The sequence below is a fragment of the Clostridium sp. UBA3061 genome (assembly GCF_002367465.1).
Classification (GTDB): Bacteria; Bacillota; Clostridia; order Clostridiales; family Clostridiaceae; genus Clostridium_J; species Clostridium_J sulfidigenes.
The window spans coordinates 288,357-345,451 of the sequence record NZ_DFCF01000014.1; the positions used below are offsets into that span (position 1 = coordinate 288,357).

Annotated in this window: 77 protein-coding genes and 1 pseudogene (2 of these 78 cut by a window edge); 3 read left to right on the plus strand and 75 right to left on the minus strand. The window is 29.1% G+C overall.

Annotation, left to right across the window (positions count from 1 at the left end; translation table 11 throughout):
• From B2P65_RS13645 to B2P65_RS13655, 3 genes are all read right to left on the minus strand, one after another.
• On the minus strand, positions 1-377 hold the 5' portion of the coding sequence (locus B2P65_RS13645) for a GNAT family N-acetyltransferase (protein ID WP_346876715.1). It extends 199 nt beyond the left edge of the window; the window shows 377 of its 576 coding nt (coding positions 1-377); it begins with the start codon at positions 375-377; its stop codon lies beyond the left edge, outside the window.
• A gap of 142 nt (positions 378-519) precedes the next feature.
• Positions 520-1,089 (minus strand): HD domain-containing protein, encoded by a 570-nt coding sequence (locus B2P65_RS13650; protein WP_346878847.1) that lies wholly within the window; start codon positions 1,087-1,089, stop codon positions 520-522.
• 176 nt (positions 1,090-1,265) lie between these two features.
• The gene (locus B2P65_RS13655) at positions 1,266-1,769 is read right to left on the minus strand and encodes an Rrf2 family transcriptional regulator (protein ID WP_346871548.1); all 504 of its coding nucleotides are present in this window, start codon (positions 1,767-1,769) and stop codon (positions 1,266-1,268) included.
• A 205-nt stretch (positions 1,770-1,974) separates the two neighbouring features.
• On the opposite strand from B2P65_RS13655, the gene B2P65_RS13660 reads away from it, so the two are divergent.
• The gene (locus tag B2P65_RS13660) at positions 1,975-2,346 is read left to right on the plus strand and encodes a pyridoxamine 5'-phosphate oxidase family protein (protein ID WP_346880311.1); all 372 of its coding nucleotides are present in this window, start codon (positions 1,975-1,977) and stop codon (positions 2,344-2,346) included.
• A 266-nt stretch (positions 2,347-2,612) separates the two neighbouring features.
• On the opposite strand, the gene B2P65_RS13665 is transcribed toward B2P65_RS13660, so the two are convergent.
• The 13 genes from B2P65_RS13665 to B2P65_RS13725 form a co-directional block, all read right to left on the minus strand.
• A complete protein-coding gene (locus tag B2P65_RS13665; RefSeq protein WP_346876719.1) occupies positions 2,613-2,741 on the minus strand; it encodes a hypothetical protein in 129 nt (42 codons plus the stop codon).
• 384 nt (positions 2,742-3,125) lie between these two features.
• Positions 3,126-3,968 carry a hypothetical protein gene (locus B2P65_RS13670; RefSeq protein WP_346880312.1) on the minus strand — a complete coding sequence of 281 codons (843 nt, stop codon included), beginning with the start codon at positions 3,966-3,968 and terminating at the stop codon, positions 3,126-3,128.
• A gap of 186 nt (positions 3,969-4,154) precedes the next feature.
• Positions 4,155-4,811, minus strand: coding sequence for an HAD family phosphatase (locus tag B2P65_RS13675; protein ID WP_346846887.1), 657 nt, complete (start codon positions 4,809-4,811; stop codon positions 4,155-4,157).
• 147 nt (positions 4,812-4,958) lie between these two features.
• Positions 4,959-5,465 carry a hypothetical protein gene (locus B2P65_RS13680; RefSeq protein ID WP_346880313.1) on the minus strand — a complete coding sequence of 169 codons (507 nt, stop codon included), beginning with the start codon at positions 5,463-5,465 and terminating at the stop codon, positions 4,959-4,961.
• A gap of 131 nt (positions 5,466-5,596) precedes the next feature.
• Positions 5,597-6,067 carry a GNAT family N-acetyltransferase gene (locus B2P65_RS13685; protein WP_346880314.1) on the minus strand — a complete coding sequence of 157 codons (471 nt, stop codon included), beginning with the start codon at positions 6,065-6,067 and terminating at the stop codon, positions 5,597-5,599.
• 188 nt (positions 6,068-6,255) lie between these two features.
• The gene (locus B2P65_RS13690; RefSeq protein WP_346880315.1) at positions 6,256-6,708 is read right to left on the minus strand and encodes a GNAT family N-acetyltransferase; all 453 of its coding nucleotides are present in this window, start codon (positions 6,706-6,708) and stop codon (positions 6,256-6,258) included.
• A gap of 380 nt (positions 6,709-7,088) precedes the next feature.
• Positions 7,089-7,502 (minus strand): RidA family protein, encoded by a 414-nt coding sequence (locus B2P65_RS13695; RefSeq protein WP_346880316.1) that lies wholly within the window; start codon positions 7,500-7,502, stop codon positions 7,089-7,091.
• A gap of 177 nt (positions 7,503-7,679) precedes the next feature.
• Positions 7,680-7,949 carry a CD3324 family protein gene (locus tag B2P65_RS13700; RefSeq protein WP_346876724.1) on the minus strand — a complete coding sequence of 90 codons (270 nt, stop codon included), beginning with the start codon at positions 7,947-7,949 and terminating at the stop codon, positions 7,680-7,682.
• Positions 7,950-8,480: 531 nt separating this feature from the next.
• On the minus strand, positions 8,481-10,883 hold the full coding sequence (locus B2P65_RS13705; RefSeq protein ID WP_346880368.1) for a heavy metal translocating P-type ATPase: 2,403 nt from the start codon (positions 10,881-10,883) through the stop codon (positions 8,481-8,483).
• Positions 10,884-10,990: 107 nt separating this feature from the next.
• Positions 10,991-11,359, minus strand: coding sequence for a metalloregulator ArsR/SmtB family transcription factor (locus B2P65_RS13710; protein WP_346880317.1), 369 nt, complete (start codon positions 11,357-11,359; stop codon positions 10,991-10,993).
• 307 nt (positions 11,360-11,666) lie between these two features.
• The gene (locus B2P65_RS13715; protein ID WP_346880318.1) at positions 11,667-12,578 is read right to left on the minus strand and encodes a metallophosphoesterase; all 912 of its coding nucleotides are present in this window, start codon (positions 12,576-12,578) and stop codon (positions 11,667-11,669) included.
• A gap of 102 nt (positions 12,579-12,680) precedes the next feature.
• The gene (locus tag B2P65_RS13720) at positions 12,681-13,250 is read right to left on the minus strand and encodes a hypothetical protein (protein WP_346880319.1); all 570 of its coding nucleotides are present in this window, start codon (positions 13,248-13,250) and stop codon (positions 12,681-12,683) included.
• 249 nt (positions 13,251-13,499) lie between these two features.
• Positions 13,500-13,790, minus strand: a complete 291-nt coding sequence (locus tag B2P65_RS13725) for a cytochrome b5 domain-containing protein (protein WP_346880320.1) — start codon at positions 13,788-13,790, stop codon at positions 13,500-13,502.
• Between the two features lie 254 nt (positions 13,791-14,044).
• Here B2P65_RS13725 and B2P65_RS13730 point away from each other — a divergent pair, with 254 nt between their 5' ends.
• Positions 14,045-14,392 (plus strand): four-helix bundle copper-binding protein, encoded by a 348-nt coding sequence (locus B2P65_RS13730; RefSeq protein WP_035131464.1) that lies wholly within the window; start codon positions 14,045-14,047, stop codon positions 14,390-14,392.
• A 165-nt stretch (positions 14,393-14,557) separates the two neighbouring features.
• On the opposite strand, the gene B2P65_RS13735 is transcribed toward B2P65_RS13730, so the two are convergent.
• The 11 genes from B2P65_RS13735 to B2P65_RS13785 form a co-directional block, all read right to left on the minus strand.
• Entirely contained in the window at positions 14,558-15,088 is a 531-nt protein-coding gene (locus B2P65_RS13735; RefSeq protein WP_346880321.1) for a dihydrofolate reductase family protein, read from the minus strand.
• A gap of 164 nt (positions 15,089-15,252) precedes the next feature.
• Positions 15,253-15,762: a shikimate kinase gene (locus tag B2P65_RS13740; protein ID WP_414632275.1), complete on the minus strand. Its 510-nt coding sequence runs from the start codon at positions 15,760-15,762 to the stop codon at positions 15,253-15,255.
• 84 nt (positions 15,763-15,846) lie between these two features.
• The gene (locus B2P65_RS13745; RefSeq protein WP_346880323.1) at positions 15,847-16,476 is read right to left on the minus strand and encodes a hypothetical protein; all 630 of its coding nucleotides are present in this window, start codon (positions 16,474-16,476) and stop codon (positions 15,847-15,849) included.
• 119 nt (positions 16,477-16,595) lie between these two features.
• A complete protein-coding gene (locus tag B2P65_RS13750) occupies positions 16,596-17,804 on the minus strand; it encodes an SDR family NAD(P)-dependent oxidoreductase (protein ID WP_346880324.1) in 1,209 nt (402 codons plus the stop codon).
• A gap of 416 nt (positions 17,805-18,220) precedes the next feature.
• The gene (locus tag B2P65_RS13755) at positions 18,221-19,252 is read right to left on the minus strand and encodes a serine hydrolase (protein WP_346880325.1); all 1,032 of its coding nucleotides are present in this window, start codon (positions 19,250-19,252) and stop codon (positions 18,221-18,223) included.
• A 411-nt stretch (positions 19,253-19,663) separates the two neighbouring features.
• A complete protein-coding gene (locus tag B2P65_RS13760; RefSeq protein WP_346880326.1) occupies positions 19,664-20,326 on the minus strand; it encodes a Type 1 glutamine amidotransferase-like domain-containing protein in 663 nt (220 codons plus the stop codon).
• Between the two features lie 220 nt (positions 20,327-20,546).
• Positions 20,547-21,389 (minus strand): class I SAM-dependent methyltransferase, encoded by an 843-nt coding sequence (locus B2P65_RS13765; RefSeq protein WP_346880327.1) that lies wholly within the window; start codon positions 21,387-21,389, stop codon positions 20,547-20,549.
• Between the two features lie 151 nt (positions 21,390-21,540).
• On the minus strand, positions 21,541-22,461 hold the full coding sequence (locus tag B2P65_RS13770; RefSeq protein ID WP_346880328.1) for a phosphotransferase enzyme family protein: 921 nt from the start codon (positions 22,459-22,461) through the stop codon (positions 21,541-21,543).
• A 104-nt stretch (positions 22,462-22,565) separates the two neighbouring features.
• Complete coding sequence (locus tag B2P65_RS13775) at positions 22,566-23,420, minus strand: hypothetical protein (RefSeq protein WP_346876736.1); 855 nt, start codon at positions 23,418-23,420, stop codon at positions 22,566-22,568.
• A gap of 128 nt (positions 23,421-23,548) precedes the next feature.
• On the minus strand, positions 23,549-24,295 hold the full coding sequence (locus tag B2P65_RS13780; RefSeq protein WP_346880329.1) for a GNAT family N-acetyltransferase: 747 nt from the start codon (positions 24,293-24,295) through the stop codon (positions 23,549-23,551).
• A gap of 75 nt (positions 24,296-24,370) precedes the next feature.
• Positions 24,371-24,871, minus strand: a complete 501-nt coding sequence (locus B2P65_RS13785) for a GNAT family N-acetyltransferase (RefSeq protein WP_346880330.1) — start codon at positions 24,869-24,871, stop codon at positions 24,371-24,373.
• A gap of 435 nt (positions 24,872-25,306) precedes the next feature.
• On the opposite strand from B2P65_RS13785, the gene B2P65_RS13790 reads away from it, so the two are divergent.
• Positions 25,307-25,750: a hypothetical protein gene (locus B2P65_RS13790; RefSeq protein WP_346880331.1), complete on the plus strand. Its 444-nt coding sequence runs from the start codon at positions 25,307-25,309 to the stop codon at positions 25,748-25,750.
• 394 nt (positions 25,751-26,144) lie between these two features.
• On the opposite strand, the gene B2P65_RS13795 is transcribed toward B2P65_RS13790, so the two are convergent.
• From B2P65_RS13795 to B2P65_RS14030, 48 genes and pseudogenes are all read right to left on the minus strand, one after another.
• Entirely contained in the window at positions 26,145-26,663 is a 519-nt protein-coding gene (locus B2P65_RS13795) for a hypothetical protein (RefSeq protein WP_346880332.1), read from the minus strand.
• A gap of 413 nt (positions 26,664-27,076) precedes the next feature.
• On the minus strand, positions 27,077-27,589 hold the full coding sequence (locus B2P65_RS13800) for a GNAT family N-acetyltransferase (protein ID WP_346876742.1): 513 nt from the start codon (positions 27,587-27,589) through the stop codon (positions 27,077-27,079).
• 164 nt (positions 27,590-27,753) lie between these two features.
• Positions 27,754-28,230, minus strand: a complete 477-nt coding sequence (locus B2P65_RS13805) for a DUF4829 domain-containing protein (RefSeq protein WP_346880333.1) — start codon at positions 28,228-28,230, stop codon at positions 27,754-27,756.
• A gap of 176 nt (positions 28,231-28,406) precedes the next feature.
• Positions 28,407-28,898 carry a hypothetical protein gene (locus tag B2P65_RS13810; RefSeq protein WP_346880334.1) on the minus strand — a complete coding sequence of 164 codons (492 nt, stop codon included), beginning with the start codon at positions 28,896-28,898 and terminating at the stop codon, positions 28,407-28,409.
• A gap of 264 nt (positions 28,899-29,162) precedes the next feature.
• Positions 29,163-29,609 (minus strand): NUDIX domain-containing protein, encoded by a 447-nt coding sequence (locus tag B2P65_RS13815; RefSeq protein ID WP_346876745.1) that lies wholly within the window; start codon positions 29,607-29,609, stop codon positions 29,163-29,165.
• A gap of 123 nt (positions 29,610-29,732) precedes the next feature.
• Entirely contained in the window at positions 29,733-30,542 is an 810-nt protein-coding gene (locus B2P65_RS13820) for an alpha/beta hydrolase (protein WP_346880335.1), read from the minus strand.
• A gap of 214 nt (positions 30,543-30,756) precedes the next feature.
• Positions 30,757-31,185, minus strand: coding sequence for an N-acetyltransferase (locus B2P65_RS13825; RefSeq protein WP_346880336.1), 429 nt, complete (start codon positions 31,183-31,185; stop codon positions 30,757-30,759).
• A 217-nt stretch (positions 31,186-31,402) separates the two neighbouring features.
• Complete coding sequence (locus B2P65_RS13830; protein WP_346880337.1) at positions 31,403-31,864, minus strand: GNAT family N-acetyltransferase; 462 nt, start codon at positions 31,862-31,864, stop codon at positions 31,403-31,405.
• A gap of 62 nt (positions 31,865-31,926) precedes the next feature.
• Entirely contained in the window at positions 31,927-32,121 is a 195-nt protein-coding gene (locus tag B2P65_RS13835) for a hypothetical protein (RefSeq protein ID WP_346880338.1), read from the minus strand.
• The gene (locus B2P65_RS13840; protein WP_346880339.1) at positions 32,112-32,528 is read right to left on the minus strand and encodes an OsmC family protein; all 417 of its coding nucleotides are present in this window, start codon (positions 32,526-32,528) and stop codon (positions 32,112-32,114) included. Before B2P65_RS13840 ends, B2P65_RS13835 begins: the two co-directional genes overlap by 10 nt.
• 72 nt (positions 32,529-32,600) lie before the next feature.
• Positions 32,601-33,113 carry an NUDIX hydrolase gene (locus tag B2P65_RS13845; protein ID WP_346880340.1) on the minus strand — a complete coding sequence of 171 codons (513 nt, stop codon included), beginning with the start codon at positions 33,111-33,113 and terminating at the stop codon, positions 32,601-32,603.
• A gap of 284 nt (positions 33,114-33,397) precedes the next feature.
• Positions 33,398-33,604 (minus strand): hypothetical protein, encoded by a 207-nt coding sequence (locus B2P65_RS13850; RefSeq protein WP_346880341.1) that lies wholly within the window; start codon positions 33,602-33,604, stop codon positions 33,398-33,400.
• A gap of 93 nt (positions 33,605-33,697) precedes the next feature.
• On the minus strand, positions 33,698-34,105 hold the full coding sequence (locus B2P65_RS13855; RefSeq protein ID WP_346880342.1) for an HIT family protein: 408 nt from the start codon (positions 34,103-34,105) through the stop codon (positions 33,698-33,700).
• A 54-nt stretch (positions 34,106-34,159) separates the two neighbouring features.
• Positions 34,160-34,435 carry a nucleotide modification associated domain-containing protein gene (locus B2P65_RS13860; protein WP_346880343.1) on the minus strand — a complete coding sequence of 92 codons (276 nt, stop codon included), beginning with the start codon at positions 34,433-34,435 and terminating at the stop codon, positions 34,160-34,162.
• A gap of 228 nt (positions 34,436-34,663) precedes the next feature.
• On the minus strand, positions 34,664-35,122 hold the full coding sequence (locus B2P65_RS13865; RefSeq protein WP_346878863.1) for an NUDIX hydrolase: 459 nt from the start codon (positions 35,120-35,122) through the stop codon (positions 34,664-34,666).
• Between the two features lie 23 nt (positions 35,123-35,145).
• Positions 35,146-35,553, minus strand: a complete 408-nt coding sequence (locus tag B2P65_RS13870; protein ID WP_346880344.1) for a DUF3795 domain-containing protein — start codon at positions 35,551-35,553, stop codon at positions 35,146-35,148.
• Positions 35,554-35,558: 5 nt separating this feature from the next.
• Positions 35,559-35,978, minus strand: coding sequence for a DUF3788 domain-containing protein (locus B2P65_RS13875; protein ID WP_346880345.1), 420 nt, complete (start codon positions 35,976-35,978; stop codon positions 35,559-35,561).
• Between the two features lie 373 nt (positions 35,979-36,351).
• Positions 36,352-36,840: a GNAT family N-acetyltransferase gene (locus B2P65_RS13880; RefSeq protein WP_346880346.1), complete on the minus strand. Its 489-nt coding sequence runs from the start codon at positions 36,838-36,840 to the stop codon at positions 36,352-36,354.
• Positions 36,833-37,273 carry a pyridoxamine 5'-phosphate oxidase family protein gene (locus B2P65_RS13885; RefSeq protein WP_346880347.1) on the minus strand — a complete coding sequence of 147 codons (441 nt, stop codon included), beginning with the start codon at positions 37,271-37,273 and terminating at the stop codon, positions 36,833-36,835. The genes B2P65_RS13880 and B2P65_RS13885 overlap by 8 nt, the downstream gene beginning before the upstream one ends.
• A gap of 70 nt (positions 37,274-37,343) precedes the next feature.
• A complete protein-coding gene (locus B2P65_RS13890; RefSeq protein WP_346880348.1) occupies positions 37,344-37,754 on the minus strand; it encodes a VOC family protein in 411 nt (136 codons plus the stop codon).
• 239 nt (positions 37,755-37,993) lie between these two features.
• Positions 37,994-38,317 (minus strand): manganese catalase family protein, encoded by a 324-nt coding sequence (locus tag B2P65_RS13895; RefSeq protein WP_346880369.1) that lies wholly within the window; start codon positions 38,315-38,317, stop codon positions 37,994-37,996.
• 80 nt (positions 38,318-38,397) lie between these two features.
• Positions 38,398-39,342 (minus strand): phosphotransferase, encoded by a 945-nt coding sequence (locus B2P65_RS13900; protein WP_346880349.1) that lies wholly within the window; start codon positions 39,340-39,342, stop codon positions 38,398-38,400.
• Positions 39,343-39,392: 50 nt separating this feature from the next.
• A complete protein-coding gene (locus tag B2P65_RS13905) occupies positions 39,393-39,572 on the minus strand; it encodes a hypothetical protein (protein WP_346880350.1) in 180 nt (59 codons plus the stop codon).
• 26 nt (positions 39,573-39,598) lie between these two features.
• Positions 39,599-39,964, minus strand: coding sequence for a hypothetical protein (locus B2P65_RS13910; RefSeq protein ID WP_346880351.1), 366 nt, complete (start codon positions 39,962-39,964; stop codon positions 39,599-39,601).
• A gap of 163 nt (positions 39,965-40,127) precedes the next feature.
• Entirely contained in the window at positions 40,128-41,072 is a 945-nt protein-coding gene (locus B2P65_RS13915; protein WP_346880352.1) for an alpha/beta hydrolase, read from the minus strand.
• Between the two features lie 82 nt (positions 41,073-41,154).
• Entirely contained in the window at positions 41,155-41,601 is a 447-nt protein-coding gene (locus tag B2P65_RS13920; RefSeq protein WP_346846834.1) for a VOC family protein, read from the minus strand.
• A gap of 14 nt (positions 41,602-41,615) precedes the next feature.
• Complete coding sequence (locus tag B2P65_RS13925; RefSeq protein WP_346880353.1) at positions 41,616-41,876, minus strand: zinc ribbon domain-containing protein; 261 nt, start codon at positions 41,874-41,876, stop codon at positions 41,616-41,618.
• Between the two features lie 80 nt (positions 41,877-41,956).
• Positions 41,957-42,859: a YafY family protein gene (locus B2P65_RS13930; protein WP_346880354.1), complete on the minus strand. Its 903-nt coding sequence runs from the start codon at positions 42,857-42,859 to the stop codon at positions 41,957-41,959.
• 168 nt (positions 42,860-43,027) lie between these two features.
• Positions 43,028-43,507 carry an NUDIX domain-containing protein gene (locus tag B2P65_RS13935; protein ID WP_346846832.1) on the minus strand — a complete coding sequence of 160 codons (480 nt, stop codon included), beginning with the start codon at positions 43,505-43,507 and terminating at the stop codon, positions 43,028-43,030.
• A 149-nt stretch (positions 43,508-43,656) separates the two neighbouring features.
• Complete coding sequence (locus B2P65_RS13940; protein WP_346846831.1) at positions 43,657-44,211, minus strand: flavodoxin family protein; 555 nt, start codon at positions 44,209-44,211, stop codon at positions 43,657-43,659.
• Between the two features lie 430 nt (positions 44,212-44,641).
• Positions 44,642-45,115: a GNAT family N-acetyltransferase gene (locus B2P65_RS13945; protein ID WP_346846830.1), complete on the minus strand. Its 474-nt coding sequence runs from the start codon at positions 45,113-45,115 to the stop codon at positions 44,642-44,644.
• Between the two features lie 141 nt (positions 45,116-45,256).
• On the minus strand, positions 45,257-45,703 hold the full coding sequence (locus B2P65_RS13950; protein ID WP_346846829.1) for a GNAT family N-acetyltransferase: 447 nt from the start codon (positions 45,701-45,703) through the stop codon (positions 45,257-45,259).
• A 186-nt stretch (positions 45,704-45,889) separates the two neighbouring features.
• On the minus strand, positions 45,890-46,549 hold the full coding sequence (locus B2P65_RS13955; protein WP_346846828.1) for a UDP-N-acetylglucosamine pyrophosphorylase: 660 nt from the start codon (positions 46,547-46,549) through the stop codon (positions 45,890-45,892).
• 196 nt (positions 46,550-46,745) lie between these two features.
• Positions 46,746-46,874 (minus strand): annotated as a pseudogene (locus tag B2P65_RS13960) (GNAT family N-acetyltransferase); the annotation flags it as partial.
• Between the two features lie 88 nt (positions 46,875-46,962).
• Positions 46,963-47,577: a hypothetical protein gene (locus B2P65_RS13965; protein WP_346846826.1), complete on the minus strand. Its 615-nt coding sequence runs from the start codon at positions 47,575-47,577 to the stop codon at positions 46,963-46,965.
• Positions 47,578-47,684: 107 nt separating this feature from the next.
• A complete protein-coding gene (locus tag B2P65_RS13970) occupies positions 47,685-47,912 on the minus strand; it encodes a hypothetical protein (protein ID WP_346846825.1) in 228 nt (75 codons plus the stop codon).
• A gap of 260 nt (positions 47,913-48,172) precedes the next feature.
• Entirely contained in the window at positions 48,173-48,997 is an 825-nt protein-coding gene (locus B2P65_RS13975; protein WP_346880355.1) for a GNAT family N-acetyltransferase, read from the minus strand.
• A 280-nt stretch (positions 48,998-49,277) separates the two neighbouring features.
• Complete coding sequence (locus B2P65_RS13980; protein ID WP_346880356.1) at positions 49,278-50,081, minus strand: alpha/beta hydrolase; 804 nt, start codon at positions 50,079-50,081, stop codon at positions 49,278-49,280.
• Between the two features lie 13 nt (positions 50,082-50,094).
• Positions 50,095-50,721, minus strand: a complete 627-nt coding sequence (locus B2P65_RS13985) for a TetR/AcrR family transcriptional regulator (RefSeq protein WP_346880357.1) — start codon at positions 50,719-50,721, stop codon at positions 50,095-50,097.
• Positions 50,722-50,843: 122 nt separating this feature from the next.
• Entirely contained in the window at positions 50,844-51,068 is a 225-nt protein-coding gene (locus tag B2P65_RS13990) for a hypothetical protein (RefSeq protein WP_346880358.1), read from the minus strand.
• Positions 51,069-51,691: 623 nt separating this feature from the next.
• Positions 51,692-52,897, minus strand: coding sequence for an MFS transporter (locus tag B2P65_RS13995; RefSeq protein WP_346880359.1), 1,206 nt, complete (start codon positions 52,895-52,897; stop codon positions 51,692-51,694).
• Positions 52,891-53,616, minus strand: coding sequence for an SPASM domain-containing protein (locus tag B2P65_RS14000; protein WP_346880360.1), 726 nt, complete (start codon positions 53,614-53,616; stop codon positions 52,891-52,893). Before B2P65_RS14000 ends, B2P65_RS13995 begins: the two co-directional genes overlap by 7 nt.
• Positions 53,617-53,965: 349 nt before the next feature.
• Positions 53,966-54,424 carry a GNAT family N-acetyltransferase gene (locus B2P65_RS14005; protein WP_346876775.1) on the minus strand — a complete coding sequence of 153 codons (459 nt, stop codon included), beginning with the start codon at positions 54,422-54,424 and terminating at the stop codon, positions 53,966-53,968.
• Between the two features lie 223 nt (positions 54,425-54,647).
• Complete coding sequence (locus B2P65_RS14010) at positions 54,648-54,962, minus strand: hypothetical protein (protein WP_346880361.1); 315 nt, start codon at positions 54,960-54,962, stop codon at positions 54,648-54,650.
• A gap of 5 nt (positions 54,963-54,967) precedes the next feature.
• The gene (locus B2P65_RS14015; RefSeq protein ID WP_346880362.1) at positions 54,968-55,771 is read right to left on the minus strand and encodes a DUF4037 domain-containing protein; all 804 of its coding nucleotides are present in this window, start codon (positions 55,769-55,771) and stop codon (positions 54,968-54,970) included.
• A gap of 209 nt (positions 55,772-55,980) precedes the next feature.
• Positions 55,981-56,550 (minus strand): GNAT family protein, encoded by a 570-nt coding sequence (locus B2P65_RS14020; RefSeq protein WP_346880363.1) that lies wholly within the window; start codon positions 56,548-56,550, stop codon positions 55,981-55,983.
• A 64-nt stretch (positions 56,551-56,614) separates the two neighbouring features.
• A complete protein-coding gene (locus B2P65_RS14025) occupies positions 56,615-56,998 on the minus strand; it encodes a hypothetical protein (RefSeq protein ID WP_346880364.1) in 384 nt (127 codons plus the stop codon).
• A 73-nt stretch (positions 56,999-57,071) separates the two neighbouring features.
• A protein-coding gene (locus tag B2P65_RS14030; protein WP_346880365.1) for an APH(3') family aminoglycoside O-phosphotransferase crosses the window boundary here: on the minus strand, positions 57,072-57,095 show its 3' portion. It continues 735 nt past the right edge of the window; 24 of the gene's 759 nt are visible here — the last part of the coding sequence; the start codon falls outside the window, past its right edge; the stop codon is at positions 57,072-57,074.

Consider the following 57,095-nt stretch of genomic DNA (forward strand, 5'->3'; position numbering starts at 1 on the left):
TTTAGTTCCTGAAATGCATACCTAATAAGCATTTGTGCTGCTTCTTTGGTATAACCCTTATTCCAAAATTTTTTTCTTATCCAATATCCAATTTCTCCATTTTCATATTGATAATTAATATTACTTAAGGAAACAACTCCTATAAAGTCATCTGTATTTCTATTGAAAATACCCAGTTCTATGCAAGAATCATCTTTTATAGAATTTAAGTACTTTATATAGCTTTCAGCATCTTCTAAAGTATATGGGTATGGAACTTCATGCATATATTTTGTCTGTTCAAAATCATTTATGTTTTCTTGAAGGGTCTTTGCATTAACTTTGGTTGTAAGCGTTTCCAAATAAATTCTTTCACCTATTAACAAAAGCTTTCTCACAACAACTACTCCTTTTAAAATTATATTTTTAGGTAAATTACAACTTTACCTAATTATAACTCAATATATAAAAAGTTCAATGATAATTTTATAGGGTGAATAAAAATTCACCCTATAAGTCACTGTTATTTATTCTAAAAAACTAAGCTTCATTCTTATGAGCTATTTTTTCTTTCGTTCTTTGGTCAATTTCTTTCTTCAGCTCTCTTAAATAAGGAGAGAATTCCACCTTATCCGCACCATAAGTAAGTTGCAAGTCATATTCTAGCGGAATCCAAGTACTAATATCCGCCTCGTTATGCTGAATGACTGCTTCTAAATTGTCTAAAGCTTTATAAAGCTTTGCTTCATCAGTCTCAAGTTCATTCATTTCCTTTAAAAGTTCTGTGAATTCCTCACGATAAGGAGTATGGAAGGTTGCGATCCATTTGAAAAACATCTCATCCTCTTTTTCACTATCTTCTTCTTTCTTCTCAAATGTAGGAATATCACCAGTAAAGGCTTCACCTAAATCATGAATCAAACACATACGAATTACCTTGTTCATATCAATCTCTGGAAATTCATCACGCATTAATAATGCCATTAATGCAGTACGCCAGCTATGTTCTGCTACACTTTCATGGCGTCCGCTCGATGTCCATGAGTGCCTAGTATTGCATTTTAGTTTTTCTGCTACTGTTAATATTTCTAGAAATGTTGCTGTATTCATACGAAGGTCCCCCTAGAATTTTTATTTGTGGAATATTATAACAAATACATATAAATAAGACCACGCCTATTTGGCTAAAAGTAAATAAATGAAGTTAATTTAAATTATAGATTTCCTAAAATATAATGAAAAAAATCTAAAATATGGAACTTCATTAAGGTGTAGTTCACCTTATTTTATTTTCTTTTATTACTAAACCATTCAATTGTTGCTTTTTCCACATCTTTTGGAAGCTTTTTATTATACACCTCATCATATAGCCATGCCAATGTCTTATTATTTAAATATTTTTTCATTTCATCTTCTGCTTCTAACATTACAACTTTTATTAAACAAGGACATTTGGTATGTGTATCTGGCAAATTCTCTTTATCTAATAATATATTTTTTTGTCTAATTTCTGCACATTGAAAAAATGATTCAGTTCCTTCTACTGCTTCAACAACATCCCAAAATGTTATTTCTCCTGCACTACGAGCTAGTGCATAACCACCTTTTACACCTGGTATAGATTTTACAATTCCTGACTTACTTAATTTTGCATATACTTTTGATAAGTAAGTTTCTGAGATACCTTGAAATGCCGCCAAATCCTTTATTCCCACAGATTTACCTTCTTCTAAATTTACCATATATAATAAACAATGTATTGCATATTCTACTCCTACTGAAAATTTCATTTTTCATACTCCTTTGATATATATAGTCTTTTATTAATAATATCCTATTATTTATTCTTCTTCAAGATAATCATGTTCCATTAAATATATACTCTCTTACAAAATATCTCCATTGACAAAAGGGAAAAAAATTATATTCTTATTAAAGACAACTATTGTCCACGATAATTCTTATCCATAATTTATAAGAAAGAAGGAATGTGAAATGTTTACAGATAAATTTTTTGAGGTACTAAATCATAAAGGAGTAGTTTCTATTGTTACTTGTGCAAATAATACAGCTCATGTCGCTAATACATGGAACAGTTATTTAATTGTTGTAGAAGAAAATAAAATCTTAATTCCTGCAGCAGCTATGATTAAAACAGAAGAAAATATTAATGCTAACCCTAAAGTTAAATTGACTCTTGGTAGTAAAGAAGTAATGGGTTACAAATATATGGGAACTGGATTTTTACTTGAAGGAACTGCCAAATTCCTAAAAGATGGAGATAACTTTAAGATGATGAAAGAAAAGTGCCCATTCCTTACAAGAACATTAGAAGTTACAGTTACCTCATGCAAACAAACACTGTAAAGAATATTAAACTCAATCAGAGAAACTATGCTAAGAAAAATAAGGCCTAGAATTAGTTCTAGGTCTTATTTTTTATATAATTTTATATCTTCTTTCTAACTTTTTAATTCAAAAATAAAAAAATGCTTCATAAAAAATATTATCTAATTAAAATTGAACCTCTACCAAAACTAAATACTACTTGGGCTGTCAAATGAGCAATAGCTAACTATTGGCATTTTTTATCAAATAGAAATTAGTGTTTTACACCCTTTTCATAATAAATGCTACCCTCTGTTTGTCAAATATTCTCCTTTACTTTCACCGAATCTAATGTCTTCATCTGTATAAGCAAGTCTTCTAACCTCTATGATATTATGAGCATCTTCAATTTTAACCTTTTCAAGATGTAACATAGATTAATCTCCAACATTTTATATTTTTCATTTTTAGGTATATTAAATCCCACTTTCAAAATATGAAAACCTCTGAAACCAACATGGCGACAACAACTAGTTTAATAGTTAAATATTTTTATAGTTAACTATGTTTATATATTTATAGTTAAATAGTTCTCTATATACATTTTTACCTATGTAAATAGTTATGTATATACCTAGATGTGTTCTAAATTAGGTAAAAGTATAATTTTTTTTATTTTAATATATCAATTGACTTATAGACAAGATAAGAAAAATATGAAGTAATTAGATTTTAACTTGTCATTTGAAAACCGAGCAATACTGTGAAATAGTTATCTGATATATAGTTTAAAAATATTCTTTTAGTATTAGTTTATTTTAGTCCAAATTAAACACTACACATATAAGTAATCCTATTTCACAAATCGAAAATAATTGAGCACAAAAATAAGTTTTATAGAAATCATCGGACTGTCGTTTTTCAAGTAAATATATAAAAAATATCATTAATGAAAATATAATTCCTATAATTAAACCAAATATGCCTTCATTTTTAAACGAAAACCAAATACCATTTTGTATTCCATATTTTGTAAAATAATAAGCAAATGTCGGAATGGCAATTATATTTGTTGGTATGAATACTTTCAATTTAATAAATTGTGAAATAAAAGCTAAAAAGAATATTGCACCTAGTATAGCAAGGAACAACAAGATATCTTTAAAAGGAAACCCTATAACTTTTCCTGCCTTTTCATTATTACTGCCCAAAACGATTTTCTCACAATAAATTGCTTTATGGGTATGGGTTAGATATCCTATTTTATAAAAATCATATTTACTTACACCAGATGAAAAGAAAAATTCAACCTCTTCTCCTGTAGACAGATAAACATAGTCTGTTGGGTCTTTGCTATAATGTTTTATTTCTACTACTTTCCCAGTGACATAATTTAGTTTTCCAGTTATTAATTGAGGAATATCAAGAAAGTTCGGTTTAAGAAAGTAAATTGTTATGCCCATAACGATTATAAACCAAATAACTTTCCATGGACTAACCTTACTTATATCCCATCTTTTTCTTTTAGAAAAACTTTCTAAATAATTATATCTATGTTTTTCTTTCGTTGCATTTTTTTTAATGCCTAAAAGCCAATTAGAATTTAATGCTATTATAAGTCCTATTATTAACCAGAATATGATTCCAATTATAAAAAACATGTTTGAAACATCCTCATTCTTTTACCACCTTAAAATTTTCAATATATATTAGGGTTTATTCAATGTATATCGCTCTTATTTAATTGAATAATGTTCGTACTAATTTACAATTTTCATTTATAAATATAGTTATACAAACTTATTGTAACATAATTACAATATTTAGTTTGTTATATTAGAACTATGTTAGTGATAAAAGCTATCTGCCAGCTCTATTCTCTTAAGAATGTCCGTTAAATCGTCTGTATCAACTACATACATCGCACTCTCTTTAACTTTCGGTGAGCTGTTTATTGCGATAGAGCCTCCACAGTATTGAAAAATTGGAATATCTGTTGAACCATCACCTACAGCAATGCATTCTTCGGGTTTAATACTATTGTTACTACAAAAATCTTGTAAACACTCAATTTTTTGTTCCGCCCCAATATAATTAAGGATTTTTCCAGTAAATACTCCTTCAACTACTTCATAATCACTACCATAATAATAATCAAATCCCCAAATATCACATACAACTTTGGCTACTTGCTTTGGACCGACAGTAATAACAATACATTTAATATTTTGTTCATGTAATGCTTCAACTACACTCTTGATATTTTTTAAAGGTTTTGCAATCTCTAAAAAAGATTGAGCGATTTTACGTTCTTCAAGACCTAAAAGCAATTCTGATCTAAGGTAATCTGCTGATATATAGTCAAGCAGTCCTTTTTCTTCCTGTTCTTGAATGAGAGAGTGCTCTTTTTCTTTCCCATTTAAAATGCATGGCAACATAACGGAATGAATTTCTCTAATGAGAGTATCATCCAAGTCAAAACAAACAAGTTTCAAATTTTTCACTCTAAATACACCATCCTAAAATATAAGTTATACAATTGTAAACTTATTATAACATAATTACAATAATATGTATGACTATATATTAAAAAGCACCTCCTTTAAGAGATGCTTTAATTCAGTATCTATTAAAATTATTCATTAATATTGTTATGATATAGCCATACTTATAACTTCTAATTCCCATTGACCATTTTTATAGACCGCTTTATATTTTGGGAAAACTGCTCCTAAGTTGCCAAACCAGGAAGTAGATTCAACCACAGCTTTATTATTCTTAAATTGCGCTACTTTAATTGAAAGCATTGTTCCATTTAAAGTTCTTGACATCATGCCATTGTCATCAAATTCAAAAAGTGATTTATCATCTTTAACATCTTCCTTTGCCTTTTCTTCTATAAGTCCGTCTAATGTGTCTTTTTGTACAGCAATGAAGCCGTTTCCTCCATTCTCTATTTGAAAGGCTGCACTCATAACTGCAACATACAATTTAACCCGTTTAACCTCTTCTTCAGTGTACTGATTATTATCATTCTGTATTGGGTTAGTAGTCTCCTTATAAATAGAAATATTTGTCTTTGTATGTGATACATATATAGCTACGGCTATAGCTCCAATAATGCATAGAGCTAAAATTCCTATAATAATTTTTTTCATTGATTTGACCCCTTTCATATATCTAATATTTAAACTTATACCATAAATAAATATAAAATATATACGAATTTAAAAGGTCACTAGTTCTCAATAGGTTACAATATAACTTCAAATCTTTTCTTCCACGTTATTTATATTATTTTTTTCATCTTAATAAACTCAAACTCTCCACCATTTGTTTTTTGCATATATTTCTCTACAAACTGGAAGCCTATGTTCTCATATACTTTTATTGCTCGCTTATTAAATGAGGCAACTGCCAACATAATATAATCTTTCTTATACTCAAATTCTTTTATCCCAAAGTTAATACCAGCAACTACAAATTCAGCCCCGATCCCTCTTCCAGTTAATTCAGGCTTTAGACCAAACCCTATCCACAGAATACCACATTCAAAGTAGTATGAGTAATAAGCAATTAACTCACATTCATCATTAAAAACTGCGAAATAATGTCCTTCCCAATTAGCTTCATTAAGAAATTCTTTTAAATCTTCTTCGTCAGCTATCATGTCATAGAATGAATATACTCCATTATATTTCCAATTATATGCAATCTCATTTGCATATTCTTTATTCATAGGAATAAAAACATAATTCAAAATATCCCCTCCTCCTTTGCAAATTGTTATATATTGTCTTAAAACGGTTAATTTGTAGTTTTAACACTACAAACTTATTGTAACATAATTACAATAAAGTGTTTGTTTATATATAAAAAGCACCTCATTAAAGAGATGCTTAAGAATCAAATATAATTACCGTTTCTGTATAAAAGCATAATAAATAACTATTTTAAAATCCATTCATATATGCACTCTTGTCGTTCTCCCTCTAGATACAGTTCATTATATGGTGGCAAATCTACTATCTCTTTAAGTTTAAGTCCTGCTTTTTCGCAGGTTTTTCGAGATGGGTAGTTCTCTGGATTGCAAGTTATTATAAGTCTATTCATTCCATGTGCAATGGCTACATATTTGATAATTTTACAAGCCTTTGAAGCATAATTATTTCCCCTATAGTTTTCTTCAACTCTATAACCAATATGACCACCATAATATAAATTTTCATTATACCCAATTCGTATATCAATAGCACCTATACTATCATCTGAATCATGTAGCGTAATTCTATATTTATATGCAGGTACATAACCTTTTTCCTCATTAGCTGGAGTTTTTTCAACAATTTTTAAATCAATCTCGCCATCAGTTAAGTAATCAAAATCTTTGAACTCAAACATCTATATTCCTCCTTTATTTTAATCAATTTTAGCCTTATGTATTATAAGATTATTAATGTTCCAATAATCAAAATTTCCATTTTTAACTCCAATCACTATAAAATAAGTTCATATTTTTGTACAATAGATACTTATATTTGATTTTATATCCTATATTGTAACATATTTTACAACATATATTAATATATTATAAAAGAACAATTATATAAGAACTCACGGTTGGTATGTCTCTTGGTTATCATATTATTTATTTCAAATGCGACGTAAAAAACACTGTAAAATTCAAATTTGAATAATACAGTGTTTTAATGAATCGCTCGTCTTTTCAGTTGTTACGTTAAATAAGAATGGTGTAAATTAGTTCACCTCTATCACTTCAATCATTTTGAATTATTTTCTACTGCTGCTACTGCTTCAATTTCTACCAATTGATTTGTATATCCTAATACTGTAACTCCAAATAAGGTGCTTGGAACATCATGATCACCAAACTCTTTTATTATTTTTTCCCATGCAGTTACCAAATCTGACTGATTTTGAGATGCTACAAGAACTCTGGTATATACAACGTCTTCCAAAGTGGCCCTACAGTCCTTCAGTGCTTCCTTCAAATTCTCTACACAAAGTTTTGCCTGAAGCTCATAATCACTCAAATTAGGTACTTCTCCATCTCTATTAATGGGACATGCACCCGCCAAAAATAATAAGTCCATTCCTGAAGGTATACGTCCAGCATAAGCATAATCTACTGGAGCTAAATTTGTAGAATGAATTAATGATATTTTTTTATTCATTTTGACTCTCTCCTTTTGTTCTAATATATACGAGAATAATTAAAAATTCATTTTTAAAATGAATTTTATGTTCAATATCATTTTAAAGCTTCTATATTTTTTATGAAAGATAATAATCGTTTCTATATCATCTTTTATACAAAAGCTACCACACATTACAAGAGTGGTAGCTTTTTACTAGTTATCTTTTTTATATACAATTTTCTTAATACTACTATGTGAAAGGAAGAATTCTTCAGCAAGATTGCTAATTGATTGCCCACCTATATATTGGTTTAATATCTTTGCATTTCTAGCTTTTATATAATCTCGGCTTTTAGATTTTTCACCCCATCTTTTTCTCTTTTCAGGAGGGGAAGGGACATATATATATTCACCTTGAATATACTTTTGAATTTCTTTAACTAAATCATCTGGTAATATTCTATCAATTCTTACATATTTCATAAAGCTCACTTCCTTAAATTTATTATTTAATTAAGGAAACAAAGCCTGTATATGTATGAATTTATTTATGAAAAGCGACTAAAATCTATCTCTGTGCAAATTGTCGCCCAAACTCATACTTACAGACTTTGCACAGAGTATTTTAAGCATTTTTCTATCCATGAGATTAATATTCATGATATCACACTCCCTATTTATATTAAGTCAATTATATTATTTATTAAGACGATACGCAATTTTTTACTAATTTAACTTAATTAATGGTAATTATATTATTATATCATATTTACGCTGCCTTATATGGTTATTTTTGTAACAAAAATCAAATATCTTACTTCTTAACACTGTATTATTCAATTCTCAAAGAACATAATTTATTGTCTAGTTCGCATTTTCTACAAATTGCATAATATATTTGAATTACAAAACAAAAATACCGCATATTCATATTGAATAATACGGTATTTTACATACGTTATTTAATTAAATATTTGTTACGCTATTTAAGAATATTGAGATCTAAGAATTAATTTATTGCGCTGTTTTCATTGCTCTCATAGAGTTTAATACTGCAATTAGTGTTACACCTACATCACCAAATACAGCCTCCCACATAGTTCCTAATCCAAGAGCTACAAGTACTAATATTATTGCTTTAATACCTAAAGCAAAGACAATATTTTGCATAACTATTGCTCTTGTTTTCTTAGCTATTTTTATTGCAGATGCAATCTTTGAAGGTTCATCAGTCATTATTACAACGTCAGCAGCTTCTATTGCTGCATCTGAACCGACACCACCCATAGCTATCCCAATATCTGCTCTTGCTAAAACTGGAGCATCATTTATTCCATCACCAACAAATATTAACTTGCCTTTAGAGGATTTTTCTTTATCTAATGCTTCTACTTTTTCAACCTTTTGATCTGGTAATAACTCTGAATATACTTCATCTAACCCTAATTGCTTGGCAACTTTAGTTCCAACAACTTTATTATCTCCTGTAAGCATAACAGTTTTTCTAACACCAATTTCTTTTAAAGCTTTAATTGCCTTAGCTGAATCTTCTTTCACTTCATCTGAGATAACTATATATCCTGCATACTCTTTATTAACAGCAACATGCACTACAGTACCTATTGTTTCAACTTGTGCATAGGATATATTTTCTTTACTCATTAACTTGTAATTACCTGCTAAAACTTCTTTACCTAAAACAGTAGCTTTTATACCATGTCCTGAAATCTCTTCATAATTTTCAATTGATTCATTATCTATTTCCTTACTATATGCTTTAACAATAGAAGTTGCTATTGGATGATTAGAAAAGCTCTCAGCAAAGGCTGCATAAGTGATAAGTTCGTCCCTTGATACATTGCCTTGAGGTTGTATTTCTGTCACCTTAAATACACCCTTAGTTAATGTTCCAGTTTTATCAAATACTACAACTTCTACATTATTTAATGCCTCAAGATAGTTTCCACCTTTAACAAGTATTCCATTTTTTGAAGCTCCACCTATACCACCAAAGAAACCAAGAGGAATAGATACAACTAAAGCACATGGGCAAGATACTACTAAAAAGGCTAATGCTCTATATATCCACTCTGAGAAGGTAGCTCCACTTATAAATAGTGGTGGTAATATAGCTAATGCTAATGCAGAGAAAACCACAGCAGGTGTATAATATCTTGCAAATTTTGTTATAAAGTTTTCTGTGGGAGCTTTTTTACTACTTGCATTTTGAACTAAATCAAGTATCTTAGCAATAGTAGAATCTCCAAATTCTTTTTCTACTTCTATAGTTAATAGTCCATTTTTATTAATAACTCCGCCTAGTACAGCATCTCCTATTTCTACCTCTCTAGGAACTGATTCACCAGTAAGTGCAGAAGTATCTACCATAGAAATTCCTTCAATTACTTTACCATCTAGAGGAACCTTTTCCCCAGGTCTTACAACTATAATGTCACCTATATTAACCTCTTCTGGTGATACCTTTTTAATATCACTACCAATTTTTAAGTTCGCAAAATCTGGTCTTATATCCATTAATTCTGCTATGGATTTTCTTGAGCGATTTACAGCCATACCTTGGAATATTTCACCTAATTGATAGAATAGCATAACTGCTACACCTTCTGGGAACTCACCAATAGCAAAAGCTCCTATAGTAGCTATACTCATAAGGAAGTTTTCATCAAAAATTTGACCTCCTCTAATATTTTTCAATGCTCTTAACACAACTTCTCCACCAACAAGGAGATAACTAACTAAAAACAATGATAACTCAACATAAAAATTAAATTTAAAAGCTGTAGCAATGGCAAAAATTGCTGCGCCAACTCCAAGTCTTACAAATTCCTTTTTGCTATTTTCATGCTCATGATCATGATTATGAGCATGGGATCTTTGCTTTCTGTTCTGATTTCCTTCTTCAACATATACTTTTACATCAGGTTCAATCGTTTTAACAATTTGTTTAACCAATTCAACAATGTTATCTTTATCGCTATTGTTTTCCACTTCTAGAATAAGTTTTTGAGCTACAAAATCAACTACAGCACTACTAACATTAGTAATATTTTGAGATTCTTTTTCAATTTTTGATGCACAATTTGCACAGCATAACCCTTCAAGAATTATCACTAATTTGTTTGACTTTCCTACAGACTTTTCTTTGACTTTTACATGTGATTCTATTTTGTTTATTGACTCTATAGATGAAGCAACTAATTCATTAACTCTACTTATTTCTTCTAACTCCATAGTTAAAGTTTTAGTGATAAAATTTACTGATGCATTGGCAATTCCATCAATACTATTTAGTTTTGTCTCTATTTTTGATGCACAATGTGCGCAGTCTAACCCTTCCAAAATGAATTGCTTTCTTACTTTTCCAGGGTTTTTCTTTGTCGTTGTTCTCAATTCCATAATAGTATTTGATTTATTATTTGATTGAGATTTTATTTGTAATGACTTATCTTCTTTAACGTCAGGTTTTAAAACTTTATTACTCATTCCCATGCCCCCTAAATTCCTTATTTCTCATATAAATGTTCTAATCCTTGATCAAATATCCCCTTAACATGATCATCATCCAAGGAATAGTATACAACCTTACCTTCTTTTCTATTCTTTACCAACCTAGTCTGTTTAAGAACTCTCAACTGATGGGATATTGCTGATTGGTTCATTCCAAGTAGTGCCGCAATATCACAAACACACATTTCTGCTTGGAATAATGCACAAATAATTTTTATTCTTGTACTATCTCCAAAAACCTTAAATAAATCTGCTAATTCATATAAATCTTCTTCATCTGGAATAGTTTCCTTTACTCTCTTAATCACATCTTCATGGATAGTATTACAATTACAGGTACTAATTGTTTCATTTTCGTTATTCATTTATATATCACCTCATTAGAATGTATGCACACATGTTCATATGTTTATATATTCAGTATATGTATCTTTTTCATATTTGTCAAATATTTTTATTATAATTTTAAAAATATTTTTCAAAATAAAAGTGGCTGTATATTTATGTTATATGAAAGATTTCTAATACAGCATTATTCAATTTATAAAGATCATATTTTACTAATTGATTTGCATTATCTGCAAATTCAATAATATATCAAATTGAGAAATAAAAAAACTACCGTAAAATTCAATTTTGAATAATACGGTAGTTTAGGGAATCATAAAAGTACTATATATCCTTTAATGAAGATACTCTTGGTAGTATAGAACGACCATTCCACCTATCACCAATGCCCAAGTCTTTTGGGATGACATTTTGGTAGTTTCCATTGATACCTTGTATATGTATGCCCCCATCTTTGTTAATTGTAACAATGGCATATAGCCCCTCATTATATAATACTAAGTCTTTTATAAAGGGGTAATCTTCATGTATTTCCTTTGAGTAAGAGAAATGCTCATATTCAGGCCCAACCCATATATATGACATAGCATTAAGACCAAAGTAATATGTTTGTCCTATTTTTTCAAGAGAATCTCCATGGTCATGACCATTTACGGATAAAAGCACCTTTTTTCCTGTATCATTTACTCTGTTTATCAAATCTCTAACTTCACCCTTGTTATATACTCCTCTTTTAGCAAATTTATTTTCAAAACTATGGTGTGAAAAAATAATGTAATACTCACTATCATCATTGAACTGCTCTGCCAGCCAATTAAATTCATAATCTGGAAGAATTGGATATATGTCCTTTGACTTATCATAGTTTCTCTTACAATAGGGTATATATCCATTATCAGTTTTTATAAAACATGTATCTAATACAATGAACTTAATCTTATCCATTTTAAATGAATAGTAACTATTGTCCATTTTTAAAAACTTCATAACTTCTTCTCTTGGGAATGAATCAGAATCATGATTTCCAATGGTATGATAATAAGGCTTCCCTATACTATCAAGGATATCAAGTAAAAATCGATTTTCTTCTTTAGGCATACAAAAATCCCCAAGTTGAATAACAAAATCCATATCTAAACTTTTTACATTGGTAATGAAGTTTTCAAGTCTTTCATAACCATCATGGATATGATCATAATGTAAATCAGTAAATACTGCAAATTTAACGCTATCCATCAATATATCCTCCTTCATACCTCAATATAGAGTTATGTGATAATCGCCAGGTGAAATTCCTTGCAATTATTCATTTACAGTTACTATACTTTCAATGTGTAGTTAAAATTTATATTTAAAATATTCTCTAATGAAGTTAGCCATAGGATTTTCTTCATCTTCATCTCCTATGTAGTCTAAATCCGAATCATAAAAATATAAATAAGCTATACTTTTTTTATCTTCAGACACTCCAATCATTCCAAAAGATTTAGGGAATTCCGTATTTGAAGTATCATTTTCGTCTACAACTCTAAAATCATAGCTTTTCAAAGAAAACTCATATTCTGGAATATAATATTTACTTTCATCAAAACTAGACTTGATTTTTTTATCTAAAAAAGTATATTGCTCGTCTATTTTCTTCTTTTCACTCTCAAAAGTATTGTCATCATATTTTACAATTAATGCAACAGAGTCAGATTCAAAAATCAATAGGGATTTATGTGTATATCTATATTTGATATCCTCATATTTAGGCAAGTCATCTAGCTCTGGCATAATATCTTTCGCATTTGAATCTATTGTTTTCCCAGTATTGAGATAATTATCAATTTTTGAACTTGAATTACTACAACCAGTAATACAAAGAATAAAAGCAATTATCATAACAATTAAATATTTTTTTCTCATTTAAAATCACCTCTCTAAAAATAAATAGTCCTGAATTCTTAAAATGTCATTTGCTAAATTTTAGTTCCTAAAACTTACAATTGCTTACCTACTGCATAAAGGTAGCCAATTTACCCCATGACTATCAGTTTCTAATACTCCTATCTCCTTCAAAGTGGAGCAAAGAACCCATTTATTATAACATAATTAGTATAAATTGTATATTAAAGCAAAAATGGCCTTGATTTTTAATCAAAGCCATTAAATAATTTATTTCTTAAGTACCCCAACTTTAGGTAATTTATTAAGTTTAGTCATTGTATGACAAGACTTAAATTCACTTGTTAAATCTTGACCTGCAGTATTACCAAAGTGTTTTCCACCTGCCCACTCTGCTACTTTGCTCACATCATATACTATACCTTCAATTGCCACATAGGTAGGTTTTCCGTTACTTCCATCATACTGTGCTAACTCTTCTAATGTAAATTCTTTCTGTTGTCTATAGTAATTATGCCCTATAAGTTCTTCAATGGTTTTTAAATCAAAATAAAGTGCCATATATACCTCTAAAATATTTATATATATAGCATATGATTATACTTGAGAAGTTGTTCAATTAATTGCTTTTTAAATATATTGATCAATAGATTGAAACCTAACCATCTAATATACCTTTATTTCTTATTTATCTAATGAAACAGCTGTAGACATTTATTTATGGGAATCATTTCTACAAACAATATTTGAATAATAATTAGCCTATTACAAATAATAAATTTTGTACTATAAAACTATTTTAGGAGGACTATATAATGGGAATAGTAACTAATTCAACAGACAAATTTCAACCATGTATTGATGAATGTAACAAATGTGCACAGGCATGTCATGAGTGCTTTACAGCATGTTTAAACGAGCCTGATGTTGCAGCAAGAAAGAAATGTATAAGCATTCTTACTGAATGTGCATGTATGTGCCAAATGTCATCAGCAATGATGTCTATGAATGGCCAATTTACAAAAGAACACTGTCAACTTTGTGCTACTGTTTGTGATAAATGTGCTCAAGAATGTGAAATGTTTAAAGATGACCATTGTCAAAAATGTGCTCAAGAATGTAAAAAATGTGCTACTGAATGTAAAAACATGGCTAGTATGTAATAACCTATAATATAGAAGCCAATAGTGTTATACTACTGGCTTTTGTACTATTTTAAATTACCTTTAGTGTAAAAGGCTAATTAGTACTATACTAATTACACTTCTTAACTCCATCTTACAAATAGTACATCATTTAAGAAAATTGTGAACTAAATATTAATTGTTTTATTTCATCTCGTAATGGAGTTCAACAAATTGATTGAATCTCCTTATCCCCTTTAACTTTAGTTCTAACTCAAAATCATTTTTTTTAAATAAAGGTATTCCATGACCTATTAGTGTAGGTGATATAGTAATAATAAATTCGTCAACTAACCTTTCTTTAATAAAAGAATTTAGAAGAACACCACCGCCAACAAGCCATATGTTTCCTCCATCCGGTCTTTTTATTTTATTTGTAAATTCCACTACATCTTGATTAATAAATTCTACATTTTCATTCTTACCTTTTTCTGATTTAGAAAATACATAACACTTTTTATTCTTGTAAGGAAATTTACCTTTTTCTTTTTCAATTATCCAGTCATAAGTTCTTTTACCAATTAGAATAGTATCAACTGTATTGTAGAATTCAGAATATCCATTATCTCCTTCGCCTTCAGTTTTAAACAACCATTCCAAGGAATCATCTTCTGTCGCTATGTAACCATCTAAACTTGTTGCAATATATAGAACTAGTTTTCTATTGTTGTACATCTATAAACCTCCATATTATAAAATTCAATCTAATTTTAAAACACAATTAGTGAACAATATTCTACAATTATTCATTTGAAAAATCAACCTATTAATATCTCACATGACTTATAAGCAATATCAGAAGAATACGAATTAAAGTTTATAGTTATGCTAATCAGATATTACAGCTCAAATTGCTCTTTTATTATCTGTGCAACAATTTCCGCCGAAAGATTTGTATTGTCGATTTTTATATAGTTATCATAAGGAATCTCACCATCATTACTTACACAACGATACTTGTTATCATCATTTATAAGCCTTTGATTTGACAGTTCTATATCTCGTTTTGAGATTTTATTTTTCAGACGATTTTCAGTAGCATTTCTTTCTAATCTGATTGCTTGAGGAGCAACAAGCTCCACATAACATATATCTGCATTATATTTTCTGAAAATATCACAAACATATTCAACATAATCCCAATCAGATTGCTGATTAAATGCCCACATATATGTGAAAATTAATCCATAGTGTTCGGATTTTGCAAACTCTTCAAAAATAACTTCTCTCATGCCAGAGATAGCTTTTCCATTAAAATATCCGAATATCTCCAGTACAGGTTCAATCATCATATGATTATGGAATAAACGTAAATCCGTAATTTTAGCTAGTTCTTGCCCCACTGTCATTTTGCCAACAGCACTGTCTCCGATTATAAGTACTAATTTCAAAATATCACCTCTTTTATCAAATATAAATAATCTTTTTTCATCCTATTTTACTTCTGTTCCACCCCATTCAATAACGGTAAATCCCTTTCTTTCAAAAGATTTAATTTCTTGTTCTTCTATTTCTATAGGTTTATCTAATGATTTAAAGAGCATCATTACCCTTAATATCGAATCTGGCTTTGGAGTTATATTAAGCTTAGCTAGATTTTCATACTCTTCCCCTGCAAAAGTAATCAAGTTGTATTTATTCTCTTGCATAATTGGTAACCAATACACTATAAATTCGTTATATTCCCTTGGAGTTAATCCCATGTATTCAAGCTTTTCTTGCAGAAATTCTTCAGTATCTTCTCCTTTTACTACAAACCCTTTTGACATATCCCATTGATTTTGTGAAATCCCTTCCCAATATAAATAAGAATACTTCCTCTTATCTCCAATATTAGTTAATGTACCATCAGGCTCTGCTATTACATTCCAACCATCTTTGTATTCTGGATAAGTACAAGTAAGCTCTCCATTATAATCTAGTTTAACGCTAACTGATTGCTCTGAAGTTGGATACAAATAAATTACAGGTTTCTTAGTCATATCTTTATTTGTACAACCTGTAAATGTTATTAAAATAAGAGATAGTAATATAATAAGAAATTTTGCTTTATTTGTTTTCATATTAACCCCCTAAAAACTTTTTTAATTATATTATTATTAATCTTTAAGATATGGTAAGAATATGTCATTACACCAACGTTCCATTGATTTCTCAATCATGGCTGATTATAAATTTCTATTCAGCTTTCATTATTAAGTAAAATATCACAAATAGTTTTTAAATCCTCAATATAATGCAAAAGTGTTATAGAATATTCTTTGAGTTTTTCAGGGTTTTTTTCATATCCTTGTAGCAATGTATATTGTCGCTTATAATATTCCATCAATTTTTGAAAATTAGATGAATAGGTGCTTATCTCTTGAATCTTTTTATTAATAACAACGTATTCAATGTGTTGCATAATTTCAAGAAACTGGTCAGCAGAATATCCTACTGTTTTCTTAAAGTCACGCAATACCCATTGACGTTCAAAAACATTTCTTTTCATCCAACCATAATATTGTTCTTTATAAACTTTTACCACATTCAGAACAGTTGGAATAATGTTTTGATAATCATTACTTTTTGTGTTTTCACTACTATCTAATTTTTGTAGTAAGCCAGAATCAGACAAAACCTGTATAGCACCAATTTCTTGACCGTTATATCTATCAGCCATTAAAATTGATATAGCAAATCCAGTGCCAGCCTCTTCAACTCCAAGTATGTGATCTTCATTCATTTCATAAAATTCTTCTGTTGTTATTCCCATATGAGATGACACAAGCTCTATTCCCTTCATTGCCGTTTCTGTTTTAACAAGTCCTGGACCGATAGTATATACTTTTATATTTGTACTTTCCAATTCTCCATATAGTGTATTAGACAACTCCACTTGTGTTGTTTTAAATACTTCATATGCTCCCATAAAAGGTGCTGCACCAGATGATGAAACAAAAACAATTGTTCCAGAATTTTTTTGTTTCATCAGTGGTAAAACTAATTGTGTTAATAGTAATGGGGCTTTGAAATTAACGGCATAACTCTTATCCCATACATCAATAGAAACTTCTTCTACTGTTCCCATAGCAGCTATGGTCGCATTATTAAATAAAACATCTATGCGTCCATATTTATCTTTCACATGAGAAACTAGAGCATATATCTGATTTTCATTAGATAAATCAATTTCATAAAATTCTACAGAGTTTTTACCAAATATACTATCTAAAGTGCTTTGTGCGCATAATACTTTTCGTTTATCGATTTCGGCCACAATAACCTTTGCTCCCATATAAACCAATGCTTTTGCAGTTTCAAAACCTATCCCACCCCCTGCACCAGTTAAAAGTATAACTTTACCTTCCAATTTATTCTTAAAGGATATATTCTTTTCTATAAACATCATAATCTCCTTCTTTATAATTGTTAGCCAATTTCATTTTTGGTTTTAAATACTTATCTTTATAATAAGAAAGAAACTTAACTCGACTTCATATTATGTTTACCAATGAGTCCATATTTTAATACAATCAAATCCAAATAGCATTCATTCTCGTGGATTTGATACATAATCCAGCCAACCTTATTGCCCGTTTCGATATCAGAGATTATATAGTTTTCCTTACGTGATAAAAGTTCGAATCGTTCTTTCCATTCGTCTTCAGACGTATTGTTTTCAGCAAAATATAGTTCATACTCCTCATTCGTAAATAAAGAACGTATAAATTCAATATCACTCACCGTAGTTACACTAAATATAATACACATTAACTTCCCCCTCATAAAATATAAATAATTTTCACCTTAGTTTACATATACGATTTAAACCCCTATCGTTATATCTTCAAATACCTTAAATGCCATATAACTACCTGCATCACGATTGCATAAAACAGTACACACACTTTTGTTTTGTGGATAATAAGCACTTCTGAAAGAGACTCCAGGGTCGCCACCCATAACATGAATTTTTATAACCATGTTATTACATGTATCTAACCATACACCATATCCATAGGCACTACCATTTTCTCCAGTTTTTATTTGTGGAGTACACATAGCTTGTACATTCTGAACCGATAGCAGTTTTCCATTTATAAAAGCATCCCAGAATAAATACATATCACTTGCAGTAGTATATGCCCCTCCATCTCCACCGCCAATGATAGGCATGGAATAAATATTAGACTTTAAGACTCCCTTTCCATTATCTGTATAACCAATTGCAGTATCACATGGAAGATTGTCCATCGAAAAATAACCGCTATTACTCATTCCACATATGTCAAAAATGTATTTCTGGATAAAAAGTGAAAAATCCACTCCTGAAACTTTTTCTATAATCATAGAAAGTATTACAAATCCACCGTTATTATATTTGAAGCGAGAACCAGGTTCAAACTCCATTTTTTTATTTTTAAGCAATCTCAAAAAATCACTTGGTGATTTCATGACATACATCGGAATATTCTCCCATACCTTAGCATAGTAAACATCAGATTCATTTTCTTCTTCATCAAAATAGTCGCTAAATCCCGATGTATGGGTAAGTAGATGGCGAATTGTCACCGAATTATCCATATATGGGAAAAAGTTCGGCAAACAATCTGTAACCGAATCATCTAATGACAGTTTTCCCATTTCAATTAATTTTAATATGGCAATAGCGGTAAAAATCTTACATCCAGATGCTGTTGGAAATCTCGTATTTATATGATTTTTAATGTGTTCACTTATATTAGCTTCACCCATAGCTTCTTGTATAATTTTTTTTCCACTAATCGAGAGGAATATAACTCCAGAAAAATCAGGGTTCTTGTTTAATATTTGTGATTTAATAATATGAGCATCCAATATTTTCACACTCCACTTCAAATTTTACAATTATATTTATAGTATTTTACAGTTCAAACTCACCTATCCATATATAAATTTTACCATTAAATTTATACTATGAAAAACAATTTATGTTAATATAAATATTTCCTAATAATATATCATCCAGTTTACAAATAAGGATTTTTAATTTTATTAGTTCTGAAGGTACTTGAATTGTGAAATGAAAAATACCGTAAAATCCATTTCTGAATAATACGGCATTTAGAAAAATTATTCGATTTTATATTTTAGTTGTTAAATATAAATATTGTGCAAGAAACTTATTATAGATTATGCTTATACTGTACGCGACCATGACCTTGACTGTTGCAGAAGTTTTGCATAAAGAAATTAATTTAGTTAAGCCATCATAGCCACTCACCACAACTAAAGCGTCTCATCTAACTTTTGAATCTTTGAGTGAGAAATTAAATATACATTGCCTAAAATGTCGATTTTGTTTCCTTTTACACGTACAGCACAATCTTTGTTCGACGCGTAAATATTCATTTTTTCTGATAATGGAGATAATTCGCTTTGAATTTGTGCAATGTTATTTTCAAGATCAAAATGAGACAGCACAGAAAAATCGTCAAGACCGATACCGTTGTAAATAGAACTTCTGTCACATTCATAGCCAGTATATTTCGAGCATACCCATTTAGCGGACATGTTTATCGCACCCGCACTTGTTCCCATCACAACTGCTTTGCCTTTTTTAATTAAATCCGATAATTGATATTCAATCAAAAGGGCATTTTGTTCAACAGTATTTCCACCTAACAAGAAAATGACCGAAGCATTTTGAATTAATTTTTGGGCCTCTTCCTTCTGTACGCTATAATCAATTAAATGATATTCATCAAATATAATGTTGGCCTGGTCAAGCCACGAACGTTCAGTAGCACCAACTTCCTTATCTTCATGAAGAAATGGATTGGCGCTAATCATAACAAGCATTTTTCTATCAGTTATATCCTCATACAATAACTTGACCAGTTTTTCAAGAAAAACATCGTTAAACCAACCTAAATAATAGTGAGTTTTCATAAGTACCTCCGTATTAAAGTTTATATAATATAAACCATTTGTTATTCGCATTACAATACAATTATAACACATTTTGTAAATACCGCATTATTCAATTTTTAAAGATCAATATGTCTTAATTAGTTCGCACTATCCACAAATTGTAACGTAACTAATATATAACTAATTTTATGCTTTTACATATTACTGAATAATACGGTATCTAAATTTTTTTAAGAATTTATAATTTTTCCCCAAAGGCATATAAAACAGACTTTGTATGTGGTATGCCTACTGCTTCTTTCATTTCTCTAAGTTTTTCAAAAACTTCTGATTTAAAGTCTTCAAGCATATCTTTTGGTATCTTTTCTAGTGTGCTTATAGCGCCATGAGTCCAAAGTTTATCCCACCATTCTTGTTCATCTTTGTATATAAAAACTTTTTCTTCACTTATAACTCGTATATTTTTAAATCCAGCTTGATTCAAAATTTTATATAAACCTTCTTCTGTATCAAATTCAGGGATATCCTCTGATTGATACTCATCTAATTCATCTTCAAATACAGGTAAATATTTATCAAATAATTCATTTAGCCACATAAATTTTTCATCTTTTTTTCTAAGAAATGTAGTGAATGAGAATCGACCACCACTTTTTAGAACTCTCATGAATTCATGAAAGGCAACTTTATAATTTGGTAAGAAGAATACTCCAAATCCACAGAGTATATGCTGAAAAGTTTCATTTGCAAATTCTAATTTTTCAGCATCCATTACCATTGCATGTACATTTTTTACACCTCGGCGTTGCATTTCTAAATCAATTTCATTAACCATCCCTTCAGCTATATCAATACCTGTAACAACTCCACTCTTTCCAACTTTCTCTGCTGCTGAAAAAAGTGAAGCTCCTTTTCCTGATGCAACATCTAAAACTCTTTCGCCTTCCTTTACATCTGCAAATTCAACCAATCTCTCTCCAAAATATGTAAAGTATCTTGGACCACTACCATCAAAAACTGCTGATACCTTATTAAATATATTAGTTATATCTTTTTTTATTTCTATACTTTTGTCTTCCATAAATTTCTCTCCTACCAAATAAGTTAATCAATTATTTTTTAATACTAAATATAATAAACTCATACTATATGTTAAACCCATGTATTCAAGCTTTTCTTGTAGAAATTCTTCAGTATTTTCTCCTTTTGCCACAAATCCTTTTGTATAGTTATTAATCTTTAAGATATGGTAAAAATATGTCATTACACCAACGTTCCATTGATTTCTCAATCCATGGCTGATTATAAATTTTTTCATGTTGACAGATGATAAATAATAGTACCTGTAAGCTTAAACATGTTTGAATAGCTTTTTCATCAACCTTTATACTGCAATAGGATTCATAACCCTTCAAAATTTCTTTATTTAACTTGTCATTATTGATATGACTGAATATTGATGCTAAATCCATTTCTGGAAGACAATATCCTGACAATGAGAAATCAATTGGAACTATTGCTTCATTACATAAAAGGAGATTTGATTTCCCAAGATCAGCATGAACAAAAGAAAATCTATTTTTATCTTTATCCATCTTCATCTTAATTTTTAATAAAGTATCTATAATAATTGCCCCATGCTCCTTATCATAATGCTTAGCTGCTATTGCATACCTGGCCTCTTCCAATAATTTATCAATCATTTCTGCTCCATATATATATCTATTTTCTATCTTTACCTTACTCATAGATTTATGAACACTACCAATCATCCTTCCTAGCCTCAAGGCTAATTCATTGGTAATTTCCACATTTTCTAAAGTCTTACCCTTTACCCATTCCAAAGCAGTAACCATACTTCCATCCCTTAAAGTGGTAATAGGTTCTCCACTTTTGTTTCTAAATACTTTTTGTGTCCCTAATTGAGAAGTGTTTTCCAGATAAGTAAGTACTTCCATTTCACTTTCTACAAACTTATTCTGTGCAACTCCAAGACGCAAAAAATCCACTGAAAAACCCTTTGATGGTTTATGTATCCTGAGAACAAATTGTCCATTATCATCAGTAATACAATATGTCATATTTTCATTATGACGCACAAATCTTGATGTGGGATTTACAAAATTGTATTTTTCTATTGCTTCTTCAATCATAATTTTTTCTCCTGAATATTCAGTATTTAAGGACGTTAATTATTTTTTAATTGGTTAATGATGTATGAATATTGCTAATCTTTATTAAATAATAATTTAGTAAACTAAAGTATACATCTATAGCATCTATATCTTTCTTTAATTTCAAAACCAGCATTCAACACAAAATTTAGTTCGTCACTATTATCTTCATCAACAAAATATAATATTTCTTTTACGGAACCAAATTCATTATATAATTCCATGAGCATTTCATTGATTAAAATACTTTCAATACCTTTATTTTTATATTCATTATCAATAAATAAACCAACAACGTCTGATAAGTCTTTGTTACCCTTAGTAAAAATGCTTCCATGAATCTCTTCGTCTTTTCTAAAGACAAGTACTTGAAAATAATCCATATCATTTTTCAAATTTGTGCTATTGTAATAAATACCTAATGGAATAGCATGTTTATCATGAAATATAGCATATTCTTCAAAATTATCTTTAGTAATTTTATCTACGTTATCATGCCTTTGATTCCAATGAGTTTTTAAATTATATAAGTTTGCCACAATACTAGATTCGATACATTCTATATTCTTTTTCTTAAAATATTGGTTTGCATTTTCGTTAGAAAATGGTACACCTATAAATAGCTTATATCCAGACAATTCCTTACTTATGTAATGAATCATTTCTTCTGCAACTTGTTGATAATCGTCTCTTATTAAAAACTGTAGTGTTTGTGCATATTTTTCATCAGGTATCCAAAAATAAGTGCATACGCCCCATAATACATCATTTTGATAATAGGCTATTATATTACGATTCTTCTCATTTAGAGCCTTTTCAAGTTCTCCTTTAAGCTCCTCTATTGAGTTTATCCTTGGATAACTTGCATGTATATTGTCCTGACTTAATTCCCATATAAAATCAATTACTTCCTCAGATGTATAAACGTTTTTTATCATTTTTATCCCCCATTATTAATTATTTTGAAATCCTATTTAAATATATTTATTAATCTAAACTCTAATTTCCTATTAAAATGTCACATAAAAAATTGAGGTGTAAATTGCTTGTTACTTCACTTGTAATATTAATATAATAGTTTCACTAATTCATTATAAGATGAACTACCATCAAGTATATTCTTATATGTGCTTATCCAGTAAGGTATCAACCCAGCTCTATGAGCTACTGCTTGTGAGGCAATATTAGATGATGATGCACAGTATATGGGTAAAATGTTTTTGCTTAATATTTTATGCATTAAATGATTTACAAGTACTGTAGCCAAACCACCTGTTCTATAATTACCTTTTACATCTATACCCATTTCCCACATATTATTGTATTCCTTAGATGCACCAGCAAGTCCTATGATTTCTCCATCCTTCATAGCAAAAAATACAATTGCAGTAGATGCATTTCCACATTCATCAAACTCTAATGAATTATTAAATCCTTTAATTTCTCTTAATTTATTTATCTCATTTCCTTCTAAATGGAAATATTTGTATTGTGGTAATAAATCACATAACTTCATTTCTTTCATATCAGGAATATAATAAATTGATTGACCATATATTAAAGGGCATTCAAATACCTCATCTCTTGATTTCCCAACTAATAAAGTCTTCACATTTTCCATAATTTCATCTGAAGCTGATACAATAATTGTTTTTTCAATGCTCGTAATTTCCAAAAATGGATTTTGTTGAAATTCATTTAATTTAATTGGTTTATGAAAAATTAATCCGTTATGATCAAAGATTTCTTGTTCACAATTTAAGTGTTCTCCAAGATTTTCTTTCACAATTTTTTTAATTTGCATCTTATTCATTTATCCATCTCCTAAGTTTTATCTATCCATGTATTATTTAATAATCTTTACTTCACCTTACCTACACGCAGTGAATTAATAATTCCTAATTTTCAAATTTTTCAACATAGATATATTCTGATTTTTTTCATCTCTAACTTCATATTCTAAACTTTTATATAGTGAATAAGCGGGTTTATTGTATTTAAAAACATTGAGTAATATTTTATTAAACCCCTTTTCTATTGCTTCTTTTTCAAGCATAAGCAAGGTCTGTTTTCCATAACCTTGTTTACGGTACTTCTCAAGTATTAAGAAATCGCAAATAAACCCTATATCTTCCTTATACTTTTGATACCAGATAAATCCCAAACTTTCATTGTCCTTATTTACAATCACATAAATATAATTATCTTTTGTGCCCTTTCCTTGTGGGAGCAATTCATTAAAACTTTTTTTTGCATCCTCCAGTGCATTTTCTTCACTAGATAGACCCGCCTTTATTAAATCTTTGGAATAATCTAGAATATCCCACTGAGCAAATCTATCAAACTCAGCATCACTCATTTCTCTAAATTTTATATTGAAGTCTTCCATGTTCTTCCTCCTTAAGTATAGTTTTAATTATACTAATTATAACATGATTTACAATATTATATATATATCACCCAGGGATAGCTGAAAAAAATACCTTTAAAGATAGGATTTTAAACTTTTCAAATCAGATTTTAGGGATGATTAAAATTTAAATAGATTGGATAGTGAACTGAATTAAATGGTTGAAGCAATGATCTTGCTATGATAAAATATAAAAATAACCACTAGGCAAAATATTTGCAAAGGGGTTGTGTCCCTAAATTACCCTGTGGGATGTTTTTGTATTTGGAGTTATTAGGATTAATGAAAGAATAGCAAGAATAAAATTTTTAATGGAAAATAATTGTTTTAAAATGAAATTTTAAAAATGGAGTATAAATATAGAGCTTCATATTGAATGGATTCAAAGATGACGTATAGATTAAGGAGTAAAATATGAATAATTTTGGAACTATATTAGCCGTTATAGGTGCAGTGGGATTTATTGTAGCAATTTGGATATTATTTGGATGTCTTTACTTTAAAAAAAGAAATTTTAAAACCGGTTTATTGCTTTTACTTGTTTCTTTGCTGCTTGTGGCAGGTGGGGTTTTTATTGGTGTACAAGGTGCATGGAATAGTGCATCAAAGGGAATAGCCTTGTCTGAAGAAATTATTGAAATTATTGAAACTAAAAGCGTAGAAGAAACCACGCAAGAACAGCAAGCAAAAGTAGGTAGCAGTGTATTTTTAAAAATTGATGAAGATGATTGGGCTAAATATGAAGATAAAATAATGACATATTACATTGCCTGGCAAAAAAGCTTAAACCCTCAGGCAGAAGATGAAGCTATAAAAATCGAGTTTAAAAATTTGAGAGGGAAAGCCCTTTTAAATTAATCGATTATTTAAGATTAATGCAAATCAAAATTTATGGAAGCGCAATATGAACATAGTAAAATTCTTGTTGGCTGGACGTAGATGGATAACCTTTTTATATTTTCATATGAAATTCATGTTTAAAATTTTTACAGTTGCATTTAAAAAAAGACACCCTATTCTAAAATACTAGGTATTTTAAAATAGGGTGTCTGTATTCTTAAGCCTTTCATTAACCTCTTCACTAGTATTAAGTGCTACCTCACTAGGGGATGCCCAATTTCTAATTTCCCTATTAAACCTTTAAGGATGCCTCTCTCTTGTAATATTATAAACCTTTCTTCTATGAGCCATTATTTCTTCATCTTTTCCACAACTATTTTACCACCCATGGCACCATTAAAATTATTGTTTATTAACCGAGTATATAGAGTGTGGTGAAGATCATTAAAGCAATAGCAAGTACAATACCTACAATAATATTCCACATTAAATCTTCACCGGCTGTTTTAGATTTCTTTGCTATATAAATACAAATATAATTTGTTATAAATACTACTACTAAAACCACTAACGCAAATGGTAAAAACTCACTAAAACTAAATAGTAATTTTGTATCCATTTCATTCATTAACCTCATTTGTATAAATCCATTGAATCCTGTTAAACCAGACAATATATAATAACTTATTATAGTGGTAATTCTCTTTTTTCTAATGAAGTCACTTCCTTTTTCTTTGTATGCATCGTATAACTTTGGGTTTACTAGTACTAAATAATTATCATAGTATTCTGTTTTAAAGGTAAATAATATAGCCAATGTAAAAAACATTATTGCTAATATTAGTATAGTTATACCTGGTCCTACGGTGCTGTACAATAAAGATATAATTAATAGTAGTAATATAAAAATGCTAACTTGCTTTACACTCATTTAAATCCATCCCCCTCTATTTAGATTTTTTTAATTTTCCTCTCCAAAAGTGAAGAATATGCTATAGTTTCAAACTAAAATTAAAATCTCCTAATATGAAAATGTCTGCAGCAGTAATAGTCCCAAAATTACTACTCCTGCTATACCAGAAAATCTATAGAAAAAAACCTTAGGGTCCTCCTTATCTAATTCTTGTAGAATAAACATAACTCTAATTGTGTTCATAATTTTCAAAGGTTTGATAATTATAAATATACTTATTAGTATCAATATAATACAAAGAATTTGGTCTAATAACATAAATATACCACCTATAATTTTCAATCCATCTAATTATTTATTAATCTTTTTGTTTCTTTTAAATTATTATCTATTTTCAAGTCTAATCTTTCACCTTTTTTATTCCAATTGTATTATACCGTCTGCTTACTTAAATAATCTTGTTTAGTTAATTCAACAATTTCATCTGAAACTCTTTTAAACCCTACTTTATTAAACACTTTTTCTGCGGATATTCTGGATTTTGGAAAATCATAGAATACCTTATCTGCTCCTAACTCATTGAATGCAACATCAACTAATAATCTTAAGGCTTGTTCACTAAATCCATTGCCCCTATGTCTTGCTTCGATTATTATATTAACACAGTAAGACTTTTTTTCACTTACATATCGTAGAGCAACCTCACCAACAGGTAAATTTTCATCAGTCTTAATAATATATGCATAATATCTTTCTGGAGTATTATTAACCCATCTAAAAAACCAGTCTCTCCAAGTATTTTCCTTAAAATCTATACATCCTGTTCCATCAGTGTCTTCATACCCTATATTGTAAATCATTGTTTCTCTATCTGATAAAAGTTTTCTTCTATAATCTAACTCTTCAAATTTAGGTGTCTTTAATTCCACTTTGATATTTTCCATTTATGCTCCCCCATATTAGATAAATTAGTGTAAAGTTTTATGCACTTTTTATTTTATAAATTATTTGCATATTAAGGTTTCTATAGTGTTTTGTATAATATGAAAATTACACTTCCCAATTACTTCTTACAGACAGTATATGATTTAAGAAGAGTGTGAATTAATTATACGCCCATATCATCTATAAGCCATGGTGAATTTTCATCTTTTCTTATAACAAAATACCACCAATCATATATCCCACTATTTTGGGGACTCGCTCCATCATTTTTATACTTTACTTCATACTTTACTTTGTAAACTTTAAGGTTATTTTCTGTTGTTCCATTTATACTACCTCGTCCATTACGCAAATAACCTTCTTTAACTTTTTCGTTCATTTCCTCTTCAATGCTTATTATCTTAGTGCTGTCCAAATTATCAAAGCCCCAAACTACATTTGGAGCGTTGAAATGCTCTGTTAAAGTAGTTAATAACTTATCTTTATTTTTTTCATTTTCATACTTAAAATAATTCTCTACTACAGTTTGAGCAGAATCACCTTTAGTATCAATTGACCTATTGCTCTCACTTGAGCAACCGACAAGAAGGATCAAAGTAATAATAATAAGCATAACATTGAAACTTATATTTCTCTTCATAATACCCCTCCTATGAATTAACTTTTTCTTTTTCCCATTATAATACATTCCCATTTGAAAACATAGTTGTATATACTTATTGTAGCATAATTACAATAAAATGTATGTATATAAAAAAGCACCCCTATAAAGAGATGCTTTAAATATTGTCTTTTACTATTTCTTACATTAAATAATTATTTTAACTCTTCCATAATCTTTTTAATATCAAAATCCTTATCTTGGATTTTATAATATTTTTCCTTATGCTGATCTTGTTCTCGAAAACCAATTACGTTATCATCATAAAATGTAATAGAAAATACATCTTTAGTATAAGTAGTGTATTCATCTTCATCATAGCTTGCCATAAAATTAAGACTAAATTTAGACCAATCCTTAGGCCTCCTAGCTTTTTTATAAGATAACTCATCAATTATACTGACTAACTTATTTACTTTGTCATCTTCAGTATTATCTATCCAAGTTGAATTATCTAGTAAATCTGAATCTATTTCATCTTCTTGTCTATAGGTATAGTCATATGCATTTACTTGTTTATAGGTGTAATCATAATTATTTTTTGATATTAAGTTATTTGTAGGAAAAATATATGGTATGTCAATCCATACAATTATAGCAAAGAAAATAAAAATAACTATTCCCCAAATGATTTTTTTCTTATTCACAAATAATCCTCCTAATTTTATAAGGTAGTTTAAAGATGTTTCACTTATATTTTATAGTTTCAATATTGTATACTTATTATAGCATAAATGCTATATAATGTATGTTTGTATTTATAAAAGTTACTACTATAAATAACACTTTCTATCTCACAATTAGGCACTTCAATTTCTACACTTCCTAATGTCGGTTGCAGTATTCCAATTAAACATTTTAACGTAGTACTCTTACCAGCATCAGTAGGTCCAATATGGATTAGCAAATATTTATTCTATACTCTCATTTCCAAGATATACTACCGTTTCTTCAGCATTATATAAATTCATTATCTGTTTTCTTAATTTTGAAGGATATAGTGGCTCATTCATAAGATTTTCAATAGGTAACCAATCAAATCCAATTTGATTATAATCACCAGTAATTTGAGCATCAGGTATTTCTTTGATGTACTCACACAAAAATACTAAATCAACTCTATGAAATGACTCCCCTGTTACTCCTTCAATTACAAATTCAAGGGTTTTTGGTTCAACAATCAATCCAAACTCTTCTTTAACTTCTCTTCTAACAGCCTCTTCCAAAGTTTCCTCAGATTCTTGACCACCGCCAGGCATTATATAAAAAATATCACCGTTATCATTGATTTTTGATGCTAACATTTTCCCATCTTTAATAATCAATGCCTTTGCAGAATTACGTATTTTTCTTTCCATTCTCTTACTCCTTTTATGTCTTAAAATATAAATAATATTTACTTCGTTCTATCCTATAATTTTTCATTTACAAACGTGGTTTCATATACTTATTGCAGCATAATTTCAGTAAGATGTATGTATTCAAAGCATTTTATCAACTATTTCATTTATAGCATCAATTACTATCTGAGGCTTATCCTTCTGTATATAATGACCACAATCTTTAACCATGATGTGTTTACTATAATACGATAATGTTAATAGGTCATTTTGATAGCTTAACCAAGTTTCTTCCGAAATGGCAGCAGACTCTTCACCTTTATGGTCAGCAGTAAGTACAATTATTGGAATATTCCTTAAAGAATCCTTTTTTCTTATTTCTTTTACTTGCTTAGCACTCATTAATAATTCATCAAAAGTTTGCTCTTCTCCAATCAATTGTTTTCTCACCATTTCTATTTTTTCAGCAGAAGAACGGTTTACCCTATCTTCAAATTGATTTTCATGTGAACAGTCAATAAATATAATACCAGCTAATTCTTTAGGATATGTACCAGCGAATAATCTTGCATTATAGCCTCCTATTGAGTGTGCAACTATAATATAGGGTGCTTTAACCTTTGCTTTATTTAAAAGGGTATGTAACTCGTGAACTTGCTCTAAACTTGTTCTTGATAAATCACCTGTAGCACTATTTCTCAGCTGCGCTCTATCATAAGAAAATGTTATTGTAGTTTTTGAAATTTCTTGCTGAACTAACTTCCAAACTCCATTATCATCGCCTAAACCTGATTCAAATATCACAGTTGGCATTCCTTTTACCTCACATTTATATTTATTTCTATTATCTTCAACATTCCAATGACATTGATTATGTTTCCAATTAACATCCTGACTTGCCAAATCTCTATTCGTACTTCCTCCACTCAATGCTTTTACTCTATCGTCCATATTAGTACCCCTTTCATAAATTCCTATTTTAAAGTAATTTTAATAAAAGCACCCCTATAAAGAGATGCTATAAATATCGCCTTTTACTAATTCTTTATATTAAATAACTATTCCCCAAATGATTTTTTTCTTATTCACAAATAATCCTCCTAATTTAAAAGCGTGTTGCAGAATTTTTTTGCAATACGCTTCTTTATGTTGATTATATATTAAACTATTTTTCACCAAAAGACATAGTATACTCTATCTCTTTTGTATCCTCATGAATACGTTCATCTACAACTATAAAATCATTTTTATCATAGAAGTTTATTGCTCTTTTGTTTTTTGTAAAGACATCTAATAGGAGATATGGATACCTAGATTTACAATGATCTATCAGTTTCTGTCCTATCCCTTCTTTTTGATACTCTTTTTTCACAAAAATTCCTGCTATATAATTTTGCTCTACAATTCCTATAAAACCCTTTATAATATTATTTTCTTCATAAACGTAAATATCAGCAGATGGCAACATTTGTTTCACCATATCAAAGTTTTTAATCCAATATTCTTCCGGTATAAAACTGTGAGCGTTAATGTTAGTTTCAAGCCAGATTGCCATTACATCATCTAATTTACTTATATCAAATTTTTTAATCATTCTATTCTCCTTCATTTTTAAAATATTAAAAGTAAGAGTAGAATACACTCATGAAGTTCACCCTTTCTATTGCTTTTCTAATAATATATTTTATACTATTAGAAAACTCTATTAAGTTAAACAAATACTATTAACTATATTACATTATATCATATTATTTAGTATTTCTTATTATATTTTTCTTATCTCTTCAATAATCTAACCAATAAACTTAAATTTATGTTGTTCTATGGATATACATTCTTGTCAGATTTTTTTCACCCTCGGCTTGGACCATACACAGAAACTCCCAACCATGACGCTCATAAAAAGACGTGTGGTCTGTAACAAGATAAAGTGTATCAATATTTTTTTCTCTCATATCATCACATACATAGTTCAGCATTTTACCAGCAATTCCTTGACAGCGATAATCATCTTCCACATAAACAGCACATACATTAGGAGTTAAATCTTTTCTGTTATGAAAATCATTTTCTATTACACCAAGTCCACCTACAATTTTATCTCCTATTATTACTATATACCATTGTGGAACAGGAGTTTTATTTTTCATACATTCATCTATGCTTTCAATATATGCTTCAAGGGGAATATTCCACTTTTCATGAAACCAATTTGCCGCGTAGTTTTTCAATTCAGGGTATTCCTGTATTTTTATAATTCTATAATTGCTCATTTTTCACTCCTTAAAAATTAATATTATTACAAGATATTTTTAAATACCGCATTATTCAATTTTCAAAAAAGAACTCTTGTCATATATTTTCTCAGATATTTTCCTGTATAGGATTCATCACACATTACAATATCCTCAGGGGTTCCCACTGTTACTATCTGACCACCATTTTCTCCTGCATCTGGTCCCATATCTATTATATAGTCTGTGGTTTTTATCAAATCCAAATTATGTTCAATTATCTTTTTTAGTGGCATATTATCTTATACTCATAGCTTATGTCAACATTACCTTTTACCATGTTCCAAACAGGGCATAACGACTCTTCCATCAGTTTTATAGTCCTCTCAATCTCATCAGTCTGTACGTCCTTTGATGCAATTTCAAATATTAAATGTATACTTTTAAAATATGTAGGATAGGTTTCTCTTCTTTCACCTGAAGCAATTACTTTTAATTCAGATACAGTTTTGTTCATCTTCCTAAGCAATAAAGCTAAGGTCATCCCACTACAGGTTGCCAGACTCATAAGAAATAGCTCAAGTGGAGTATACCCATCGCCTTCCACGGAATCAATAATTATCTCCTTATTATAACGTGATACCCCTGAAAATTTCACCTTGTCATTTATAAGATCTGCTGTTACTGTCAAATTATTACTCACAATAAAACCTCCTAAAATTACGTTTATACTATTTGAGAATATTTCGAATTACCTCAACGATAAATTTGGAATTTATTGTTGTAAATATCCTTTTTGATTGAAATAGTTTAAATAGCGTTTCTTCTGTGTTTCTATCATTTCTCCAGAGTTTACAAAAGAAATGAAATCTATATCATTTAACCATTTATACGACATAGTTTCCCCCTTTTGAAGTGTTATAGATGTTTTATCACAATCCGTAACGCACAAGAAAGTATAGAAAATACACTTATCATCATCGAAAACAAAATGGTCAACCTCTTCAAAATTTTCTGAAACAATCCCTGTTTCTTCAAGCAATTCTCTTTTTATACACGCCATCTTATCCTCACCTTTAAGTGCAGAACCTCCTGCTGTAGCTTCGTAATATCCACCATAATTACGTTTAGATAAGTCACGCTTCATAAGCAAATAATCGCCATCCTTATGCTGAACAAGAACTTCGCATACCAGATGATATAAACCATCTGGCAATACATCTCCACGAATTAAGTCTATATTGGCACGTGTTCCATCTCTAAAATATCCATCCCAAAATTCCATCATAAGTCCCCCTACAAATTCCTATTTATCTATGCTTTTTTTAATAATCTTTATTCCACCTTAATCTATTATTGAGCATCAATTTATAACCTTCTGTAAATTCAACCTCTTTATTTACATTGGTTCAGTAACTACAAACTTTAATTACAGCATATTCTAAAAATATTTATAATTTTAAGTTCGCACTTTTCTTACAAATTTCTATTTACAAACATGGTTTAATATGATTATTATAGCATAATTACAATAAAATGTATGTATATAAAAAGCACCCCTATAAAGAGATGCTATGTTAAATTATCTAGTAAATCTGAATCTATTTCATTTTCTTGTCTATAGGTATAGTCAAATGCACGTACTTGTTTATAGGTGTAATCATATTTGGTTTTTGACATTAAGTTATTTGTAGGAATAATATATGGTATGTCAATCCATACAATTGTAGCAAAGAAAATGAAAATAACTATTTCCAAAATGATTTTTTTCTTATTCACAAATAATCCTCCTAATTTAAAAGCGTGTTGCAGAATTTTTTTGCAATACGCTTTCTTTATGTTGATTATATATTAAACTTGTCTACTTTTGTTTTAAATTTCTTTATCAAGCATTATTTTTAAATCTTTGGCAATCTCTTGTGAAAAATTATGTTTTTTATCACTAAATGTCCACCCAAATCCGTCTCCCTTATATCTTGGAAAAACATGCATATGGTAATGTCCAATATCATTAAATTCTCCACCATTTTGCATTACACTATAGCCATCAGGAGAATACTTTTCTTTAATTACCTTAACAATTCTTTTAGATAATACCATCATAGAAGTTACTACCTCAGTTGGAATTTCATCAGTATCTAAATAGTGGCTTTTAGGAATTATAAGTACATGACCTTCATTTATTGGCTCTATAGTTAAAAAACACATAATTAAATCATTCTCATATACTAAGTTACATGGTAAGTCACCTTTTACAATTTTACAAAATATACAATCCATAGTTACCTCCTTAATTATTCTTAAACTTTCGTATTATTCTACTATTGTTCATTATTACTCTCCATCTTTATTTTCTATTTCAATGATAGTCATGATAGCGTAATTGGCTAAATCTAATAGCGTATCAATAATGCTCTCATCTTTTACCTCGGCGCCCTGCTTAATTAATTGCTTATATCTTCGTAATTTATCTTCCAATCTTATTGCAGGCATAGTCAAACCATACTCTTGAAATCCTTTTGTAAAACTATCTCCATAATCTTTATTCTTTGCGGTATATATTTCATTTAATTCTCCACATATTTTCTTATGTTGATCAATTTTTTCCATATAAAACACTCCTTTCATATGATTCGTAATTTCATGCTATTATAATGTAATTATAACATATTTTTCAAAAACCTTACTATTCAATTTTCAAAGAACAAATCTCAATACTGTTTCACTTTATCCTTGAATTGCGAAATAAAAAATACCGTATATTCAGTTTGAATAGTACGGCATTTTCATAAATTATTCGATTTTATTTTTAGTGAGCTATTTATATTTTTCACAGCTTTACATTTCAATTACTTCACTATATTGAATATCATTTTTATAATTATCAAGAGCTATTTTTCTAATATCAATAATTTCATTTGGAAGATCATCTATTTTAAACCATCTCAATTCTGAGCACTTATCTGGTTCTATGACTTTAGGTATACCATGATACTTATTAACGACAAAATAAATATCATAATAAGTTCTTCCTCCAGTATTGCTAACACGATGAGATAGATGAACAAAAGATAAATCTTTAATTTTCACATCAATCCCTAACTCTTCTGCACACTCTCTTACAACAGCCATTTTAGCCGTTTCACCTTCATCCACATGTCCACTTGCTGCTATATCCCACTTCCCGTCTTGATAACCAGTATTTTTTCTACGATGCAATAAAATTTGTATAGTATCATCCTTCGCTTGTAAAATAATTGGAAATATCGCTGAAAATGACTTAAAATGTTTTCCCATTTTTCACCTCTTCAAATTATTTATTAAAATTTATTTTTCTTATACTCGTCAATTCTTGATTTATTATCATAAGCAAGTAAATACTCATTATATTTAGAAGCATCATAGTTTTCTCCTAATTTTTCTTTTGCTTCATTTGCTGAAAGTCCTTGCCTTTGATTAAAAGTGGAACAGGGATATTTGTTACATTCTCCACAATGATTTAAATTTTCTTCTATAAAGCATTTTCTTACAGGACAATTGGTATCAATAAGTTTTCGATTTTCTTTTTCACATCTACATCCATCACAATGTATATCTTCTGCTAAAATATCAAGGCCATAATAATCCTTCCATGCTTTTGAAAGTTCTTTTCGCTGATCATTTTCTTTTATATTTGGTTCAAATGCTTTGCATAAGTCGCAACAATATCCACATCTTGTTATATTCATGATAGTTACGCTCTCTTTCTATTTGGTTTTTTCTTTATAAATAATAATCTTTCTATATCTGCAATTACTGTGTTATTTATTACATCTAAATATAACCATTTCCCATCATGATACTGGCGAGTATTATCATAGAAATTATTAATATATTCAGAGAAGTCTTTCCTTGAAGTTTCAAACTTTTCTCGTTCATTCTTTCCCAATATAATTAAAACTATCATACCTTTTTCTCTTGGATACAACGCACAAAATGTTTTTCCACTCTTACGATATTTTAATTCAAAAACACCTGTTTTCCCACCATTATCCCATAGCATATCCGTATCGTAATTATCCTTAATGAAGTTATTGATAGCACACCAAGTTTTAAATACATCTTCTTCCATTAATTGATTCAATTCCTCTTCTGTTGGTACTTTTTCAAGCATAAGTATATCCCCCTTTTTATAAATTCAAATAATTGAAACTTATATAATCATCATTGTCTCCTATAGATAAGTATGTATATTTATTACCTTGATAGGTTCATAATATCTTACAATTTTTCATTTGCAAACATAGTCACATATACTTATTGAAGCATAATTACAATAAAATGTAATATAAAACACACCTTCAGTATAAGTAGTATATTCATCTTCATCATAGCTTGATATAAATTCAATTTGAATAATACGGTACTGTAAATAAATTGTTTAATTGTATATTAGTTTGTCCATTTAAGAACGGTACGACATAACTGAATAAAAAATATGTTATATCCACCCTACAAATTGGAATTTGATGAACTTCTCATTATACTCATATCTCTTTTTGATAATAAACAGATTCCTTATCTCTGTACATTTCCAAATATCCAAGCTTTTTATAAAATGAATTTGTTCTTATATTCCAAACCGGAGTTTCTAAGCGCCATGTTGTAATCTTTGGAAACATCTTTTCAATATATTTCATTGATTCTAATCCGAAACCTTTTTTATACTCTTTTGGATCTATGAATATTCTTCCCACATACATAATCTCCTTATTTCTTTTATCCTGAAATAAAACGGCTCCGCCAATGAGATAATCCTCCTGCTTTATAGTGTATAAATTATGACTTAACATCATTTTTTTATGCCATTTTTCAGAATCATAATTGGGTGGCCCTCCTACCTCATCGGCACCTACCATTACGTCTGTATCGAAAGCTCTCTTTGAAATATTGGTTACTATTTTGATTTCTTCTGGACTCGCTAACTTAATATCCAATTCACTCACCATCTTTCTTAAAAATCTAATATTATCCAATTCTATAACTCTTTTTATTTAGTACATCTATATATTCACGCCCATTATTATTCCAACACTCAACTTCAGTAATATCCACTTCAATGAGTACCATATTTTTATATTTAGCCCAATACATAAATTCCTTATCAAGATGCTCACATCTCCCTAAAATTTCTTTATTTTCATCACTTAATGGATGTCCTAATATGACTGCTCTTCCTTGTATTTGTACATTATTAAAACACATTGCCACTAAAGGATTTTTAATAATTTGTTTATATTTCGCATAAGCTTTCGAAGTCATAAAATATATTTTCAATTCATTTGATGTGCAGTAAACAGTTCTAGCAGTAACTTTTCCATTTTCGCAGGTTGCTAATACAACATTTTTTTGTTCTTTCAATCGATCAATTATTTTAGCCCTCATCTCTGTATATTCAAGACTCCTCATTACTTTTCACCTCACAAAATATAAATAATCTTCTCTACAAATTACACACTAACATCACTTCAAATTATCATTACTCTACATGGTAGGTATCGTCATTACCTGAACATATTTCAATAAGGTTTCCTTCTAGATCTGCAACATAACAAATTCGCATACCATAAGATTCAGTAGTAGGTTTATAAACTGGCTTTGCTCCTGCATTTATAACACGTTGGAATTCTATATCTACATCAGAATAGTTAGGAACATCAAAACAAAGCTCCATATTGCCATTTATGCCTTTATTCCAATTAAATACCTCAGGTATAGAATCTTCAAAACCTTCTCTTGTGCATAAAATAAAATGATGAATTTGTCCTTCCATTTCAATAGCTGTAAATCCACTACCATCCCAATTTATATTTAACCCCATTACATCTTTATAAAATTTAACCATGGTTTCCATGTTATTAACATATAATGCAATTGCTCCAAATCTCATTGTTATACCTCCGTTAATTCAAATAATCTTTTAGTTTATCACAAATTATAATTATTCACTTACAGTTTTATATACTTATTGTAGCATAAATACTATATAATGTATTTTAATTTTTATAAAAATTACTTCTATAAAGAGTTGCTCTAGGCAGCGTCTGATTAATTTTTCCTATTATTTAAGTCACAAAATAAAAAATACCGCACAATTCACTTCTGAATAATACGGTATTTAAAATACTACTATTTTCTAGGGTTTTCAAAGGAAGGTGGTGTTGGGTTTGGAGCTTCATGGGAAGGGCCTGGAGTTGATAAATCAAAATATAACTTAGAATCTTCAGTATTATTAACATCATGACCATTCAAAAGATTTATAGTTTGTGCAACCATTTCCATATGGCTAAGTTCCTCAGCTCCTTTATCTAATAATAAGTCCTTTATTTCAGGATCCTTTATTCTAAAGCTCTGAGAAATGTACTGCATAGCTGCTTTTAACTCACCATTTCCTCCTCCTAGTTGTTCTTGCATTAGTACTGCGTACTGAGGATTAGGTCTTTCTACTGTAATTTATTAATTGGAATAATGGTCAATGGCTTGAATATCTAATTCCAATGATTTCAATGATTTCAATGATTTTGTTCTTCTTTCTAAAATTGGTCTTTGCCATTTAAAATAATATCAGCTAAATCCTCTGCATTTTTATAATAATAAGTGAAACCTTCATCTCTTTCAAGAGATTCATCATTTAATTCTCTTTCAATAAACTCAATACATTCATTTAGCCGTGAAAGTGTCACATCCCAAAGAAACTGTTTGTAATCAGGTTTATATAACAATTTATCATATATGCTTTTTAGGAAAATCTCTCTATATTCATCTGTCATATAAAATGGAAAAGGAAAAAACTTCTCTGATCCGTGGGATATTAAACGCGCAATATCCAAAGAATAAGGCATAATACCTGCAAAGGCCCAGTCTATTAAAACAATACCTTCATTGCTTTCTATTGCATTACACTGCAAGAAATCCCCATTACATAAGGTGCGTGGACATACTAACTGTCTATCTAAAAAAACACCATATGCAGAAGATAGTTTCTGCTCATTTATAAGACATTTTGACCTTTTATTTATTCTTGTCCAATATCTTTCAAATCGGTTGTCCAACTCATTATCTTTAAAGTCATTTTCCTGCCAGTACATATTAAAAATACTAGAAAGACTGTCTGCACATCCATAAGCCATGTCTTCATTAAATATTCGTAAATCTGTTCCAGCTATATATTCAATTAATATCCACCTCACGTTGTTAATATAAGCCCATCCCTCAAGTTTTGGCACAGGTAGATTTTTATTCTCAAGAAACTTTTTATAAACTTCTACCTCATATTTATCTGACTTTTTCAAAATATATGTCTTATCATCTGACATTATTTTATAGACATTATATGCCCTGTCTACACCTTCTCCGTTATCGTGAAAACGTTCAATATTAATTTTCTGTGAAAGTGTTACATTAATTACATCAAGAACACTCTTCAACATGTTTATATGGTTTATATCTCTTATTTTTTCTGTATATACCCCTTTCATTGGATATCCCCCTTTTGTTCTATGAATACAATCTATAAAACCTAAACTACCTATGCTAAATGATTATTTTTTCGATTTTCTATTATCCCAGAAAATATTACAATTAATATACCCCAAAATAAAAATTTAGTAAGAAAGTCAGGGATTTTTTCACCTAGTAACATAAGCATAATTATTACAACAATATTTAAAACATATATAATTAAAGCAATTTTTGAAATTTTATTCATTCATATACCTCCTTGAAATAGCTGATTTATTCATTGGAATAATGGTCAATGGCTTGAATAGCTAACTCAAATGATTTAATTCTTCTTTCTAAAAGTGTTCTTTGAGGACTTCCAACCTTAGACTTAGCATAAACTCTTTCAATTGATGGGAGTAAACTAGTAAGAACATTTCCTGCTTCAACTAATTCTTTCTCATTGTAATGATGGGGTATTTGATTCCAAACTTTCTCTACCATTGCCAACCCAATGTGAAGAGCTTTAAGCCGTTTTTTTATTAATGTAGTATTTGAACCTTTTTCTGTCATCTGAGCCAAGGCCTTTTCGGATTTACTGATAGTTGACTGGAAGGATTTTATTGATTCCAATTTACATTCATCTGATATATTTTCCATGTTAGTGCTCTCCTTTTTTCGTCTATTAATTATTTTGATTCACGAGGTTAAACCATATTTGGTAATTTTTATAATATGTATTTATATTTGATTATATTAGCTAATATATTTAAAAATACGGCTTAACTACAACTTATTTATACTTTATAATATTAGTATTTACTCATAATCTGCAAATATCAGCTAAAGCATTAGTAAATTGTTTCGGTTGATCAAGCATCATAAAGTGACCAGCTTCTTTTATAATAAACATTTTTTTGTTTGGTGCATTAATTGAATCAAAATAACGACTTGCTATTGTATGCGGGGCTTGAAAATCTCTGTCTCCAAGAATATAAAAAACAGGTATTTCATAATCACGACTTTCTTCATATAAACTATGTGAAAATAAAAAATCCCAAAGTTTTTTATTACTACTCATCCCTTTAAATAAACTCACAATATCTGACAACCTGAAAATTGGGCTTTTAAGTAATGTTTTTATTATAGGAATAAAATTCATTCCAACCTTATACTTTCCTTGCAGTATTCTAATTCTTTGTAATTTCTTTATCATAGGCTTTTCGTAATTTTTTTCGGGATAAACCCCTATTTTTTCAAGACTGTCTAAATCCTTTTTATTGCCCGCTTTTATTATTAATTCCCTTACTTTTTCGTAACCAATCTTTTCATTCTCCACTATATCTATTACTTGTCCTGCACCGATGTAGTATAATACCTCTTGAGGATATTTCAGCACAAATAATGTTCCCAGTACACTTCCCCAAGAATGACCTAATATAACAATCTTCTCCTTGTTATATTTCTTTTTCAAATAATTAACTATTTCAAATAAATCATCTATTAATTCTTCACAAGAAGGATAGTTACTATTTCTTTTCGATTTGGTTAATGTTTTTCCTGCACCTCTTTGATCCCAATGAACAATGTTAAAAAAACTTGATAATTCTTTTTGAAAAGCATATGCGAATGTTGACTCTGGCATTCCTGGACCACCATGTAAAAACAAAAGGACAGGAAGTTCAGCACTGATGGTATGGTGTAACAAGTATTGTTCTATTCCATTGATTTTGATATATTCTGAAGAATAATCGTTTTGTTTTTTCATAACTTACACCTCCTCTATAAAAATAATCTCTATTTCTGAACATACTGGTATTTCAACATTATTACTTATAGTTGTACAAATTTTATTTTACTACCTCACCATTATATCCACCAGTAATTTCAATAATGTTATCATCAGGGTCTTTTAATTGAAAATAATAATATGGTGTTCTGGAATAAAAATATTTTATATTAGTAATCTTCGTTGATATATTTAAACTTATAATCCTATCGTATTCCTTTTGCAAATCTTCAATCCAAAAATTTAAAACAAACTTATTTTTATTAGGTGCACTTGTTACACCAGTGAAATCAAATTCTTTATCATATTTGCCTATACTTATTATCTTATCAGGATTTTCTTCATCGAAGTGTGGATTAAGCATAGATATGTTGTGTCCTTCAAAGTGAAATTCTGCAAACCTATTTTGATTTCTACAACTTACTTCTATATCAAGCAATTTACTGTAGAAATCTATAGATTTATTAATATCTGCTACAACAAGATAAATGGAACCTAAATGTAACATAAAAAAATCCTCCTTTACTTCTTTTTCCAACGTTTCAAATTTGGCATATACTTCATCATTTTAGCTCGTGCAGTTTCTGCATCTGGACAATCGTCGCTTATTCTAAACGGAATACAGCTTTCAATCATTTCTTCCAAAGTTTCATCTTTTATAAATCTACCATTAGAAAAACAATAACAGCAATAGTCTTCATTACTTGAACTATCTGAATTTTTTCCAAGCTCCTTCTCATCTTCTAAAGACATACCACAACTTTGACATATTTTTTTCTCCATAGTTAATCTCTCCTATCAATATTTAAATTGTTAATTTTGTCTTATTATACCATTTTAAAATTGACACCTGTATGTCAACTTTAAAAATAATTTTCATAAGCTTCTTTAAATCTATTTGCAACTTCACTTTTTAATGATTCAGGAGAAATAACTTTAGCATGATTCCCAAATGACATAATCATCCCATAAAGCCACTCATCTTTAGGATAATTCAATGATACAGTAAAAGTTCCATCCTCATTAGATTTTATTTCATGTTCTTCAAAATAATCAAATACTTGATATTCCATACATTTATCTATTTTCATAGAAAACGAAATTTTATTTTGCGGAGAATCTATATATTTATCAATTTCTTCTTTATCCTCTATGTTAAGCTCCTTCTTTTTAAAAGACTCATCAAGACATTCAACTCTTTTCATTCTTGACAATTTAAATACTCTAATAGCCTGTTTTTCTTGACAGTACCCTCTTAAATACCATGCATGTCCTTTAAACCAAAGCTGTATTGGCTCCACTTTACGAGTTGAAATATCTCCAATTCTACCGTAATAATCAAATTTTAAAACACGTGTTTTCACTATTGCAAATTTTACTCTTTGAAATAATTCTTGATGTTGATTACTCCAATCAGAAAAATCTATCGAAATCCAATTTGGATTTTTTATTTGAAATAGCCCAGATAATTTAACTAATAAATCATTAATAGTGCCTTTTTCTACCTCTTGTATACTTTGAATGGCTGCTAAAATTTGAATCTGTTCATCTTCAGATACAATACTTTTTTCAAAAACAAAATTATCAAGGATTGCAATTCCTCCATACTTTCCTTTTTTAGAGTATATAGGAATTCCAGCCATACTTAACGTTTCCACATCACGATAAATAGTTCGTACAGATACTTCAAAATGTTCTGCTAATTTACTAGCTTTTATACATTTTTTTTCTGATAGCAAATACATTATTTCAAATAATCGCTTCAATCAATCTCCCCCCAAAATGGTGTACAACTAATCAATTATCAACATTAAATCCTCTCCTGCAGGATATCTATATTGTACATAAATTGAATAAAACTTACCACAATGAAACTATATGGTAAGCTTTGTATAAGGTATCTTCTCTATATATTTTGTCATAACAAAAATATTTTAACCGTGATTATAAGCTATATGTTCTGAACCGAAAAATTTAGGATTCTCACTACTTATCATTTCAAAAATATTATCATTTAAAAAACTAGGTAATAAATATATTTTCTTTAAGTTATTTATATCAATCCATTCACTTTTAAGTTGCATATCATCTATTTCTGTAGGATTAATAGTTTTGTCATTTTTTAATTTACATATAAAAATATGATATATTTTATGAATATAATCAGGATATAACTCTCGTGTTTTAGGGCTATCACATATTTCTTCATATAAAGCAGAAAATCTTATTGGTACAACATTGTATCCTGTTTCTTCAAGACATTCTCTTATAACAGCCTCATGTAAAGTTTCATATATATCTTGTCCTCCACCTGGCAATGAATAATAATTCCCATTATTCTCATCAAAGCACTTGTTTAATAAAATTTTATTGTTATCTATAATAATTGCTTTTGCTGCACTTCTAATGCTCATTTTTACCTCCATAAAAAACTAACTAGTTGTTAAAATACTCTTTGTCTGACACTTAAAAAGAACTTCATCTTTTCATTTTAATATCTCGCATGACTTATAAGCAATATAAGAAAAATACGAATTACTTAATTTTAGATTACGCCAAAAATCTATTCATCATCATTAAAAAACAATGCTAAATTCTTTGAACTTTCCATTGCTTTTATATCATCTTTAGATGATATATTATTTGTATTATGGCTATAAATAATTGGTGCAATATCCCTAGAGTTCATATGATGTAAAATTGTACATGCTGTAGTGTAGGCATCTTCAATACGTCCATCCCCACCTCCAACAATTATAACTCCACCTTTTTTTTCTTTCTTAATAGGTTTTATATTTTGAAAATGTCTTGCACAAAAATATGTTTGTAACCTGCTTGTAATAGCCAGTAACTGACCTGTTAATTGAGAAAAGTAAAGTGGTGATGCAATTAATATGTTGTCACATTCTTGAATATATTTATAAACTTCTTGCATCTCATCGTTTATACAGCAGCCATTATTTTGCCAACAGTATCTACAATCAATACAAGGATGAATATGGCAATCATATGCATCTACTATTTTATATTCACCATCTAAATATTTAATAAACTCGTTTATCAAAGCCATAGTATCACCATTTTTTCTAGGTGTGCCACTAAAAATAAGAGTTTTCATTAATCAATACTCCTCGTATAATAAGTTTATAGTCAGTTAAATGACTGCTATAAACTTATTTATTTTTATATTTTAGTATAGATAAGAATGTGTCTGTGTTTTTCTGTGGGGATTCTCCTGCAATTATTCATTTGTAAATTCAATCTACTAACTTATTGATAAACAATTTCATGTCGCTTTCAAAAATAGATAACCCCTGAAACCCGCATGAACACAACAACTAGTTTTATAGTTAAATATATCCATAGTTAAATAGGTTCATATTTTTATATTTAAATAGTTCTCTATATCCATTTTTACCTATATAAATAGGTAAATATACACCTATTTATATTTAAAACTAGGCAAGGATATTTTTTTCATTTTAATATCTCACATGACTTATAATCAATATAAGAATATTGTGTATTAATATAACTTCTGATTATGATTATTTTGCGGGTGTTAGAGGAAACTTATTCATTGATGTATATTTTGATATTCGAAATCCGAGATTTTCATATAATGGTTTCCCTTTTTCAGTCGCCATTAAATCAACTGCGGCAACGCCTAATAGCTTTGCTTCCGATAAAAGTTCAGTCATAACTTTCGTTGCAATGCCTTTTCCTCTATATTGAGGGTATGTAAAAACATTGTATACCGTACCGACGAGATATGATGAAAAAGCTATCATTGGAGGTCTTTCCACGATTGACATAAATGCAGTTGCTAATACTTCATTTTCATTCTCGGCAATGATAGCAATAAATCCCTTGTTAAGGTGTTGAGTAAAATATTCTTCTAACTTCGTTCTAATATCTTGCACCTCTTCCGAAGAATACACACCTTTTTCTGCAAACAGGTAATCCATACGAATATTTATGAGGAGGTCAATATCCTCTTTAACCATTTTTCTTACTTTCATGTTTTGCACCACCTTATATTTATAATCTTCAGTTCGCACTTTCCTTGAATTGCGAAATAAAAAATACCGCGTATTCAGTTTTGAATAGTACGGTATCTACGTTATATTTAATTTTTATAATACTTTAACATTGTGACTTAATTATCTGACTAAGGACTTCTTAAAATTCAATGGAACATCAACTTCTTCATACCCTAATGATTTATGAGCGATTGGGCTAATAGGATACCTTTCAGTGGTATCTGACCCAATTTCTATGCACCCATTTTCTACAGCCCAAGTTTCACCTTTTTCCACTAATAATTTTCCAACACCTTTTTGCCTATATTCTGGTTTTACATACCATCCCTCTATAAATCCTACGTTCTTTGTTTTACATCCCAATGCAGTTTCACGTATTGATACCTCTATAAACCCTACTATATTCCCATTATCTTCTGCTATATAAAACATATAATCTAATTTGAATCGCTTATATATTTCTTTCATCTCTTTTTCTAATTCTTCCAAAGTATGATAAGACCATAACAAATATCTTAGTTTTAGCCATTCATCAAAATCTTGTATTGATACTTCTCTTATTTTCATATTTTCACCTCAAATTAATTCGTACTATTTTACTATCATGAAGCAATTATAACATATATTGTAAATACCCTACTATTCAATTTTTAAAGAACAAATTTATAATTTAGTTCGCCATATCTACAAAATACGAATTAAAACACAGTAAAATTCACTTCTGAATTAATACGATATCCTGGTTCCTTGACTTTATTTTCTCTCTACAATTTCACCAGTACTTTTCAAAATACTATTCTCTGGAATATAACCTCTTACAGAACTTAATGGATAAACAATACTATCTTTTCCTATTATTGTCCCTGGGTTTAAAACTGAGTTACATCCTACTTCAGCTGAATCGCCTAGAATTGCACCAAATTTCCTTAAACCAGTTTCAACAATATCTGTACCATATTTTACTTTTACTAATGTTCCATCAGACTTTAAATTAGAGGTTATTGCACCTGCCCCCAAATGGGCTTTATACCCTAATATTGAATCACCAACATAATTGTAATGGGGAACCTGCACTTTATTAAAGAGGATTGAATTTTTAATTTCAGTTGAGTTTCCAATTACAACATCATTACCAATGATAACATTGTCTCTAATGTAAGCAGAATGCCTGATTTCGCAATTGTAACCGATAATCGCTGGACCGTTTATAAGAACACTTTTTTCTATAGTAGTGCCTTTGCCAACCCATACAAATTCCTTTATTCTTTCAAAATCGCTTGGCAGATTTTTTGCGTATTCAAAAATGAAATCCTTAATTTCTGTAAGAGCTTCCCAAGGATACTTAACCCCACAAAATATTGCTTGTGCATATAATTCACTCAATGTAAAAAGTTCATCAACAGAAATCCCCATAATAATCCTCCTTAATGTATTTTATAATAATTTACAATTTTTCATTTGCAAACATGGTTGCATATACTTTTTGTAGCATAGTTACAATAAAATGTATGTATATAAAAAAGCACCCCTACAAAGAGTAGTATATTCAGCTTCATCATAGCTTGCAATAAATTCAAGACTATATTTAGACCAATCCTTAGGCCCTTAGCTTTTTCACAAAAATTCCTGCTATATAATTTTGTTCTACAATTCCTATAAAACCCTTTATAATATTATTTTCTTCATAAACATAAATATCAGCAGATGGCAACATTTGTTTCACCATATCAAAGTTATTAATCATTCTATTCTCCTTAACAACTATTCAAAACAAATAACTTTTAAAGAGCCAATCCATATAGTATGCCATATTTTATCCTTTCTACTTACAGCTTTTTAAACTCTCCATCTATGTGCTCTACAACCTCTGAATAGTGATTAACATCATTAGAAGCATTTTCTAAAAGTGCTTCTGATACAACGGGGAACTCGTCTATAAATTGAATATCTTCAATTTGTTTAATTCCAAAGCTATTTAAAACTTGAACTAAAGGTTCCTTTTTCGTAGCCCATATATTCATATATTTAAAGCTTGAAACAAATATTTCATTTAATGTGCTTTCATCATAATATGCTATACCAAATTCTAAGTATCCATCATTAGTTAATTCAAATTTATATTTTTCAAAGATATTTATAAGTCTTTCTTTTTGAGTAAATCTACTTAATATTGATTCTTCCTCCTTAAATCCCAAAATTCCGTAAGCAGCACTTTCTATCAATTTGTTTGTTAAGCCACAAAATACATCCCAGATTTTATCAGCATCCATATTTACTTGTGCAAAATAGGAGAATTTTTGTTCTGAAACTTCTTTTATTATAAAACCTTCAATTATGTTCGCTGAGTTTCTTTTATCATTAATTGATTTCACATCAAATCCACTAGGATATTCATTATTTTTAGGAATTCTAATACCTAACGGCAATTTATATAAAGCCATCTTTTACCCCTTTCTCATAATAATGATACATATTATATATTTTAAAATATCATACTATTCAGAAATTAATATCCATATTTTAAGTAATTGTAACTTTTATTAAGTTGCTAGATATTTAAAGAAATTTGTCCAGATATATAGAAATGAAAATAAATAAGTACTAAAAATATTACAGTTACACCTATTAGATATATAATTTTTATTAATTTTATTTGTATTGGACTTGCTTTCTTTAAACTTTTTTGAAGTTTGGGTGTTAGTAATAAGAAATAAAATGCTAATGCTACAATGTAATAAATACATGCAATAATTATAAATAAATATTTCTCAATCATGTATATTCTCCCCCCCTGTAATATTAATATAAATACAATTTATATGGCTTAGAATCAATTTAAGAAAATTATACCACATCATATTGAATATTCATCCATAAATCTCACAAATTTAGTAATTAATATTTCAAATACTATACTATTCAATTTTCAAAGATCAAACTTTTTTAATTAGTTAGCAATACTGATATACTTTTCATGTTAGTGATCTCCTTTTTTCATCTATTAATTATTTTTATTGGTCACCTCACTCTTTATAATTATATTTTTTTTACCATACTATATGATCTATAGCCTCTTGGATCATTCTCTTTTACCAAAACTACCTTGTATCCTAATTTTTCGTAGAATTTTTCTGCTTGAAACTCTACTGTACCTAAATTAATGCTATAAACATTTAGCTCTTTTGCTTTTTCCTCTATTTTACACATAAGATTTTTACCAATTCCATTTCCATTACATTCTTCATCAACTACAAGCCAACCTATATACATTGAATCTTCAGTAATGCTCCCATGAACTCCTCCAACAAATTTATCATTATCTAATGCAACAAACATTATATTTCTTTCTTCCATTGGATAAATATTATTATCTCTATTAAACTTTTCTATTCGATTTAATAAAATAGAATTATATTTATCTACTTTTGCAGTCACAACCATAACTTGTATCTGTAAATTACTTTTTATATCAAAATCAATATTCTTCAAATAAAAATATCTAGTTGTTCTTGGTGTCCTTTCTGTAGTTCCTCCAATATCAAAACCAATAGACTTAAAATCTTCTACTCTAGATTCAACTTCTGTATATAATTTCATGCCTATTGCTTTATTTTTATAATAATCACTAACTTCTGAAATCAACTTTTTTAAAACATCAATGTTCTCATAAAACATACTACCAATACTTACCCAATCCCAAGAATAATTTGTATATATACTTCCAACCAGTTTTTCACCATCAATAGCATAAAAATATTCAGTTGATGAATCTTTTTCGCCAGTATGTTTTAAATTATAAGCTTTTAATTCTTTTATCAGTTCATCTTTATATTTAAAATTTTTATCTTCTATATACCTCATTTTACCCCTCCAAAAGTCCATAAATTTCTTGTATCGGACAATTAAAATAATAATACAAAATTTATCTCATATTTATAGAAAAAACTACGGCTACTTATGGTACGGTTCTCGTAACAGTTCTATCGGCGTGCTTAAGCAAAATTTATTATTTATCATAACCATGAATCTGTCTTGAAGATATAATAAGCATCATCTACCACAAATTACCATTTGGCGTTTTGCATTTTTAAAAATGAAAATATAAATATAAATGTATGTAACAACTATACTCCTAATATAACTAATTGTTTACAAAGTCAATAATCAACTTATTAACCATATCTGGATTATCTTGATTTGAGTTATGCCCTGCATGATGAATAAAATAAAATGTACAATTGCTATCATCTTTTGCCCATGCCTCAGCAATTTTTTTAATATTGCCTGTTTTGTCATCTGAACCACAAAGTAACAACACAGGTTTTTTAAACTTAAATTCCGAATCATAGTGAAGACATCCTGTTAAATCTGTTATTATATCAATAAAGGTTTTTTTATCTATCCTTTCAAAGCAATCCCTAACGTATTTCTTTACACTAGCTTTGTTTCCACAAGCATTCGCACTCTGTTTTATAAGTAACTTCCATGGATAGCAGTTAAATATAAACTTAGTACATTTCAGTGAACACTTTTCCATAAATGTGAGCTTACCTGTGTTTTTGGTACAATCAATCAACACTGATTTCTCTACTAGTTCTGGATAATAATAAGATATTTCCTGAGCCAGATTGCCCCCCATTGATTGTCCTATAAGAATCGCTTTATCAATATTATAAATTTCATATAATTTTTTGCAGTCGCTAATCATTTCTTTAAACTGAAATTTTTTCCCTTGCTCCAATTTAGATAAACCGTGCCCTCTAGAATCCCATGCAATTAAATTGTAAGTATCATCAAATGCCTTAAATTGTTCATTGAACATTTCATGATTAACACCTGCTCCATGAAAAAATAGCACCCATTTATTTGCTGTTCCCTTTCTATACCAGTAATGAATCTCACAATTCAAATTTTGAAATACCAAATGTGTGACTTTATCCTCCATAATAAACTCCCCTTTATAGTTTAATCAAGAATTCTTCCTTGTAATAATATTTTTTCAAAGAATTCATCATACCCTTAAACTCACTTACCTTCTGCTGCATTTTTGAAATATCCAAATCTTCCAGTCCACGCATTAACCCTTCTGCCGCAGAAAGAACTATATCAAGCAATATCTTTACATCACTTGGATTTTTAAATTTATCATAATCGATAATCTTTAATATCTCCTCTTCCCCAGTTTGCAGCATTATTTTTTTCCTCTTATCTAGCTCAAGCTTTATCTCTTCAAAGCTTTCATAATACGCTTTTGTGACAAACTTATACAAATATGGATAGTCATTAATCATTTTCATTCTACGCTCCACAGTTTTATTGATTAGTTGAAAAAAATCATTTATTTTCTTATTAACACTCTCTTCCTTCTGTTCATCAAGAAAGTTAATTGCGGTATTAAATAAAAATAAGTAGTATTCCTTTTTGTCTTTAAAATAATAAAACAATAATGACTTGGAGATATCAGCTTCACTAGCAATTGCATTCATTGAAGCTTTCTTATACGGATATAATGCAAATAACTTGTATCCAGAATTGAGCAAATTTTTTTGTTTATCTGATGGCAACTGAAAATATGATTGATTCATAGTATTCTCCTTTATAGACCAAAACGGTCAGTAGATTAATTTTATTTTAAACCTACTGACCGTTTTTTAGAAGACCTAAAATTTAATATTCAATAAATTTGTAAACTAACTATAAATACCTGCTACTCATTTATCGAAATTTTGCTACTACTTATGGTACGGTTCATCTTATCACGCTCTATCCGAAAACCTTCATCAAAGCTAAAATGTATAGCTTTGATGTGTTTTTCCTCAACATCTATGCTGCTAACAAGTTTTCTTATAAGACGTTTTTGTGTATCTTTATCCATTAGTTTTATAACTTTTCCTGCTTGCTTTAATAAGTCAGCAATTTCAGTAACATTCACTTTCTTATCTTTTAATACATCTATAAGTAAATTGTGCTTTTAATATAAAAAAAGCAACCAAGTGTAAAAATTTAATATGCTCCCTTTCTGGTAGACAGCTAAAATAATAAAATTCTATATGCCGAAGGAAGTATATTTTTTATGAATCGAAAAATAGAAGTTACATTTGAGCAGAAGCTATCTTACATTAAAAATTACTCGAAAGGCATAAAATTTCTTATCATCAGACTCGCAGTTGGGCTGTTAAATATGAATAATTTGGTATAAGCACATAGTTGATTGAAAAAGCAACCGCAAGGTCTGAGGATGAACTTACGGAGTTAGATAGATTAAAAGCCGAAGAACCTATGAGGGTCTCTAATGATTTTTGAAATTCGAGATGTACTACTTACATAAGTTTAATGATTTTGAGAGTTTGAGGAAGGCGATTGATCAACACGATGGGTGTTATTATAATACCAACACCCAATACCTGAATCGCTTAAATTGTATACTTCATGTCTAATACCGCGTAACTATCTCTCAGGTATCTCTGCATAAAAAAGTACTAACCATTTCGATTAGTACTTGCATAATTTTTCTATTATTTCCGCTGTTTACTTGATAGGGATCAGTTCATTAAATCATTTATTAATTTTTCTAAAAATTCTTCCTTGAATAACTGCTAATATTGTAACAGCGCATCCAGTTATAAATAATATTAAATTTATTGTGGTCTTTTCAATTAAAAAACCGCCAATCATATATCCTAATGGAGTTGCTATATATGAAATCGTCATTGATGCAGCTGTAGACTTGCCTAAAGTTTCTTGTGGTATTTCTTCTTGATAAATTGTTCTTATTGATATACCCACAATAGTAAGAGAACAACCAAATATAAACATGCTAATAGCGAGACTATATATAGAATTACCTAATCCAAATAAAATTAATGAAATACCTTGTATAAAAAACCCCAATAAAGCTAAAACTTTATGCTTAACATACTTAACAATATATGGTGTTACTAAAGAAATAAATATTCCACCTGCTGGGATACAAGATGAAACTATCCCATAATAAGTACTGGACAGATGTAAATAATCATTGATGAAAACAGGAATATAAATTGATATTGGCGCAAGGAAAAAATTTATAAGCCCTCCTCCAATAAGTGCTGTGTATAATAAAAACTTATTTTCTATCAATGTTTGAAATCCTATTTTTATATTATAAACGGTTTTGTTACCGATATTCAAATTTTTAATTTCATTATGAATTCTGTTTTTAGTTTTGATTAGTAATTCAGATAGGCCAGAAATAATAAATGATATACCATTTATAAAAAAACATATACTTGGAGAAAAAATTCCAAATAAAAATCCTCCAATGATTGGCCCTATAACACTTGAAACCTGTGTTATAGTAGCACTTAAGGAATTTATACCTAAGATTTCATCGTCTGTTATCTCTGGAACAATACTTAAACTAGCTGGTTGAAAAAAAGTATCTACTATTGCCATACAGACGCTTACTAAAATCATAATGTAAACATGAATATTATAAAAGACAAATAACCCTAAAACTATAGCGAAAATGCCACTTATAAAATCACACACAGCCATAATAATTTTTTTATTATACTTATCTGCAAAAATTCCACCAAACGGCGATAAGAAAATACGTGGTATATAACATATCATTAAACTAAAAGAGGCAATTAAAGGAGAATTAGTTTGTTTTAATATATACCACATAAGTACTATTTGTTGTACATAATTTCCTAAAACGGAAACCATTCTTCCTAATAACAATAGAGTTATGTTTTTATTTTTTAATACTTTTAACATAATTTCATTAGATTCTCCTTGTTAGATTTAACATCTGCTCTCCAACAACACAAATCATGTAAAACGCAATTGTTATTAAATCCCGTCGCCGGGCATCCTCTACAAAGTGATACTAAATTACAATTCCTGCATTTTATATATGAGTCTAATTGTTTTAAATATCTGCTGGAAGTATTATTTACAATGCTAATCAAACTATCCTTATAAACGTTTCCTAATGAAAATTTCTTCATTTTTGCACATGGTAAAACTTCTCCATCGTAATTAATTACAACTAATGTTCCATCAGACTTTAAATTAGAGGTTATTGCACCTGCCCCCAAATGGGCTTTATACCCTAATATTGAATCACCAACATAATTGTAATGGGGAACCTGCACTTTATTAAAGAGGATTGAATTTTTAATTTCAGTTGAGTTTCCAATTACAACATCATTACCAATGATAACATTGTCTCTAATGTAAGCAGAATGCCTGATTTCGCAATTGTAACCGATAATCGCTGGACCGTTTATAAGAACACTTTTTTCTATAGTAGTGCCTTTGCCAACCCATACAAATTCCTTTATTCTTTCAAAATCGCTTGGCAGATTTTTTGCGTATTCAAAAATGAAATCCTTAATTTCTGTAAGAGCTTCCCAAGGATACTTAACCCCTTCAAATATGGCTCTTGCATCTAATTCTTCAATGTTTAATAGTTCATTTACAGAAACTTTCATTATGACCTCCTCTGATTTATTTCGTCATATCCTACAATTATTCATTTGTAAATTCAACCTACTAACTCATTGATAAACAATTTCATGTCGCGTTCAAAAATAAGTAAACCCTGAAACCCGCATGGCGACAACAACTAGTTTAATAGTTAAATATATCCATAGTTAAATAGGTTCATATTTTTATTTTTATATAGTTCTCTATATCCATTTTTACCTATATAAATAGGTAAGTATATACCTATTTATATTTAAAACTAGTCAAGGATATATTTTTTTCATTTTAATATCTCACATGACTTATAAGTAATATAAAAATATTGTAACCAGATTATAAAAATACAAGAATATATTACAGTTTTTTAGCCATTATTATGAATTCCGTATATCCATCAGAAGTCTCCAATACATTTCTTTCAGTTTCTTTAAAACCTAACTTTTTATATATCTTTATTGCTCTTTCATTGAAGGATGCTACCATTAGCTTAACATTATTTCCTTTATAGTTTAGTCTTTTAATACCAAACTCAATGCATGCTCTGGTAAATTCTTTGCCCAAGCCTTGTCCCGTTAACTCAGGTTTGATCCCTAACCCTATGGTCATTTGTCCATCCTCTAACCAGTGGCAATAAAATCCTATCATATCTTCTCCATTAAAACAGGCAAAATATCTTACCTCGCTATCTGGTGCTAAAAATTCCTTTAAACCATCTTCTGATGGCATATCATAAAATGAATAAATTCCATCATAGTGCCACTTGTTAACTTCACGTATATGTTCTATTTTAAATTCCTTAAATTCTAAATTCATTTTTTATCCCCCAATTTTGGTAAAGCATATTTATTATTAAATATTATAAAATCATTAATTTCACCTCTTAATTATAAAAAGACTATGGGATATTACTCTCACCTCAGTACTTGTCTTTATAAGATAATCATACTTATAATTTTTTATAGTAGTTATTTATATTAAATTTTATTACCTAATCTATTAAGATTACGATTTTAAATATTATGTTTATTGCTTTACATTATTTGTTTCTATTTACTGACGCTTCAACTATTCTTTTGTTAATAGAATAATTACATCCAAAATTAGAATCATCAAACAATTCTATTCTCGATAGTAAATCAATATCTTTTATATTACTCCAGTTAATTTCACTGCTTAATTCTTTTAATATAATTTCTGAATCAAAACCAAGATAATCCCTACTATAATAGTTTATAATTTTAGGTTCTACATAACTTGTTAAGCCTATAGAATTATGTTTATCTATTATATTAATGTATAAGTTACATAAAGCTGCTTCCCGTTCTTTTCTTTCAGGTGAAGCTATGGCCATCTCTATTAAAGCAGATATAGCACTCGATATTTCAAGCCTTTTGAAAGCAACTCCGAACCACTTGCTATAGGGATAATATTTTTTTCATAATAAAAACATATCTTCATTAGCTTATTTATTATTCTATTCGTAATAATACTTTCACCTATTCTATCATCCTTTTCTGCACATCTACCTATAAAAGCTTGTTCCTCATTAATTGATTTCCATAGTATAAATAAACGTAAGAGCAAAACATTCCTTGGGAAAAATTGAATAGCTTGTCTTGCTTTAGTTAAATCTCCAATTCCATCATAAAATACTTCTCCACTTGTTAGTTCTAGTAGATGCTGTATTGGGAAGGATATCCAGTCCTTAAAATCTATTTCTCTATGTTGATTAACAACTATATCATTGTTAAAAAAAGCATTTACCGTATTTATTTCTACAAAATGGTTAATAGGATATGTATTCTTATATTGCATATAACCATTATTAGTCCATTTTTCGACAGCCTTGTAGTTAGTTGGAAACCCCTTATATTCAAAGGGTAGGTTATATTTGAAGAGGGTATCTAACTTAGTTTTTACATCATTAAAGTTTTCTTCCTCTAAAAAAATTTGTAATCTGGGCCCCCAAACATGGTCAGTGGATTTATAGTCATCAAACCCCAATACATCTGAGCAATGTCCAACGAGCGCTGCTGCATATCGAAGATCCGGATATTGCTTATCTATTAGTGGTTTTATAATATCAAAGTAAAATCCTTTATTTAATTTTAATCCTGGAATAAATTCCTTCTCACTTTTACATACAAAGATATCACTCATATTCCTACTCCTTTTATCAATTAGTGAATAATATTCTACAATTATCCAATTTTCCATATACAATCATAATTATAATACTTATTATAGAACAATTACAATAAAATGTTTTAAAATACAAAAAGCACCTCTATAAAGAGATGCTCTAGTCAGTGTATGAATAACGTTTATTATAATTTGAGTTATTAAATAAAAAATACTGTCGTGATATATTAACCTTCTTTATAATTATTATGATATTCTCGATCCAGCATACTAAAATAGAATTGGTCGACCCACTTACCTCCACATAGATACTCTTCCCTAAATACACCCTGCTTTGACATACCTGCTTTTTCCATTATTGATGCAGATTTTTTATTTTCGCAATGGCACATACCTAATACCTTATGAGCTTTCAATTCATTAAATGCAAAAGATAGCAAAATCTGTACACTCTCTAAACAATATCCATTACCTTGAAACTCAGGCAGCATAACATATCCAATTTCCCAGCTCTTACGTGAAGTAATACATTCCCATATATAAACTACTCCCATCTGTACCCCATCTGAACTGCGTTTAACTATAAAATCAAAAACATCATTTTCTTCAATTCGCTTAATAAACTTCTTTCGAATACGATTTTTGTCAGTCTCAACATGTTCCTCATAACACCATAACTCTTCATCACTTTCTTCATTACATATAAACTCCATATGTTCTTCAGATACAGGTACAAGTTCTATAGATTTTCCTTTTAATAGATGTTGTATTTGTTTTTCTATATTTATATTTTCCATTCTTATCCCCCACTTTTTCATTTTCCTATGATAATCTAATTTTATATAACCTTCTAATACATCTCTATATTTCATATATAGGTGCAGACCTCTTTGCTTTTATTGAATAATCATCAAGGTAATCTGGTAATCTTTCCTCTATACTACATCCATCTAATGAATACCAAGTTATTTTTTCAATGACATCACACAAACTTTTGCCATGAAATACTTTAGAATTTAAAATATCCTCTAATTTAGCATAATCATAGGCTTGTAAGTCATCTGATGTTAATCCATACCAGTATACTTCTTTATCTGGATTATCTCTATCTTGCATTTTCCCAAGCCAGCAATCTTCATATTCTGTGTCATCATCAATACAAAAGTTCATTTCAATACATGAATTATACTTTACTACATCACTTTTTAATACTGTTATTAAGTCTTGCAATTTGATTTTCGCCAACATTATCCCCCCTAATACTTGTATTCATAAGATAACCCTGCTTTGTAATTTCTACTCCTCAATTTATACATAATTAGAATAACTCATCTAATAAAAT

What these genes read in the sequence shown, in the direction of transcription:
- B2P65_RS13650 (WP_346878847.1), bottom strand. Translation starts at nt 1,089, where the DNA reads ATGAATACAGCAACATTTCTAGAAATATTAACAGTAGCAGAAAAACTA.
- B2P65_RS13655 (WP_346871548.1), bottom strand. Translation starts at nt 1,769, where the DNA reads ATGAAATTTTCAGTAGGAGTAGAATATGCAATACATTGTTTATTATAT.
- B2P65_RS13660 (WP_346880311.1), top strand. Translation starts at nt 1,975, where the DNA reads ATGTTTACAGATAAATTTTTTGAGGTACTAAATCATAAAGGAGTAGTT.
- B2P65_RS13665 (WP_346876719.1), bottom strand. Translation starts at nt 2,741, where the DNA reads ATGTTACATCTTGAAAAGGTTAAAATTGAAGATGCTCATAATATCATA.
- B2P65_RS13670 (WP_346880312.1), bottom strand. Translation starts at nt 3,968, where the DNA reads ATGTTTTTTATAATTGGAATCATATTCTGGTTAATAATAGGACTTATA.
- B2P65_RS13680 (WP_346880313.1), bottom strand. Translation starts at nt 5,465, where the DNA reads ATGAAAAAAATTATTATAGGAATTTTAGCTCTATGCATTATTGGAGCT.
- B2P65_RS13690 (WP_346880315.1), bottom strand. Translation starts at nt 6,708, where the DNA reads ATGTTTGAGTTCAAAGATTTTGATTACTTAACTGATGGCGAGATTGAT.
- B2P65_RS13695 (WP_346880316.1), bottom strand. Translation starts at nt 7,502, where the DNA reads ATGAATAAAAAAATATCATTAATTCATTCTACAAATTTAGCTCCAGTA.
- B2P65_RS13700 (WP_346876724.1), bottom strand. Translation starts at nt 7,949, where the DNA reads ATGAAATATGTAAGAATTGATAGAATATTACCAGATGATTTAGTTAAA.
- B2P65_RS13705 (WP_346880368.1), bottom strand. Translation starts at nt 10,883, where the DNA reads ATGGAATTGAGAACAACGACAAAGAAAAACCCTGGAAAAGTAAGAAAG.
- B2P65_RS13710 (WP_346880317.1), bottom strand. Translation starts at nt 11,359, where the DNA reads ATGAATAACGAAAATGAAACAATTAGTACCTGTAATTGTAATACTATC.
- B2P65_RS13715 (WP_346880318.1), bottom strand. Translation starts at nt 12,578, where the DNA reads ATGGATAGCGTTAAATTTGCAGTATTTACTGATTTACATTATGATCAT.
- B2P65_RS13720 (WP_346880319.1), bottom strand. Translation starts at nt 13,250, where the DNA reads ATGAGAAAAAAATATTTAATTGTTATGATAATTGCTTTTATTCTTTGT.
- B2P65_RS13725 (WP_346880320.1), bottom strand. Translation starts at nt 13,790, where the DNA reads ATGGCACTTTATTTTGATTTAAAAACCATTGAAGAACTTATAGGGCAT.
- B2P65_RS13730 (WP_035131464.1), top strand. Translation starts at nt 14,045, where the DNA reads ATGGGAATAGTAACTAATTCAACAGACAAATTTCAACCATGTATTGAT.
- B2P65_RS13735 (WP_346880321.1), bottom strand. Translation starts at nt 15,088, where the DNA reads ATGTACAACAATAGAAAACTAGTTCTATATATTGCAACAAGTTTAGAT.
- B2P65_RS13740 (WP_414632275.1), bottom strand. Translation starts at nt 15,762, where the DNA reads ATGACAGTGGGGCAAGAACTAGCTAAAATTACGGATTTACGTTTATTC.
- B2P65_RS13745 (WP_346880323.1), bottom strand. Translation starts at nt 16,476, where the DNA reads ATGAAAACAAATAAAGCAAAATTTCTTATTATATTACTATCTCTTATT.
- B2P65_RS13750 (WP_346880324.1), bottom strand. Translation starts at nt 17,804, where the DNA reads ATGATGTTTATAGAAAAGAATATATCCTTTAAGAATAAATTGGAAGGT.
- B2P65_RS13760 (WP_346880326.1), bottom strand. Translation starts at nt 20,326, where the DNA reads ATGAAAACTCACTATTATTTAGGTTGGTTTAACGATGTTTTTCTTGAA.
- B2P65_RS13765 (WP_346880327.1), bottom strand. Translation starts at nt 21,389, where the DNA reads ATGGAAGACAAAAGTATAGAAATAAAAAAAGATATAACTAATATATTT.
- B2P65_RS13770 (WP_346880328.1), bottom strand. Translation starts at nt 22,461, where the DNA reads ATGATTGAAGAAGCAATAGAAAAATACAATTTTGTAAATCCCACATCA.
- B2P65_RS13775 (WP_346876736.1), bottom strand. Translation starts at nt 23,420, where the DNA reads ATGATAAAAAACGTTTATACATCTGAGGAAGTAATTGATTTTATATGG.
- B2P65_RS13780 (WP_346880329.1), bottom strand. Translation starts at nt 24,295, where the DNA reads ATGAATAAGATGCAAATTAAAAAAATTGTGAAAGAAAATCTTGGAGAA.
- B2P65_RS13785 (WP_346880330.1), bottom strand. Translation starts at nt 24,871, where the DNA reads ATGGAAGACTTCAATATAAAATTTAGAGAAATGAGTGATGCTGAGTTT.
- B2P65_RS13790 (WP_346880331.1), top strand. Translation starts at nt 25,307, where the DNA reads ATGAATAATTTTGGAACTATATTAGCCGTTATAGGTGCAGTGGGATTT.
- B2P65_RS13795 (WP_346880332.1), bottom strand. Translation starts at nt 26,663, where the DNA reads ATGAGTGTAAAGCAAGTTAGCATTTTTATATTACTACTATTAATTATA.
- B2P65_RS13800 (WP_346876742.1), bottom strand. Translation starts at nt 27,589, where the DNA reads ATGGAAAATATCAAAGTGGAATTAAAGACACCTAAATTTGAAGAGTTA.
- B2P65_RS13805 (WP_346880333.1), bottom strand. Translation starts at nt 28,230, where the DNA reads ATGAAGAGAAATATAAGTTTCAATGTTATGCTTATTATTATTACTTTG.
- B2P65_RS13815 (WP_346876745.1), bottom strand. Translation starts at nt 29,609, where the DNA reads ATGGAAAGAAAAATACGTAATTCTGCAAAGGCATTGATTATTAAAGAT.
- B2P65_RS13820 (WP_346880335.1), bottom strand. Translation starts at nt 30,542, where the DNA reads ATGGACGATAGAGTAAAAGCATTGAGTGGAGGAAGTACGAATAGAGAT.
- B2P65_RS13825 (WP_346880336.1), bottom strand. Translation starts at nt 31,185, where the DNA reads ATGATTAAAAAATTTGATATAAGTAAATTAGATGATGTAATGGCAATC.
- B2P65_RS13830 (WP_346880337.1), bottom strand. Translation starts at nt 31,864, where the DNA reads ATGAGCAATTATAGAATTATAAAAATACAGGAATACCCTGAATTGAAA.
- B2P65_RS13835 (WP_346880338.1), bottom strand. Translation starts at nt 32,121, where the DNA reads ATGCCACTAAAAAAGATAATTGAACATAATTTGGATTTGATAAAAACC.
- B2P65_RS13845 (WP_346880340.1), bottom strand. Translation starts at nt 33,113, where the DNA reads ATGATGGAATTTTGGGATGGATATTTTAGAGATGGAACACGTGCCAAT.
- B2P65_RS13855 (WP_346880342.1), bottom strand. Translation starts at nt 34,105, where the DNA reads ATGGATTGTATATTTTGTAAAATTGTAAAAGGTGACTTACCATGTAAC.
- B2P65_RS13860 (WP_346880343.1), bottom strand. Translation starts at nt 34,435, where the DNA reads ATGGAAAAAATTGATCAACATAAGAAAATATGTGGAGAATTAAATGAA.
- B2P65_RS13865 (WP_346878863.1), bottom strand. Translation starts at nt 35,122, where the DNA reads ATGGGAAAACATTTTAAGTCATTTTCAGCGATATTTCCAATTATTTTA.
- B2P65_RS13870 (WP_346880344.1), bottom strand. Translation starts at nt 35,553, where the DNA reads ATGAATATAACAAGATGTGGATATTGTTGCGACTTATGCAAAGCATTT.
- B2P65_RS13875 (WP_346880345.1), bottom strand. Translation starts at nt 35,978, where the DNA reads ATGCTTGAAAAAGTACCAACAGAAGAGGAATTGAATCAATTAATGGAA.
- B2P65_RS13885 (WP_346880347.1), bottom strand. Translation starts at nt 37,273, where the DNA reads ATGAGGAGTCTTGAATATACAGAGATGAGGGCTAAAATAATTGATCGA.
- B2P65_RS13890 (WP_346880348.1), bottom strand. Translation starts at nt 37,754, where the DNA reads ATGAGATTTGGAGCAATTGCATTATATGTTAATAACATGGAAACCATG.
- B2P65_RS13900 (WP_346880349.1), bottom strand. Translation starts at nt 39,342, where the DNA reads ATGAAAGGGGTATATACAGAAAAAATAAGAGATATAAACCATATAAAC.
- B2P65_RS13905 (WP_346880350.1), bottom strand. Translation starts at nt 39,572, where the DNA reads ATGAATAAAATTTCAAAAATTGCTTTAATTATATATGTTTTAAATATT.
- B2P65_RS13910 (WP_346880351.1), bottom strand. Translation starts at nt 39,964, where the DNA reads ATGGAAAATATATCAGATGAATGTAAATTGGAATCAATAAAATCCTTC.
- B2P65_RS13915 (WP_346880352.1), bottom strand. Translation starts at nt 41,072, where the DNA reads ATGAAAAAACAAAACGATTATTCTTCAGAATATATCAAAATCAATGGA.
- B2P65_RS13920 (WP_346846834.1), bottom strand. Translation starts at nt 41,601, where the DNA reads ATGTTACATTTAGGTTCCATTTATCTTGTTGTAGCAGATATTAATAAA.
- B2P65_RS13925 (WP_346880353.1), bottom strand. Translation starts at nt 41,876, where the DNA reads ATGGAGAAAAAAATATGTCAAAGTTGTGGTATGTCTTTAGAAGATGAG.
- B2P65_RS13935 (WP_346846832.1), bottom strand. Translation starts at nt 43,507, where the DNA reads ATGAGCATTAGAAGTGCAGCAAAAGCAATTATTATAGATAACAATAAA.
- B2P65_RS13940 (WP_346846831.1), bottom strand. Translation starts at nt 44,211, where the DNA reads ATGAAAACTCTTATTTTTAGTGGCACACCTAGAAAAAATGGTGATACT.
- B2P65_RS13945 (WP_346846830.1), bottom strand. Translation starts at nt 45,115, where the DNA reads ATGAAAGTAAGAAAAATGGTTAAAGAGGATATTGACCTCCTCATAAAT.
- B2P65_RS13950 (WP_346846829.1), bottom strand. Translation starts at nt 45,703, where the DNA reads ATGAAAATAAGAGAAGTATCAATACAAGATTTTGATGAATGGCTAAAA.
- B2P65_RS13955 (WP_346846828.1), bottom strand. Translation starts at nt 46,549, where the DNA reads ATGGGGATTTCTGTTGATGAACTTTTTACATTGAGTGAATTATATGCA.
- B2P65_RS13965 (WP_346846826.1), bottom strand. Translation starts at nt 47,577, where the DNA reads ATGGCTTTATATAAATTGCCGTTAGGTATTAGAATTCCTAAAAATAAT.
- B2P65_RS13970 (WP_346846825.1), bottom strand. Translation starts at nt 47,912, where the DNA reads ATGATTGAGAAATATTTATTTATAATTATTGCATGTATTTATTACATT.
- B2P65_RS13975 (WP_346880355.1), bottom strand. Translation starts at nt 48,997, where the DNA reads ATGAGGTATATAGAAGATAAAAATTTTAAATATAAAGATGAACTGATA.
- B2P65_RS13980 (WP_346880356.1), bottom strand. Translation starts at nt 50,081, where the DNA reads ATGGAGGATAAAGTCACACATTTGGTATTTCAAAATTTGAATTGTGAG.
- B2P65_RS13985 (WP_346880357.1), bottom strand. Translation starts at nt 50,721, where the DNA reads ATGAATCAATCATATTTTCAGTTGCCATCAGATAAACAAAAAAATTTG.
- B2P65_RS13995 (WP_346880359.1), bottom strand. Translation starts at nt 52,897, where the DNA reads ATGTTAAAAGTATTAAAAAATAAAAACATAACTCTATTGTTATTAGGA.
- B2P65_RS14000 (WP_346880360.1), bottom strand. Translation starts at nt 53,616, where the DNA reads ATGAAAGTTTCTGTAAATGAACTATTAAACATTGAAGAATTAGATGCA.
- B2P65_RS14005 (WP_346876775.1), bottom strand. Translation starts at nt 54,424, where the DNA reads ATGAATTTAGAATTTAAGGAATTTAAAATAGAACATATACGTGAAGTT.
- B2P65_RS14010 (WP_346880361.1), bottom strand. Translation starts at nt 54,962, where the DNA reads ATGGCCATAGCTTCACCTGAAAGAAAAGAACGGGAAGCAGCTTTATGT.
- B2P65_RS14015 (WP_346880362.1), bottom strand. Translation starts at nt 55,771, where the DNA reads ATGAGTGATATCTTTGTATGTAAAAGTGAGAAGGAATTTATTCCAGGA.
- B2P65_RS14020 (WP_346880363.1), bottom strand. Translation starts at nt 56,550, where the DNA reads ATGGAAAATATAAATATAGAAAAACAAATACAACATCTATTAAAAGGA.